The organism is Ornithinibacillus salinisoli (assembly GCF_042684965.1).
Taxonomy (GTDB): domain Bacteria; phylum Bacillota; class Bacilli; order Bacillales; family Amphibacillaceae; genus Ornithinibacillus; species Ornithinibacillus salinisoli.
On the sequence record NZ_JBHUMI010000014.1, the window covers coordinates 346,029 to 403,699 of the forward strand.

Consider the following 57,671-nt stretch of genomic DNA (forward strand, 5'->3'; position numbering starts at 1 on the left):
CCCTATTAATTTTATAAATTCAATATTAAATAGACTATCAAAGTGCATCATAGAAGGATTCGAATAAGTCTATCCTCTATTATTCTATTATAAGACTGCTGTCACTTTCATAGTCCACCCCCTTTTTTACTCTACTTAATATATTAGTAGAATATTTGTCGAAAGTAAATGGTATGATCCTACTATTGTCGCTTTATATCGAATAAAAAGAGCAAGAATACGGAGACATTTTCCGCTTCTTGCTCACAATAAAAGATTGTTATTTCCATTCGTTATTTGAAAGAGGAATGTGATTTATTTCCTCATTATACTCTTCAATTAGTTCATCTCGTATAGAAGAATTATAAGGATACCAGATACTATTGGAATTGAAAAAGGTAGTTAAATGTTGTTTACTGTTATTAAAATGATAATACCTTTCACCATCTTGTACCGGTAAACAATTAATAACAACAGACACTTCTTCCGGTTCAATATCAGGTACATAGTGTTGAGAGTCTTCTAAAACAACAGGATTTATAATGATTAGCTTCAAACATTTAATTTTTTCTCCGTACACTAGCATTTGTATCTTTTCACCATCGATCAAACTTCTATATTCCTCGTTAGTCTTGTTGTCTAAAGCCAAATTAAAATGATTAATTTGCGCAAGTCCGATACGCTCATGTAGCTTAGACCCTTGTTTTATTTCGTTTAATGTAGCCATATCAAACATTCTGAAATCAGTAGCAATAACAACATCAAAATGCCGTTTCCCTTTAGGCATTTCTTCCCTTTGGGGCCACATTGGCTCAGGAACAGGAAATACCCGTTTCATTTGGGGATAGGGATAATATAAATTATCAGCACGATTATGGTAATATTCAAGACTTTCCACATATTCTCTTCGTACTCCTTTAAAAAAGCCATTGTATCCAAATGCAGAGCTTCCTGTTAATGATGAAACGGATTGTCTTGGCAATGATAACGGACCTGTCTGTAAGTCTACATAACGTTGTACGCCAAACTCCATTAATAAACGACGCTTAAATTCACCATCCGCTGCAAATCGAACACTATCCCAAAAACCCAGCTTCTCCATGACCGGTTTGCGCCTAAACATAATAGAAGACATATTAGGAAAAATATATTTACCTGGAGTACCTCGACGATATAATTTAATTTCTTCCGTTAAACGGGCATGTTCAGATGTATTTGCAATGATATGCTCGTTCTCCAACAAGTGCTTCACTTGTATTTCAATTTTCTGAGGATGGGACCAATCGTCTGAATCATTAATCGTTACGAATTCTCCTGTTGCTTCTTTTAGTGCTATATTCCTCGCAACATATGGTCCACTATTAATTGGAGTATTTAATAGTTTAACCCTAGAGTCCTTTTCTGCATATTCTTGAACTACTTTTACTGTATTATCCGGACTACAATCATCTACAACTAACAGCTCAAAATTCTGCCATGTCTGAGCTAACAAGGAATTAATCGCTGTTCGGATACCTGTCTCCGCATTATAAGCCGGTAGAATAATAGAAACTTTTGGCTCCGCATTTTCTACTGGTTCTAACACTTCAGTAGATAAATCATCATAACTAACAGAAACAGTTTTACCTGAGAAGGATATAGGAGTTAGATTATAATAACTAAGGGCCTTGTTTATCCATTTGAGTTTATTTTCAATCGAATCCTCTAAATTAGCTCTTGCTAAAAATAAATCTGGATGCTCATCCAAAGAAAGCATCTGATCTATCGTTTGTTTGGATTCTTGGACTTTATTTATCAAATCAAGACATTCCGCTTTAATAATCGCTATTCTTCTACGTTCATCCATATTTTTCTGTTTTAAAGAAGCTGCTGGTATATAAGTTAACGCTTTTCTTCCGCCTTGCTCTGAATGCTCATTAGCATGCCATAAAACTAATTCCCATGCAGCTGTACGTTTTAAATATGGATCTTTCGCATTTTCATAGAATGCTTCTAATGCATCAAGTCCTTTTTTTTCCATACCTAGATTATATAGATGGTATTTTATTTTTTGCAGCTTATCTCTTTCGATTAGTTTTTTCCCACTAATTAGTCTTTTAATTTTTTCCTTTACTTTCTCGGATAACAAGCTACTTAAAAAATTTCGCTGATTCTCACTTAGAACAGTAAAAAGGAACCAGTCCATGGGGAAAGAAAGTATTTTTTTAAAAATGTTCTTCACCGCAGTCTGCCACCATCCTTGATTGATTAATTTATTTATCCTTTAATGATACCTTATATTTAATCATATTTTTCACACCCATAAAGGCATAATAAGTAAAGTACCAAAGACTTTTTAGAATCCCTAGATTTTCAACATGTCGATACACATACCATTGTCTTTTAGCAGCTTTAATTTTATTTCTAGATATGGAGTTCTCAACCGTCCTATACTTGGATAATACTTCCGGTAATCCATAGGCACTAAATCCTCGCTTCGTTATTTCTAACCAATAAGCATAATCCTGCCTTGTTCGTATGTTTATCATATCTAAACGACCAACTTTATCACGATCAATCATTACCGTTAAGCAACCAATTACACAGTGCCTTAACAATTCATGGTAGCTTACGGACTTTGGAGCTTTCGAAATAGCATTTCTCAGTGTACCATCTTCATCCATTCGTCTGTACTTCGTAAATGAAAAAGCAATATTCTTTTCTTGCATAAATTTTAATTGCTTTTCAAGTTTTTCAGGATACCAAAGATCATCACTATCTAAAAATGCAATATATTGTCCCTGTGCATTTTTCATTGCTGTATTTCGAGCAACTGCAGAACCACTATTTTCAGGTAAAATATACAGTTTAATTCGTTCGTCATTCTTTTGATATTCTTGTATAATTTGCACCGTATTATCAGTTGAACGATCATCCACGATAACCATTTCCCAATTTGTATACGTTTGATCGAGTACAGACTCAATTGTCTTCGCTATAAATTTTTCCGCATTATACGCAGGTGTTATAACTGATATTAAAGGGTTATGTTGTTGTGACATATTTCCCCTCTTTTCTATAATTATCTATTATCTTAATTCCGAAAAAGTTTAGTTCTTGTCAAGTAATTCCTTATACCAATTAACAAGTTTCCCTTCTTCTACATTCCAGTTTAGTTTTTCGACTACTGCTTCCTTGCCATTCTCACCCATCCGGATTACTTCTTGAGGGTTATTTCTTAAAAATTCAATAGCCTCGTTAATTTCATGTTCATTATACGGATCGACTGCAATTCCACACTCATAAGTTTCCACAAATTTTTTCCAAACCGGAAAGTCCGAACAAATAATAGGTAGACCTGCACTCATATATTCAAAAAACTTGGTTAACTCTTTCTTCATATAATGTTCAGTCGGTGGAAAGAGTGCGATTCCCGCTAGCCAGTTACGGCTAACATATTTCGCTTCGATATCTTCTTTCTCAACGAAACGATCAATCCCTACAATCTCGATCTGATGTTGTCTATCATTTGCAATAGTATAAATCTCATCAGCTATTGATTTGTTACATTTCCCTACAAAATGGACAGATACACTAGGATGAATCAATGGTATCTTTGCATGGATCAACGCACCCCTTACATGGGTAACATTCCCCGTGTACAATAAGCTATCTTCCACTGAACTATTCTTTCGTTGATGGTTAATTACATTTTTGTTTATGGTTGGATAATTTAATATACATTTTCCCCTTGGGTAAATATCTTTATAATATTTTTCTGCTAAGCAAAGCTCGAGCTTTTTCGCAAAAATATTCTCCATAAACTTATACGCAGATGCCACAATCTTTTTTATCGTTTCTTTCATATATTCTTTCTGCATAATACTTGTCACATAGTCTTCGTGAATATCATAAATAACAATATTATTTTTCTTCTTTAAAAGCCAACCAACTGGCAATAATTCCGGGTCATGAAAATGGTATACATCTGCATTTAATCGTTTTGCTTTCTTGTACAAATCGTATGTTCCAAATATCATTCGCTTCAATCTATTTGAATATGATTTTAGCTTAATATGTTTAATACTCCCATTTTTTCTTGATTCAGTTGGATCTTCTTGCGCAATTAAAGTCACATCATAGCCAGCTTGATGTAATGATTTACATTCTTTATGATAAATACGTGGATCGTATGGGTGGTGTACTGTCGTTAAATGTACGACACGGTTGGTTAATTCCATTCCCTTACCTCCTAATTCCTATCGCTCACCCTATGAGTTGCATGTCTCATAAACACTTCTTCATATTGTTTTACAATAACTTTTGCATCAAACTCTTCCACACGCTGTAATCCTCTACTAACTATCTGGTGTAGTTCATCTGTATCGCAGGTTAAAACATCGTATATTTCATTCGCCAATTCATCCGGATTACCTACTTTACATAATCTACCGTACTTTCCATCTTTTAATACTTCAATTGCACCGGGCTTACAGTTTGTAGATACAACTGGAGTACCAGTCGCTAGAGCTTCTGCTAATACATGCCCAAAACCTTCTCTTCTTGAGGATAATACAAATAAATCCGCATGATTAAAATAAATATATGGATTTTGCTGAAAGCCAACAAAGTGTACTTTGTTATGGATATTTAATTGTTTAGCCTTGTGTTTTAAGATGGTTTCTAATTCGCCCTCACCTAAGATAAATAGGTTTGAGTTGATTTTTTTATTCACTTTTGCAAACGCTTCTAGTAATGTTTTATGATCTTTATCGGGTACTAGACGACCAGCAGTTACAATCGTTTTTTCGTTACTTTTGATGATTGATTCGTACTGTTCATGTATCTTTCCATTTTGAATGCTAGATTGAATCCTATCTATATCCACTGGATTATAAATTACTTTAATCTTATGTGGATTTACCTTATAACGCTTTATTACATTATCTTTTACTCCTTGTGACAAAGCAATTACGCTAGGAGCCAATTTATATAAAAAACCATATGCTAGAAGCTTCAGATTACTAGTAAAAGTTCCACCTAAAAAGGCTGCTTCTCTTACTATGTTTCTTGCTTTACTAAATGAAACTAAACTAGCAAGAATGGCTACCGTATTATAATTGGGAATGGTACTAAATACAATATCAGCATTTTCCCTTCGAATTACTTTAGATAATGGTAGAATTGCTGAACGTAATCTTCTTGTTGATAATTTAACGAACTTTATATCTTCTTTTAAATATTCCTCATAGTTTCCATCATAATTCAATGTTACAAGGATAGGCTTGAATTTACTTCTATCTATATTGTTTAAAATATTTAACATTGTCCTAGCAGCTCCACCAGAACCTAACTGGTAAATAAAAAATACGATCTTAATCTTCTCCACAGAATCCAGCCTTCCAATCTATAAAATCTATCTAACGGTCTTAATTTACACTCAAAAGATTATACCATAGCGATGGCAAATTATAAATTATTGTACTAATCAAATAGAAGAAAGGAATTCAACCACGTTCTGTTAAATTCCTTTCAAGTCAATATATTATTTACCGAATGATTGTAACTTCCTTTCCATATAATCCCTAATGTCGTCATGCAAGTCCTCACGTAATAGTGCAAAATCAATAGTAGCTTGTACAAATCCCAACTTACTTCCTATATCATATCTTTTACCAGTAAAGTTGTAAGCTAAAACTTGTTGTTCTTTATTTAATTTTACTAAAGCATCTGTCAGTTGAATTTCTGCATTTTTACCAGGCTTTTGATTCTCAAGGATTTCAAAAATTTCTGGTGTAAGTACATAACGTCCCATAATTGCTAAATTAGAAGGTGCTTCTTCTTGTGTAGGTTTTTCTACTAACGAATCAATTGCACTAATTGAAAGTCCAAAATTTTTAGTGCTTAAAGGTTTAACAATACCATACTTCGATACATCTTCCATCGGAACATCATGTACCCCAATGATTGATTTGTGGTGTTCATTATACACCTCAATCAGTTGCTTTAAGCAAGGTTCCTCTGAATCGACAATGTCATCTCCAAGCAAGACTGCAAATGGTTCATTCCCAACAAAGCTATGTGCGCATGCAATTGCATGACCAAGCCCCTTTGGCTCTTTTTGCCTTATATAATGGATATTAGCTAAATTAGAGATAGAGCGGACCATCTCTAGTTTTTCTATATCGCCCTTTTGAGCTAATTTTTCCTCTAATTCATAGGATATGTCAAAATGATCTTCAATTGCTCGTTTCCCTCTACCTGAGATAATAATAATATCCTCTATACCCGAAGCCACAGCTTCTTCTACTATATATTGAATGGTTGGTTTATCTACAATCGGGAGCATTTCTTTTGGCTGTGCTTTTGTAGCGGGTAAAAACCTTGTTCCTAAGCCTGCAGCAGGAATAATCGCTTTTTTTACTTTCATCGACAATTTTCTCCTTCATTATTATTATTTAAATTTTATCATATAGGTTAATACACTCCAATTTTTTACTGTTATTAGAAAAATGCATTGATATATATTACAATATATAATAGAAATTACTATACAAGGTAATGATATAGCTGTATAGTAATAATGATATTTTCTATAAATTGAGGAAAGGGTCGAGATAATATGAGCTTATTTGACAAGATACAGTCAAAAGAGGAAAAAATTTCCGTTATAGGTCTAGGTTATGTTGGCTTACCACTAGCTATTGAATTTGCCAAAAAATATGATGTAGTTGGATATGATACAAACACTTCAAAACTAGATACATATCTAAGTGGTGTTGACATCACAGACGAAGTTGGAAACGAAGCTGTTCAAAACACCACTATGAAATTTACAAATAATGAAAGTGAGCTTAAGGAATGTAAGTTTCATGTAGTTGCAGTACCAACACCAATAAACACTGATAAGACCCCTAACCTTAAACCCGTTATAGGAGCAAGTGAAACTGTTGGTAGAAATTTAACTAAAGGATCTATTGTTGTATATGAATCGACTGTTTATCCAGGGACAACGGAAGAAATTTGTATCCCTATTCTGGAAGAAATCTCAGGACTTAAATATGGAGAAGACTTTAAGGTAGGTTACTCTCCAGAACGCATTAATCCTGGTGATAAAGTTAATACGTTAACTAAAATCATTAAAATTGTGTCAGGATCTGATGAAGAGGCATTAAAAGAGATTTCCGATGTGTATGACTCCATAATCGAAGCTGGGGTACATGAAGCAGAGTCCATTAAAGTTGCTGAAGCTGCAAAAGTAATTGAAAACTCTCAACGTGATATCAATATTGCCTTTATGAATGAGCTTTCCATTGTTTTTAATAAAATGGGAATTAATACGAAGGCAGTATTAGAGGCAGCCGGAACTAAATGGAATTTCTTAAAGTTTACTCCTGGTTTAGTTGGGGGACATTGTATCGGAGTGGATCCATATTACTTTACTTATAAAGCAGAACAGCTTGGTTACCACTCTCAAATTATTTTATCAGGTAGAAAAATTAATGATGATATGGGTAAATATGTTGCAAGTAATATAATTAAACAAATGATTAAAGCAAAGCAGGATATTGATGGCGCAAGAGTGGCTATCTTTGGATTAACATTTAAAGAAAATGTTGCTGATGTACGAAATACTAAGATCATTGATATCATAAATGAATTAAAAGAATATGATGTTGAAGTTTTAGTGCATGATCCAGTAGCGGATCCTGAAGAGGTTTATAATGAGTTCGGTATTGAATTAGTTGATATCGACAAAGTTAATAATGTAGATAGTGTAGTACTAGCTGTTTCACATGATGAGTTTAAAGAATCATACAATGTAGAAACTTTGGGTAAATTATACAAAAATGACAAAAAAGTTATCGTTGATATCAAGAGTATTCTGGATAGGAAAGAATTCGAATCAAAAGGATATCATTACTGGAGTTTATAAACTAAACAAACCACTGTTTGATGTTTTCAAACAGTGGTTTTTAGTTTTATTATTATCGAGTTAGATATAGATTGCTATATTTTTCTAATTCATCTGTAGTTACTAGTACCGATGGATAATTTCTTATGGATGTCATATCCTCTTCCCGATTAACCGTCCACACCACTAATTGCACATCCATATCTTCACATCGTTTAATATGTTTATCTTTTACAGAATCATATTTTACAGCGAAATAATTAGCATCTAACTTTTTAATTAAACTGAAGTGAGATTTTTTGACCCTACTAACTAAAGGTCCAATATGTAACTCACTTGAAAGAACACGTAATTTTGAAAGGGATTTATGATTAAAGGAGATAATGTAAACTTGATCAACCATGTCTAATTTCGAAATAACCTCATACACTTTTCTTTCAATACCTGGATATAACTCTGGCTTTTTCAACTCTATCGATACAATGATTCGATCCTTAGCTAAAAGTAGAGCTTCCTTTAAGCTTGGTATTTTTTCATCCGGTTCAATATTAAATTGCTTTAACTCTTTTAATGTGTAATTTTTTATTTCACCTTTGCCATCTGTCATCCGATCAATGGAATGGTCATGCATGACAACCGGAACGCCATCCTTACTTAAATGGACATCCAACTCCATATGTGTAAACCCTAAATCAATTGCTGCTTGAAATGAAGATAATGTGTTTTCTGGATAATTGATTGGATAACCACGATGGGCGACACCTCTAACTTTCATACCATTCTCCCCCTTAGAATAAGATTAAGATTTAATCTTATTCTAAGGTATTATTATTAAGTAAATATGTAGGTGTTATGAAACGTTTGTAAATTTTAAAATTTGATTCACTAGAAGAAAAATGAACAAATATTTGAAACCAAAAAATCTATCCCTAAATGTAAATTTAAAATTAACTGCATATTTTCACATCTAGAGAAACGAATCTCCCAATATTTTATTGGAAGTTAACTCCGTTATACCAGAATATTCAACATAATACAGACATTTCTACAGGGGCTATACATTTTTTATTTATTAAATCTTATGATATATCTCCTTTCCACCAATAAACGTAGCTAAGATCCTAACATCCTTGATCTCTATTGGATCAATTTCGTATAGATCTGCCTCTAGCACCACAAAATCGGCCAACTTTCCAACTTCAATACTACCCGTATTTTTCTCATCAAAGTTAAGCTTTGCTCCATCGATTGTCATCGTTCTAAGCGCTTTTTCTAAACTTATACGTTGATCTTTTCCTAAAACATGACCTTCTCTCGTCACACGATTCACCGCTGCCCATATGGAGAAGATTGGTGATATTGGTGTGATTGGACAATCGGAATGCAAGGTGTATAGAAGTTTCCTTTCTGATGCATCTGCGAGTGGATTAATCCTTTCGGAGCGTTCCGGACCTAAAAAGATATTTTTATGCCTATCTCCCCAGTAGTACACATGATTAATGAAAAAGGATGCTGCAACATCTAATCGTTTGAAACGGTCTAGATCATCGGGTGTTGCTGTTTGTACATGTTCAATTCGATGGCGATGATCGGTTCGTGGTGCGATTTTTAAGGCATTTTCATAAGCATCGAGAATCGAACCAATTGCACGGTCCCCATTGCCATGGATCGTAACGCGAAATCCACGTTCGTGAAGGTTTTGGACTTCATCATTGAAATCCTCCTGATCATTTAAGAGTTCCCCGTAAACATTCGAATCATTATGGTACGGCTTTCTCAGTGCACCTGTCATTCCCTGTATAGATCCATCCTGAAAATGTTTTGCACTGTCTAGGGTTGCTTTTCCATTTGTACGCTGCTTTATTTCTTCATCCAACTTTTGTGCTGAATACTTATGAAAAGGTCCTTGTTCACTTAATAAATGATGAAGTATCATGAGACGCATACGAAGTGGATTATCCCCATTTGCTGATGCTTTAATATGCGCCTCTAATTCAACTTTTCCTTGATCTAGTCCAACGCCAGCATCCGAGCTCGTCGTAATTCCTTGTGCTAGATAATCTTGAGATGCCTCACCGATTAAGGCAGCAAGATCGTCAACAGAGGGATCTGGGATGATCGCTTGTACCGGATCAAGTGCTGGTAACTCGTGTAATACGCCGTCTAACTTCCCATTTTCATTACGCCCAAAGTGTCCACCTTTTGGGTCTGGTGTTTCTTCATTAACTCCCGCCAGTTCCAATGCCTTTGAATTAGCAACAGCAAAGTGCACAGAAATGTGACGAAGGAATACTGGGTGATTTGGCGCTATATTATCTAGCTCCTCACGGGTTGGGTGACGTTTTTCCTCGAGCAAGGTATCATCATATCCCCAGCCCATTACCCATTCGCCTTCTGAAGTTTTATCAGCAAGTTCTTTCACCCTTTGTAGAATGTCAGAAATATTTTTATTCGGTGGTGTACTGCAATTCGCTTGTTTGCGGAATTGAGCGTACATCAGCAAGTGATTATGGGTGTCGATAAAACCAGGCATTAGTGTTTTGCCTTGTAAATCAAGTGTTTTAGTTGATGATGCAAGGTCCACCTCATGTAAAGGTGGTTCTGGCTGAGTCCAGATTTTTTTAATCCTTCCGTTCATTACAGCAAGGGAGCCAGCTCTTGTATTATTCTCATCAACCGTTATTATATTTGCATTTTTAATAATGAGATCTATATTACTCATGATGCCTCGCCTTCTTTCATCGTACTATGCTTCTTCCTTTTTACTGGCAGAATCAAGGTCCTCCCAATATACCGCACGAACTTGCTCTGTTTCATCATGTTGTGTCAATAAGCTAATAACAACTAAACTAACAATCGAAACCGTAAATCCGAAGATTGTATGATCAATTGCAATACCTAAGAATGGCCAGCTGAGTGTGGCAATTAAAGCCAAGGTCATACTACCAAGCATTCCTGCTTTTGTCGTACGTTTCCAGAACATAACCGCTAAGAATGGGAATACGAGCACAGTTGCAGAAAGACGTAATGCCCATTGGTATGCACTTGCAATGTCTGTTACGAAATAAGAAACAAGTAAACCAAGAGCAGAAATAATTACGACTGCAATTCGTGCTGTCATCATCAATTGTTTATTATTTGCATTTGGTTTGACTAAACGTTGAAACAAATCACGAGTTAGGTTGGAGCTTCCTTGTAAAATAAATGATGTTGCACCCGTCATTAAAGCAGCTAGTAAACCAATAAATACAATCCCTCCGATAGCTGGAGGTAGTAGTTCCGCTGTAACATAAGAGAATAACAAGTCAGGATCCATATCTAATGGTACATATTGACGTGCAATCACTCCAATTGAAAAGGGTAGAAATGAGATACATCCGGCAATAACAAACCCGGTAATCCCAGCTTTTTTCGCAACCTCTTCACTTTCTGATGCAAAAATTCGTTGCCATGTTGATTGCCATACCATATAGAATGGTCCAACAGATAATGCATAAAGTAAGATTTCTCCTAATCCATCAGGACCAAGTGGACTAATATATTCGAAGGATGTATTGGCAATCGCATCGCCAATTCCACCAGCATAAACAATACTCGTAATAAACAAGACGACAATTCCAATAATAACGACAATAGATTGGATTGCATCTGTAATAATAGTTGCAGGTAATCCACCTAAAATAGTAAAACCTAAAATTAGTACGAATGATAACGCAATCCCTTTACTTGGTTCAATTCCAAGCGTAATATTGAAAATCGTTGACATCCCAACCATTTGTAACGCAAGTGTTGGTACGGAATAAATAAATGCAGATAATATGGATGGAATAATTCCAGATCTTCCTCCGAAACGCTCTCCAAAAAGGTCAGCTAAAGTATACAAACGCTGTCTTCTTAAGGGACCTGCGAATGCAACGATTAATAATAAACAGAATAAAATTCCAGGTAAAGCAAATTTGAAAAATCCTGAAAGTCCTACTGTAAAGCCCATACCGACCCAGCCAATAAATACGGCAGCACCACACCAGGTACTAACTATCGTACCGGTAATTTTCCAAAATCCAGTATTCCAGCTTCCAATTAGATAATCATCATAGGTCTTTACCTTGCAGAAATAATAAAAACCCATCGCAAACATCAAAATAAAATAAATCAAAATATAACTTAAATACCACGTCATGTTGCGCACTCCCTTTTTTTGTTGAGGTCGTTGGTGGGTTGTGGGGGTCAGTCCCCTCGTCCCACTGGTGGCCGGATGGGTCGGGGGGTCTGACCCCTTGTCCCAGTCCGGGGGGACTGACCCTCCGTCCCACTTGCCCTTATTCTCTATTTTCCGCTTCGATTTTTTCGTTTCCTAGAATTAGATAGTTCAATTCTTTTTCTGGGATTTGATTAAATTCTTTACGTTTGATGAAGTAGAATATAATTCCTAGTCCAATCCAAATGGCTAATGCAATTCGCGATTGAATGCCTAAGAATGCTGGTGATCCTGGGATTAGCAAAAGACCTAGGAACACGAGACTTGCTGCCATACCTACTGCTGAGATGACTTTTTTCATTGGTGCTACAACGTGTTTTGCTGGATTAAAGCCAGATCCCATTTTTGTTCTAAATAAGCTAAATGCTGTATAACACGTATAGAAATATGCAACTGTTACCCCAACAGATGACATATCAACGACCCAGAGTAATGCTTCTCGGCCAAACCAAGGTGCGAACATCGATACAATTACCGTAAAGATTATCCCCACATATGGTGTTTTATGCTTCGGGTGCAATTTGGAAAATGCTTCTGGGATAATTTTTGCACGTGACATGGCAAATAACAGACGGCTAGATGAAATAATAAATCCATTTAATCCAGTAAATATCCCCATCGTTAATGCTGTTACAAGAATGATTATTCCCATGGTTCCGAGTAATTCTTGAACTGCAGCCCCAGTTCCCCATACTTCTCCTTGAGCAACTAGGCTTTCCCAAGGTGCAATCATTGCGGTTGCTAAAATCATTAAGCTATATAAAAGTGCTGCGAAAAGAATCGCTAATATGATTAATGTGAATGCTTTTTTCGATGAAAAATGAAATTCTTCTGCTGCCTGTGGTACATTATCAAATCCGACATATGCCCATGGCGCGATGGCAACGATTGAAATAATTGCCGCAAATGCTGTTGTATCTGCCGGGAACATTGGTGCTACATTGGAAAGTCCTGCTCCTGGTTGCGCACCGACTAGTAGTGTTAGCGCTACAACACTGATGACCATTACACTACAAAATATAAACTGCATACGTCCAGATAAGCCTGTACCTTTTACATTAAAGAAACCAAATACGCCAAGTGCAACTGACGCGACTACGATTTCCATACCGTAAACATCCCATCCAGCAATTTGGTAAAGCTTAAGATTTTCAATTAATGCTGGGAAAACAAATTTAAACATAAGTGCGAATGCGGATGCGTTGAGTGCTACAATACATATGTAACCTAGTGTTAAAAACCACCCACTAATAAATGCATGGGTCCTGCCAAGGCTAATATACGAATAGGCAAACTCTCCTCCAGATACCGGGAAGCTTTTAATGAGAAAGCCATAACTAACGGCGATAAGCATCATTAATACAGCACCTATTCCAAAACCGGCAATTACGCCCATTGGACCAGCTGATGACATCCATGTTGTAGGTTGTACAAAAGCACCCCAACCGATGGAGGACCCAAGAGCAATCGCCCAAACCCAGTGTGCTTTTAATGATTTCTTCAGTGTCTTTCGTTCTTCCATAAATGATCTCCTTTTTATTTCGTTTTACTAACTAATTATCTCAAAAACAAGGAATTAATACATTTTTGATATTTTTAGAATATGAAGTGATACGGAAAGAATACGGTGAATACGGAAGTATATAGGAATAAAACATAAAATTTCGCGGAATTTTGTGGTTGAATAATGGAAAATGACGATTGGAATCGAGTGGAGACATTCAATTATAAGGAAGTGGGAGTTTTGTGGTGTAGTGAAGATAATTAATTTTTCTTATGCTCGAAAGGGTATTTCTTAAAGGACATTTAATAAATAAAGAGAAGATTCCCTATATAATTAGGAAATCTTCTCTCTAATTACGTTAATAGATTAGCATAGAATAGAAATTTATGCCTACTTTATCTATTAATCTAACAATTGTTTTAGTTCTGCTACAACATCATCACTTACAGCTGATAAACCACCTGTTACGGTTACTAACTCTACTGCGTTTTCAGCAATAAAGTTTTCCACGTGGCTTGATACACTGTTTTTCACTAGAAGAATACCAGTTCCTTCTTTTGCTGCTAATGCTGCTGTAGATAAAGCATCCGCATAGTTTGCCCCAGTTGCAACAAAGTACTTATTACTATCTACATTAAAGTGTTTAGCAACTTCAACTGCTGTTTCATAGCGATTATCACCAAATACTCGGTCTGCATTTGGAACATTATTGAATACGTCATCAGAAATTACAGCTGTACCACCAACAACTAGTGTTTGTTCTACATTTAACGTGTCAAGTGCTGTTTCTGTAGCTTCTGGTATTGCATCCTCTTTTACAAGAAGAATTGGAAGGCCACTACTTGCAGCATAAGAAGCTACAGATAGTGCATCAGGGAAGTTGGAGCCATTTACAAGAACAGCTTCATTTATCTCACCTTCTACTACTTCATTCGCAATCGCTACAGCAGTTTCATAACGGTTAGAGCCCTCAATGCGTTCAACCGTAATATCCTTCGCCTCAAGTGCATCTGCAACGTCTGAACTTACTGCATCTTCACCACCAAGAATGTATACTGTTTCGGCACCTAAGCGTTCGATTTCAGCTTCTGTAACATCTGTTAACTCACCAGGTTTTGTCAATAATAGTGGTGCGTCATGTTTCTTAGCCAATGGAGCACCAGCTAGAGCATCTGCATAATCATCTCCACGTGCTAGTACAACTACGTCAGATGACTCCCAACCTTGTTCACTTACCTGAACAGATGTCTCATAACGATTTTCACCAGATAATCTAGCAACTGGATCTCGATAAATTGATACTTCTTTCGTCGTTACATTTCCTGCAAGGTCAGTCAGTTCGAATTCAAATACGTTGTTACCAGGTTCTAAATCAACTTCAGTTGTAACCTCTGTACTGAATGGAACCATATCATATCCTGACATTTCATTATAGAACACTTCATTACCATCAACAATTAATCGAAGTTCTTCTGCATTGTCAGATACACTAGCAACTAAATCAACAGAAGTAACATCTTGAGCAACTGTTTCTGTAGCTTCTACTTCTAATTCTGGAGCTGTCGTATCAACGAATATCAAACGACTGTTTGAAAGTGTTGTTTCATTTCCAGCTTCATCTTTTGCGTACAGGTGAATAGGGTTTGCCCCATCTTCAAATGTTACTGTTGTTTCAAAGCTATAAACACCATTACCCTCTGATACTAATTCTACTGCTTCACCTTCAACCTTGAAATCAATTATTCCAGTATCATCAGAAACGGTACCAGCTACAACAACTTCATTCGTATCAAAGACACTAAATGTTTCCGGAGTTGTAACACTGATTACAGGTACTGCTCCGTCATTTACACCAGAAAGTACAACTTCTGTACTATTCCCAGCATTATCTACTGCAACTAGAGATACGTCTGTACCAGCAGGTAATTCCTCACCAAAGCTTACAGAACCGATATCCGCAGGAAGAACACCTAGTGATTCCCCTTCAACAAATACTTCAACATAGGAAACTCCAGACAGTTCATCTGATACAGAAAATGCTAATTCATCTCCATCTACAGAAGCAGATTCTAAGACTGGAGCAACCGTATCAACTAGTACTGGTACTTGGAAAGATTGAGCTTCAGCACCAGGGAAGTCAATTGTAGTTGAAACTTCATAGAAATATTGGCCATCTTCTACAACTTGATTTTTGACTGTTCCATCCCACTCAAAGTCAGGATTTAGGTAGTATGGTGAACCTAATCCACCATCATAGTAGTTCTTTCTAACATTCGTATCCGTTTTAATCGTACGTAAAGGATTTTTATCTTCATCTAATACATTGTATTCTACTAATTTTGCATTTCGTAAGAATGACAAGAGTGGAATTGCTTCGTCTTGTACACCGTCACCATTTGGCGAAATTGCAATTTTATTAATGGATCTACCATAAGCACCTTCTGAGAAAGGATCATGACCTAAATAGTAGTATCCGTCTTCCCCTTCAAATAACATTGCACCTTGTTCATAGAATGATAGGAATTCACCATCAGCAGTTACCGATTCATCATATGCTAATTCGTCTATAACTGGCGCCTCATTCCAATCACCATTAAATCCTACATATGGCACAGATAATTCTGGTTGCGCTTCATTCGAAAGTGTTACATAACCTTCAACAAAGTATCCATTTTCAAAGATTGTATCAGGATCTACGTCTGTTCCAGCGTCTTCGCTATATACTGTTGCTTCTGATAAATCTATTTCCACATCAAGCGATACTGTCCCATTAACTGGAATGGTAACTGTGGAATCCCCACCATTAATCGTTACATTAGCACCAGCAAGTTCCTGAGCCTCTAATTCATCAGCAGCATACCCCATTACACCGAATAACGCTAAATCAGTTTGTACATTTGCAGCAACATCATATGTTACAGCTTCATCACTATAATTAGTAGCTTCCAAAGTAAAGCTAATTTGATCATTTACTTCTTTTAGTGCCACTTTCGCTTCTCCACTATTAGCTTCTGTTACTACTACAGGCGTACTAATAGCTTTGTGAAGTTGCATGATACCAGCACCTTGTCGTCTCGGTGAATATGGATTTTCTGTACCAAACATTTCATTGATAGTACCTTTATCCATTACTGGTTCAGCAGTATTCATCAGAATATTTTTAGCCATTTGAACACGATCTTTACCTTCAAGTTCAAATTGATCATCAACACGTTGTAATACAAGTGCAGATCCACCTGCTACGTGTGGAGCAGCCATGGATGTACCACTCATAGAACCGTATTGATCATCATTAAATGTTGATAGGATATTTCCACCTGGTGCTGTGATTTCCGGTTTGAAATCAAGATTCGGTGTTACACCCCAAGAAGTGAAATCAGACATTGTATCTGCAAGTGGATTAGCAGCTGTTACAACATCACCTTCAAATGAAATGGATACTGTTTCTCCTGCATCTAAAGCAGCTTTTAATTCTTCCCCATCAGTTTTTTGCATGAATAACTGAGGAATATTAATTGCTGGATCCGATGCCATGTTTACCCAACCATCAGAATGGTTATATACGATAACTCCAGCTGCATTTGCTGCCATTGCATTGAAAGCAGTATCAGTAAATGCGTTACCTCTTAATGCAAAAGCAAATTTACCTGTTAAATCTTTATCACCAAAACCTTCTGCATCTCCAATACCTACAAATTCAATTTCATACGTTCCACCTACATCGTTCGGATGAACATCACTTGCTGACATGTAAGTGAATAACCCCTCTTCTTCACCATAAGAAAATTTTAGTGCATCCATATCCATGTAAGTATTCTCTATAGATGCAACAGATATTGAATCGTGAGATAGGCTTGGGGCACCTACAACTCCCACATCAGGATTTGATGCGTATGGATTATAGAATCCATTTCCTAAATGTGCAGAGTTACCAGCTGAAATAGACATTAGTACGCCATTCTCAACTGCTCTAGCAACTGCTTGTTGTTCAGGATCTTCAGGACTAACAAATGCAGCCGTTGATCCTAAACTCATGTTTAGTACATCTACACCTAAAAGGATTGCATCATCAATTGCTTTAATATAAATGTCACCCCATGTAGATCCCATTTCTGGATCATTACCAAATACTTTTAGAGCCAGTATTTGCGCCTCAGGAGCAACCCCTTTAAGCCCACCATTTTCTTCATCACCATTTGCACCTACTGTGCCAGATACGTGCATACCGTGCATGGATGCTCCAGGACCAAGATCTCGAATTTCACTATTTCCATCCATATAGTTATATCCATATGGAACCTTCGCAGTATAGTATTGACCTGGTAATCCATTTTCAGATGCTAGAGATTCAACAGAACCTTCTGTTAGTGCTGCTTCTTCTTCATTTGTTAGTACGAAGTCCCTATGACTTGGATCAACACCTGTATCAATAACTCCAACGATCATTCCTTCACCATCATACCCGTACTCATCCCATGTTCTTTGAGCCTCAACTAGTTCCTTACTATATTTCATATCTGGTGTTACTTCTGGACGTTCATACTCATTACTTATTGTTACTCTTTTAACACCATCTAGTTTTTCAATTTTAGCTACTTTTCCATATTCAACTTCACCACTAAATCCATTGAATACTGTTGTAAAGTTTTCTTTAAGTACTAAATCTACTTTCTCACTTTTTAATAGATTTTGAACTTTTCCTTGTGATTCTAAGGCATCAGAATGTAATTCTTCTTTCTTCCCCTCAGATAACTCACTAAATTTTTTTCCCTGCTGTGTTGCATATGTAATTGCAGGCTCTCCTTCCACCTCAACAATTACTCTTACTTTGTCTTTTACATCATATAATTCGTCTAATTCTTCTTTTGTTATTTTATCCCTTGTTTGCACTTCTTTCGATCTGTTTAGTGGATCTACTTTTTGTGGTGCAGCAGAAACCATCGTAATGTTAGATAATACTAATAGTAACGCCATAACGATCGCAAAACTTTTTTTGACCATCTACTTTCCTCCCCATATAAATTATTTACTATTGAAATAAAACTTCCGACTACTTTAAAATCACCTTCTTCCTTTTTCTATTTTTCAAAAAATTGTACAAATATATTATATTTGTAATATATTATATAGTCAATTATTTCTGTTAAAAAAGTAACAGGTATATTTACTCATTTATTGTGAATCTTTTAATAATCCGCGAGTTACCAATCCCTTTAGCTGTTAAAAATATATCTAACTTATATTCACCCTGTTCCAATTTTGGCAATGTAATTTCAAATGCTAGTTCTTCATCTGGTGATAAAATTATTTCCTTCAAAACTTGCATAAATGCTCTGCCATCAGAAAATCTATAGATTATCCCTTTTCCTTCCCCACTTATTTCATATTCATATCGTTGACTAGTAGGAAAAAGTATTTTTTCTGGTTTTGTTCCCTTATTTGTTACGACATAACTAAATGTCTTTACCTCACTATAATTCTCTATTTCAGTTAGCGAGAAATCTAGACTATGATCCTTAGTAGATATTTCTGGATTAAACTTTTGACCAGTTTTTTTCCTTTTAAACAATTGCTTCCCCTCCTCATCTTGTTCTTCTATTTCTTCTCTTTCTGCATTATTGTCCTTTCCTTCTGTAAACACTTGGAGCAATAATAGAATGACTGCTATAGCAACCATAAGTAAAATGAAAACGAAGCCCAATATCTTTTTGGTCAACACTTCACTTCCCGTCTTTATATAATATTAAATCTTTATTATTAATTCGCTAAATACTTTGAAAATTCCTAGTTAATATGCAAAAAATAACTTCCAAAATTTGAGTTATTTTATTGCATTAACAGATTCATTGCTTAACTCTTAGAAAAAAGCTTATAAAAATAATCCCGTATCACTTTAAAAATGATACGGGATTCCATATAGAATACTTATAGAACAGCCTCTAAAATTACTTTTACGGCAATAACGCTTCTAACTCACTAGCTACATCCATACTAACTGCTTCTTCTCCACCGAAAATAGTTAATCGCTGTATGTCATTTCCTTCTATTAATTCGCTAACGCCATCTGGAACTTTATTCCCTACTAGAATAATCGCACTATCATTCTTAGCTGCAAGAACTGCGCCTGTTAAGGCATCGGCATAGTTTCTTCCAGTTGATACGTATAGATGTCTACTTCCCACTCCAAAATGTTCATGTACCGCTACATTCGTTTCATAACGGTTTTCTCCAGCTAGTCTTTCCGCTTGCGGAAGATCCGTTAGTAATTCTTCTGAAATAACATCTGGACCACCAACAACAAGTGTCTCTGCAACACCAAGATTTGCAAGAGCTTCCTCCGTTGCAGTCGGTAATTCATCCGTTTTTGTTAGTAGAATTGGCATTCCAACTTCAGCAGCGTGAGATCCGATGGATAATGCATCTGGGAAGTTCCGTCCATTCGTTATCACTACTTGCTCTGCTCCGTCTGGTGCCACTTCCTCAGCGATTAGTGCTGCTGTTTCATATCGTTTTTCTCCAGCAATTCGACGGACATCAAGTCCCGCTTCTTCCAGTTCCGTTACAACGGATTCATGAATAGCTGTAGTTCCACCTAATACAATAACTTCCCTTGCTTCCAATCGCTCTATTTCCCTAAACGTTTCCTCGTTTAGGTCTGCACTTTTCGTTAATAGAATTGGTGCATCTAGCTGATGTGCTAATGGTACACCTGCTAGGGCATCCGCAAAATCATTACCTTGTGCTAAGACAACAACATCGGAAGACTCCCAACCTTCTTTACTAATCTCGATAGCTGTATCATATCTCTTCTCTCCAAAGATACGATCGAGCTGATCGGAAGAAATATATAACTTACCTGGAGCTTCCTGTCTCGTTGTATTTCCAGCTTGATCTGTCAACTCGACTTCGATTACTGCCCCTTGAAGGTCCATATCTGTTGGGACATTCCAAGTACCTTGATAAAATCCTGGTTCCACTTCTTCCATTTCATTATTAGTTGTTGATTGTGTCGAAGAAAGCCCTGGTACTTTAATAGAAAAGCTAGCTTCTCCACCTTCAGCCTCACTCATAAAGCTAATAGTAACTTGATCACCTGGTTTCACAGACTGATCAGCTGCTGGTTGCAGTTCATCAATAACAGGCGCATCAAGACTTACAGTTACTTGTCGTTCCACTACTGTTTCGTTTTCAGCAAGGTCAATAGCAGTAATTTCTACTATGTTTGTACCTGCTTCAAGAATAATTCTTGTAGAGAAATTACCATCTTGAACTTCAACTTCTTCTTCGTTAACCATTACTTTATTCAAGTGTTCATCTGTAACAGAACCCACTACGTCGACAACTTCATTACCAGTAACGAATTGGTCGGTCGGCTCTAGTACTTCTAGTACTGGAGCTTCTCTATCAACAACTACTTGGATCACTTCTTGACTAGAAGTAGTTCCAGCATAGTTATTTGCTTCAAGCGTGAAGTCATATATACCAGCCTCTAGATCAGTAACCTGAACCGTAAAATTATTATTACGATCTGGTGTAGCAGTTGCCAACACCTCACCATCATGGATTATGTTAACGGTACTTCGATATTCCGCTGTACCAGTTAATTCAACGTCTCCATTTGTGATCAAGTCACCTTCCACTGTCCATTCAGGAATGTTTGGAAGATCCTGTGAACCATCTCTTGCCCATTCTACAGCCTGTAAGAACAATTGCTGTCCTTCTTCCGTCCAACCTTGGTTTGGTCCAATCATGTTATTGACAGCAAAAGAAGATAGTAATAGATGCATATGATTTTGCCCTCGGAAATCGTATGCAATTGTCGCTCCTTTATCCTCATCATCAACCACTAGATTAGCTAGCGTAATTCCTTCATAGTTTTCAAAAGTTGCGTATGGACTTTGCTCACTATGAATGTTGATCGTATTCTCATCAAAACCAGAGAATAGTTCATGCTGACCTTGAGGTTCAACGAATACAGCTCCTTCGTCATAGCCTTGGTTCGCGAGTGTAGGACTTCCAAAAACTTCTTCCAATAATTTGATCGACCCATCTACACCCCAAGTGTCGACAAAGATTAAGCTTGTCTCATATTCATCCGCTTTTTCAATCAACTCGTTTAACTGCTCTACTGTACCATCATTCGAGTTAACAATAATCACCCGGTAATTGTATACATCGTTAACAATATTCCAATCACGATTCTGAGCAGGAAAATCATTTTCTTCAAAGAAGCTTTCTAGGCTTCCTTTCACATCACCAACAACAGCGATATTAAATTCACTTAGTGTATAGTTGCGTTCTACATCTTCCCCTTCTGAAATCGTTAATGTCTCTGTTATAGACTGGTATCCATTTGCTTCTACTAATAGCTCATATTCGCCAGCTAATAGCACATCAAATTGATAGTAGCCATCAACATTAGTTGTCTGCACTCTTTCTTCATTTCCATCCATCTCAGTCAGGGTAATCTGTACTTCTTCAAGCCCGTTTCCATCAATATCTGAAATTTGACCGGAAAGACTCATTCGGTCAGTTTTTTCTAATTCGAAGTTCAATTCTACTACATGTCCAAGATCTTCAATCTCTATTACCTCGGATGCTGGGGTGTAGCCTTTTGCTTGAACTTCTACTTCGTGTTCACCAATTCCAACACCTAACGTGTATTCACCATTACTATTTGTTTTCGTTGATAGGCCTTGTTCATCAATAGATACTGTTGCACCTGCAATTGGTTCCCCATCCACATCCTTGACTGTGCCATTTACTTCACCTAGGCTAGCTGAAATGGCCCAGTCAATCGCGTTAATATAGATTTGTTTGGCATCTTCAGTCCATCGATCGTCAGGATAACCATAGCTTCCAATATGCAAGCTACCTAATAGAACATGCACACTACTAGAAGTTCTGAAGTCATAGGCAACCCCACTTCCGAGTCGACCTTCGTCATAGTGAGTTACATCAGCTATCGTTGTTCCGCTATAATTTTCAAAGGAATAATATTGTTGCGTGGATCCATCTCGTTCCGCAACTTTTATTTGTTCTCCAATTTCAAACCCTTCAAATATTGGATGTTCCTCAAGAACAGTAAAATCAATATAGTTATCCACAAAGTCACTAGTATCTGTTTCTGGGTCACCATAGAAATCAGACAAATAACGAATTGTTCCATTATTCCACTGACCAGGGAAAATCATGCTTATGCCATATTCATCTGCCATGTCAATAAATTCTTTGAATTTTTCTTCCGGCGTACTTGATGTATGTCGATCATTATAAATGATCAACGCATATTCATCCATTTGATCCATTAATTGATCAATTTCTGAATTCAACCAGAAGTCAGCCTCATACCCTTGTTCTTCTAAGAATGGAATTGCTCTATCTTCATTTAAAGAAGTTGACACAAAAGCTATTTTTTCAGATATAGATAGATCAAAATTTAATGTCAGTTGTTCATTATGAACAACATCAGCTGTTACTACTTGTGGTGTGTATCCATTTGCTGTAACACGCACCTGGTATTCACCAGCTGGAGCATTGATTTCATAGTTTCCATCTTCATCTGTTGTAGCTTGTAGTGGTGTTCCTACTAATTGTACTTTAGCATCTTCCAGGACATCACCAGTATCTTCCGCTTTAACTTGACCTACAATAGAACCTGAGTTGTCTGCAGTTAGTGTAAAGGTTTGTTCTAGTACTTCACCTTGTATTACAGTAATGTCAAAGCTTTCTGTCTCATGTCCAAAAGCATCAAAAGTTAACGTATACGATCCATCCTCTAAACCAAGGAAGAATGATCCATCTTGTTCTGTATCAATTGTATACCCTGTTTCTTCAACTGTTACCGTTGCAAATACTTCATTTTCTAGATTATTGGTAACAGTTCCATGCACTTCTCCGACGAGAGGTTCTTTATTGTCCAAAGCAAAGGTAATTGCATTGTTAATAATTCTCTCACGATCCTTGTCAAAGTAATCATTTGTAAAACCGTAACCAAAGGTCATTGTAGATAGAAGTACTTCGACACTGTTCAATGTACGCCCACCTACAGCAACAAAGGAACCTAAATCTCCTTGGTTTTCATTAGCTACTGTTGCGAGTGTTGTACCGGTGTATCCATCAAATCCGTAATAATAACCATTTTCAAAGGTGAATTCACCATTATCATCGAATTCTACTCCTTCCAAAATTGGATGATCTTCTGCTAAAGTAGCTGTCATTGTCCGATTAGATGATGGATTACTACCAGCATATTCTATTTCCGGATCACCGAAGTAATCAACAAGGAATCGAATCCCACCTCTTGGACCACTACTACCTGTCCAAATCACTGGCGTTTCTGTTCGATCTAATTCTTGCGTAAATGCTACAAATACATCTTCTTCTGGAATTAGATTGTTATCATAATCAGAATTGACAAAGATTAAATCCATATCGCTTACTCTTTCAAGGTCAGTAAAGAATAAGTCTTCAACAATATATCCTCGTTCAGTTAAATAATCTGTCACAGATAGGTATCGAGATCCATCCGTATCTACAATAACACCAACGGTCGGGGATGGCTTCATCGTCCGTTCGATTGTTGTCTCCTCACCGGCTTTAACATCTACATCAAACTCCTGTAATACATACCCATCTTTTTCAACCACTATCGTATACGTACCAGGCATTAATCGTTCAACAACAAAATCTCCACTTACATTCGTTATTGCCTCACGTGGCTGATCAACAACATTGATATGCGCATCTTCAATGCCTTCTAGTGTGTCTTCATCAATAAAGGTTCCCGCTATTGAACCGACATTTTGATCCACTACCATTTCAATTGTAAGTGCTTCTAGATTTTCATCAACAGTTACAATCTCTGTATGGGTTTGATAACCAAAAGAATTGACTTCTAGTTCATAATCACCATCTAGACTTCCAATGTTAAAGTACCCAGTTTCAGGATCTGTTGTAGCCTCTTGCTCAATTTCACCAATTACTTTCACTTCAGCATCTAACGGATTCCCTTCTTCATCTGTCACATATCCTTCAACAACATTGTATTCAATAAATGCCGCCCAAAGGATTGCATTAAGAAGTATTTCATTTCCTTTGGCAGTATAATCATCTGTACCATGTGTAAAGGAAGTACCATGTCCACTCATTAATAATTCCATACTTCCCGCAGTACGTGGTTTGTATGCTACCCCTGTGCCATGCGTATCTTCATTTCCACCATGTGTGATATCTGCCAATGTATATCCGGTATACCCTTCAAAAGAACCAACGCTACTAGCTGACGGAGTAAGTATTTCTACAAATTCATCAGCTTCAGCATCTCCAAAAATAGGATTAGTTTCTTCAACAAGATATCCTGCTGAACTACTTGTATCACGATGTGTTGTACGTGTTTCAGGATCGTTGAAGTTTTCTACGAGATGATTTATTCCCGAACCTGACCAATACGTATCACCGTAAATCACACTAACTTCATGCTCATCAGCAAGTGCTATAAACTCCTCTAGCTGTTCTTTTGTAACACTTAAGGTTGATTGCTCATTAAAGAACACGACATCCAAGTTAGGCAACTCTTCCATGGCACCAGCAAGGTCATATTCCTCTGCTTCAATGCCTACTTCACTTAAAACATCTCTAACCGAACCAAAACTATAGTCACCAACTGTTGCTACTCTCGGTTCAGGATATAGTTCTATATTTAATGAAATTGGTTCGGCACCAACTTGCAATGTTTCGGAATAGGTAACATAATCACGAAGTACAATCTCCATAGTATATGTTGCCTCATCCAATCCAGTGATTTCATACGCCCCAGAAGTTGTACTTACTTCTTCAGCGACAAGGTTACCTTCTTGATCATATAAGTCTATTTCAACGTACGGAACTTGTTGACCAGTTACTCTATTTGTAATTTGTCCCGAAATGGTTCCACTATTAGAAACAGACATTTCTACATTTTGCTCGACAGGCTGTCCCTTTGTAAATTCAACCGTATCCTCATAACTCGCAAATCCTGATTTCGTAAATGATACAGCATATGAACCTTCATCATGTAATAGCTCATACGTTCCATCTTCACTGGTTGTCGCTGTGACACCTGTATCTACTGCTTGGACCGTTACACCTTCTAAAGGATTCCCTTCATCATCTGTGACGACACCTGAAACTGTTCCAAATTGGGCATCCTCTAATAAGTAATCGATACCGTTTAGAAAGATCTGCTGCTGTACAGATGTCCAGCCATCAAATGGTGAAACCCAAGGCGATGCTGCATGAGTAGATAGTAATAGATGTGCACTCTCTTCTGTAACACCTTTATAAGCTACACCTGTTCCTTGTATCCCTTCATCAGACGGACCAACTGAAGCAAGATTACGTCCTGAATATTGGTTAAACCATGCTGCATATCCATTCGTTAGAGTTGTATAAGTAACTCCAGAATCAATCCCATCAAGAATAGGATGCTCTTCATCAACCTGAAGAATGACATTATTAATAGACGACGTGTCAGACCCCTCTTGAGCTGGATCACCTGTATAATCGGATAAATACTTTATAGAACCATAGCTTGGACCCCAAGTATCTGCGAATACAAGGCTTACATCATGCTCTTTAGCAGCAGCGATAATATCGAGAATTTGTTCTTCTGTCGGTTTCGGACCATCAGATGTATAGGCACCATTTAAATACACTACTTCAAAATTTCCGATATTGTCGATGATTTCCCAGTCATGTTCTTCAGCAGATATTTGGTTATTATTTAAGAAACGGACAATTTGTCCATCCATATCATGCAGTACTGCTACTTCAACTTTAGAAAGACTTTGTGTTAATTCAGTCTCCTCCCCAGCTTCAATCGTAACAGTAATAGTATCTGCAACATATCCTGGCAATGCTAATGTTACTTCATATGTTCCTTCAAATACTTCATCAAAATAGAATGAACCATTCGCACCTGTTGGTGTATCAAGTGGTGTATTCTCTACTGTTACTGTAACACCTTCAAGCGGATCACCAGTTCCCTCATCAACTATTTGACCTGTAAGTGAACCGGCATCTGCAATTTCAAGCTCATAATCTTTTGCTATTTCATATCCAGATATTACATTAACTTCCTCCACTATTTGCTTATAACCATAAGCCATAACTTTTAGTGTATAATTTCCAGGACGTGTCTGTAATGAGTAATTTCCATCAGTATCCGCTTCTACAAATTCACCAGTTTCCATGATTTCCACTCTTGCTTGAACTGGATTTCCATTTGTATCCACAATATTACCCACCACTGTTCCCGGTGAATTAAAGCTAGTTACTTCGCTATAATCCGCAGTTACAACCTGACCATCCGTCAATGCTACCCCTGCGGTACTTACATCACGTAAGTTGTATGTGTATAGCTTTTCTCCTGCATATACGTCATACACATTTAACTTGGAAGCCAGATCCGTTACAAACAACTGTCCATTACCAGAAACAGCTCCCGTGTTTACAATCGTGCTTCCATTCTCTACTTCCCAAACAAGGTCCCCATCTTCTTTATTAAACGCTTTAATAATCGGATGTACAGCTGAAGTTACGATGACAAGATCATCAAAGACGATTGGTGAACCAGCCTCGGAGTTACCAATCCCACTAGCACTCCATAATTCTTCACCTGTTTCTGAATCAAATGCTCTTAAAGTACCTGATTCATTATCAAAATTTGAAGTTGATGCATAAATTACACCATCTTTAAATACTGGGTTAGCAGGAAACCCTTCACTTTCTAGTGTAACTTGCCAATTTATGGAACCATCTTCAAGCGCCAAAGAACTTAGGGTCTTCGAATCATAGGTACCGACATACAAACTATCGCTTCCTAATACCGCTCCGAAAAAGGCACCATCCCCTATTTCTTGCTCCCAAATTTGGTTTCCAGTTTCTGCGTCTAATGCAATTGTTTTTGCATTTTCATCCATATACGAGGAAATGTAAAGTACACCATCATGATAAATTGGTGCTTCATAAACAGCTGGATAATCTACTTCAGCTGTCCATTTCTTCATTCCTGTTTCTAATTCAATGGCATGGATCGAGTAATCCCCACCGCCCGCAACATAAACGACTCCATCTACAACAGTCGGCGTCGATCGGTTCGTATTACCAGTACCTATTGTCCAAATTTCTTCACCTGTATGCTGATCTAATACAACAATATTTCCACGGTCTGTTGTAAATACGACTTTACCTTCTGCGATGACCGGTGAGCTAAAGATAACCTGTCCTGGTGTTTGATAAGACCAATTCTCTATTAAATTTTCTGCGTCTACTTCTGCATCCGTTACCGCATTCCGAGCATTATTATTTTTCGAAGTTGTCCAATCTTCTTCCGCTTCAATCGTAATTCCCTCTACTTTTACATTTAGCTGGACATTTCGATTGACGACAACTGTTTCCGTGACTTGTTTTAATCCTTTACCACTGATAACAATGGTATATTCATCCTCTGGGATACTAGGAATTGTAAATTCTCCGTCTGCATTTGTTCTAAATGTGTTAAGTGGTGTATCTTTCACACGAACATATGCAAAAGCAGCTGGATTGTCATTTTCAAATGATACGGTACCTGTTACATCGTAACGTTCCGCTATTTCCAACGACCAATTATTTTCTTTAGTTTCACCTTTCACGATTTCAACAGTCACTGTTTTTGTATGATAACCAAATGAAGTGACCTCAACTTCATGAAGCCCTTCGCGAAGTTTGAAGTCAAAGACTCCATCCTCACCAATGGCAACATGAATATCTTCTTTAGGTACCGATACCATACCTTCGATAGGGTTTCCTTCTTCATCGGTTAAAGTACCTGTTACATCCCCTGCATAAGCAGCTTCTGTGACCGCTTGATACACATTAACAATACCATGTCCAAAATTATCATTAGGAAGTTCACCCATATGTGCTTCCGTACGAGCTGTTCCTTCCAATAAATTCATTACATCATCAATTGATAAATCAGGATTACTATCTAAAATAAGTGCGATTGCACCTGCTACATGCGGTGTTGCCATCGAAGTACCACTTAAGGTCCCATACCCACCATCAGGTAACGAGGAATAAATCTCATGCCCTGGAGCAGACACTTCAGGTTTTACATGATATTCTTCTTCCCCATCTTCATTTGTCCAGTATACTGGACCACGGCTTGAGAACGATGCTATTTGGTCATAGCGATCTGTTGCACCGATTGCAAATGATTCTGGAAAGCTTGCTGGAGAACCTATTGTTCCTGCACCAGGCCCATCATTACCAGCAGCAAAAAGTGGAAAAATCCCAGCAGCTACCCAGGCTTGTACACCTTCTAAAAACTCGGTACGATACGTATCCGCACTTCCCCATGAATTATTTACAACATCTGGCGCCATTGATGGATCTCCACCAGGAGCTAAAAACCACTCAAATGCTTCATGTATAGCAGATGCTGTTGTACCTCCCCCGTCATTAAAGATTTTTGCAGCAATCCACTCTGCACCAGGAGCAACGCCTACCGGCTCACCTTCTCCTCCACCTACAGCTGTTCCGGCTACATGTGTCCCATGACCATTTCCATCTGTTGGCTCCGAATAATCATGACCAGATAAATCTATCCAAGAATATTGATGATTTCCGTCACGACCACGATAGTTTTGACGAAGCGCTTCATGATCTCCTTGAACACCTGTATCCATGATTCCAACTACAACACCTTCACCCTGGAGGTCATATTCTCCCCAAACCTTTGTAGCAAAGATTTTTTCCAGTCCCCATTCAGGCAGGCGAGGTTTTGTATTTTCTACCTTAAATTCAGGAGCTTGAATTTCCACATCTAAGGTGATTTTTTCTACATCATCTCTTTGGGCAATCTCATCCAGTGCCCCTTTTGAAATAGTGGCAGTAACACCATTGAACACCCAAAATTGTTTGATATTACTTACTTTATTATCTTTTTCTAAGCTTTCTAACTGGGTTACTAGATTTCCTTGTGATTCATCAGCAACTCGCTGTAAGCTGTTTACAACCGATTCTGTTCGGTCGTCTTTTCTGTTTACATCAGATAAACTGCTAAATAAATTATCCATGTCAACTTTGTCTTTTAATCTAATAATTACATTCGCAGTTTCTGATTCATCAAGTAGATTAACAATCTTAGTATCTACTTTTCCATCCATTACAAACTCTTCTTGTTCTTCGGCAGCTTGTACTTCCTCAAATTCTAGGCCATCTACCAAACTCGAAATAGTGGCTGTGGATGAATCGTTACTACTTTTTCCCGTTTCTAATTGTTTCTCTACTTCATTTTCTTTTTTCTTTTCTAGTTTAATTTCATCCTCTACGCTAAGTTCTGGTGTAGAAGTTTGTGCACTACTATACTGAGGTAATATCATTGAAGTCATGAGCAGAATTATTAAAAATAATGAAATCCTTTTCCTAAACCTTTTCTTTCGACTACGACTCAAGCTAATAACCTCCATGTTTTATTTTTGCTTACTAAAAATAGTTGATTTGGATAATTATTATTTCTTGATATAAAATTCCCCCTTTCTCGCTATGAAGAACAAATGGATAACACCTCCTTAAAACTTTATACTTTTATAAGAGTGGATAGGGAATCGGCAAATAGTCGATTCCTAATCCATTGAATAAACTAGTTTAGTAGATTTTCCAATTCCTCATACACTTCATCAGAAACTGCTTCAGGTCCACCAAGAATTCGTAAGTGCTTGACATCTTGTTCTTGCAAGAACTCTTTGGTACCCTCTGGAACTTTATCATTAGTTAATAAAATTCCTGCTCTATGTTTTGCCGATAAGGTCGCACCTGTTAATGCATCAGCAAATTTCTTTCCAGTAGCAACATAAACAGTTGAAGTCTGAGGTAGAAAGTAATTAAACAATGCTATATTAGTTTGATAGCGGTCAGACCCACTAATGCGGATTGGATTCGGTAATAGGTCCAATACCTTACTATCTACAGCGGATGGTCCTCCTACAACAATCGTTTCAATTACGTTATTAGCTCCGATAAAATCCACTGTTGCTGTAGGCAGATCATCCTTGCTTGAAAGTAGAATAGGAATTTCCTCTGTTGCTGCAAAAGTTGCTACGGATAACGCATCTGGAAAATTCCATCCATTCACAACAATTGCTTGATTGGTATCAAAATTCAATTTTTCGGCTATTAATTTTGCTGTTTCTGCCCTTTTCTCACCAGCAATTCTATCTACTTCTAGACCAGAATCTATTAATTCGTTCTCTACTTGCTTATCAATCGCCATTTTTCCGCCTAATATTATTACTTTCTTTGCTTGAAGACGCTCTAATTCATTCTTGGTTATTTCGTTTAATTTAGTTGACTGGGTTAATAATACTGGTGCATCTAGTTGATGCGCTAACGGTATTCCTGCTAAAGCGTCGGCATATACATCCCCTCTAGCCAAAATAACAGTATCTGATGTGGACCAACCAAGTCTGCTTATTTCTACTGCTGTTTCATATCTATTTTCACCATAAATTCTAGCTATTTGATCTCCGACATATATTACACCGTCAGTCTTTGCATTCGATTTATTCCCAGCTCGATCTTCTAGTTCTAAATGGAGAGTAGCTTGAGATATATTATCGGATGGTGTCCATTCTGCCTCATAAATAGTTGGTTCTACTTCTACCATCGATAGCTCATCAACTGTATTTTCGTCTTCATCTTTGACAACAATTGTTGCAGTTCCTTCACTCGTATCAGTAGTCACGGAAACAGTCAGTGCTTCACCTGGTATTAGATACTCATCCTCATTTGGAGTGATACGTATTATTTCTGGTGCAATTGTATCTAGCTCAACCCCCAGTGTTGTTTCGGTACTATTTCCAGCTAGGTCAATACCTACTACATTCACACTATTATGTCCTTCTGAAAGCTGTATTTCATATTCAAAGCTACTGTCTTCTTTAACCTCAATACGATCACCATTGACCATAACACCATCTAAATTCGGATCACTAACGTCACCATAAAGTACTATCGTCTCTTCATTGGTACTGGTAGGGAGGGACTGTACATTAAGTTCCGGATCTGTAACATCTTGCACTACAATTAACACTTCTGAAGCATCTGATTCTATCCCATTATTTGTAACCGTAGCTGTAATTGTATTTTCCCCTTCTTGTAACGGTACTCTGAAGCTGAACGCATTATTGCTTGATTCACCGGTGTTAACTTCTACACCTTTATTGTAAATTGTTACTAATCCATCCTCTGTAACGCTACCAGTTACTTCATAGCTATCTTCATTCGTATAATTAATATTTGACGTATCATCTAACACCGGTGCACTTGTTACATATTCCACATGGGAGCGAATCATAAAGTTGCCATATTGCTCCCCCAATTTATCAAACGTTCCTGTATTATCGACAATGTAGGTTCGATCGGAAAATGGTCCACTCTCATCAACGCCTATTCCCGGAGATTGAGTAGATTCATTCGTTTGAAGCATGACGACATAATAGTCTTGATCGGTCTTAAAATTATACTCATTTAAATCAACGTAGTTCCATTCTCCTCGGATTCCTTCAACTGATTTTGGTTCAAATACACGTTGCCCTGGATTACCATCTTCATCACTGTCATAAATTGTGACGGAAAATTCATTACCGCCAGGATATGGCCAATCCTCTCCCCATAAATAAAAGCTTGCCCCTGTGACAAACGCGAATTGATCTGGAGTCATTTTCGTGACAAATCCATAGCCAGCTTCATTGAATACCCGTGCATTATCAGGAATTCCATCATCATATTTAATGGCGTTTCCTGGAAAACGATTTAACTCGACATCTAGTTGTGTTGTTTCTCCTCCAACAACATCTATTGCAACTTGTTCAAATTGATAGTTATCCAATGCAACCCGTAATGTATAGCTTCCCTCAAGTACATTGCTAAGTGTACTTACGCCGTTACTATCTGTAACTGTAGATGAAATTCTACTATCCTCTAATACTTCTATACTCACACCTTCCAACGGCATTTGATTTTGGTCTACTACAGTTACCTCAATCTCACCTTTTGGAATCTCCTGGAGAAGGAAGTTTTCTTCTATTGTCTCTTCCTCACCTAGTTCAAATTCAACTTCCTGGGAATAATAACCATACGCCTCCACTTGCAATGTATAGCTTTCTCCATTAGTGGGACTATGAAGAATATTGTAGGAACCATCGCGAAGACTTGTTTTTGTTGTTTTACCAGTTTCTACAACCGTCACTGTAGCTTCTGCCGGCAATCCCTCTGGAACATTATAGATAGTTGAACTACTATCTATTGAACTATCATCTGTAATTAGGTCATTAATTTTTACTGCTTCTTCCGAAATTGTACTTCCTCCAATTGCTGAATCGGAAATGGATAGTTCATCCAGATACCAACCTGAATGATTAACTTGATTATCCGTTTCTAGTAAGAAAGCTATGAAAACCTGGTTTTCAGAATTGGCATAATTTGATAAATCAACAGTGAAGTCCTTCCATTCTCTTTCTCTTCCTGAAAAAGACTCCACCTCATACCATTCTTCTGAATGAATATCGTCAGTTACATAAATTGTTCCATAATCATACGTATATTCAATATCAAACCAATGCTTCATTGATAATGAAGCCGCTTCTACATTCCTTAAATCTAATGGAGGAAGCTGTAGGAAACTTTCGGATTGACTGGAGTAATTACCTTCTAGATTCGTTCCGACAACATTTTCTCCATCTGTTGGAACTGGCCCCACTATCGGGACTCCTCTCTGCCAATCTTCTGTAAGCAACATTCCTTCTAGCTCTGATTCAAAACTATGGTCAAATGATTCGCTAGGGTCTATTCCAAATGCCACCTCTACATTGTAAATATCCGTTTCCGTGACATTCCCACTAAAATCTGTCGCCTTTATCATGTACTGAAATCCAGGAACCTCCACAAAATCTGATGGAACAGTAATTTCGTAATGACCATCTAAATAGTTTCCACCTACATTTTCAAATTCCACAATTTCCCAATCAACTGTTTCTTCCTGCCTTACGTATAGTTCCGTTTTTACAACAGAAATATTATCTCTAACTTGAGCTTCTAATTGAAAATCCAAACTTTGATAAGTAAATAAATTAGCTTCATGAGTCATTTCTGGCGGCTCTTCATCATTACCTTCTTTTAAGACGGTACCGGTTATGCCACCAACTCCTGAAGCAACAGTAGATACTGCTCCATAAGCATTTACGAGGCCATTACCATATCCAAAGTTTGGTGTGTCTGGATATTGATTATCCGTCAATGGTGTTGCAGTACTATTCATAATCTCTTCAAGCTCATCCACTGTTAATGACCCATCTACTGAACGCAACAATGCTGCAACTCCCGAAATATGCGGAGTTGCCATAGATGTCCCATTCCATCCACCTTGGTAGCCACCTGGTACAGATGATCTTATATTGACACCTGGTGCCGCAATATCTGGTTTTAAATCACCATTATACGGACCTGGTCCTACATTGGAAAAGTTCCCTCGCAGATTGTTCATATCAGTAGCACCAACTGCATAGCTTTCAGGATAGTTAGCAGGAGCCGCTACCTTTGCTGGGTAATCATTTCCAGCGGCAAAAACAGGAAGGATTTCAGCATCTCTCCATGCCTGTACCATTGGTCGATACCATTCATCAATACCTGGCCCTCCACCCCAGGAGTTATTGATAATATCCGGTGCAAGACTAGGGTCATCATTTGGTGCTAACATAAATTGTCCCGCTGCAAGTAACCAGGATTGTTGCCCACCATCTACCGTAAATGCTCTTGCTGCAATCCATTTCGCCCCAGGTGCTACACCAATTTTATTTTCGCCATTTGGTTCTTGACCTAAAATAGTTCCTAAAACATGTGTCCCATGAGGTTGGGATATATCATACGGCATACCCTGACCTTCAACAGCATCAAACCAATTCCCTGTTGGATTCGGATTGTTAGGGTCTAATGAGTTGTACCCACGCCAGCTTCCCTTTAATGCTTCATGTGTCCAATGCGCTCCCGTGTCAATGGTACCTACAACTACTCCACTACCATCTACACCGTATTCATTCCAAACTTGAGGGGCGTCAATGTGATCGATATTCCACTCAACACTGGGATCATCACCATTTGCTTGGTAATTGTTATCCGCTTTTGAAAGCATTTCCTCTTGTTTATTTTTAGAGATTGTCGGCCAGTCGACTTCAATCTTCTTATCCAGAGTAATCCTTTTTACTTCAGGATTTTTCTTTATTCGATCGACCACCTCTTTTGTTCCCTTTACATAGACCACGTTCATAATATAAAAACTTTTTATATCTTCTACTTGTGGACTTGTAGCAAGTTGATCGAGTAAATTCTTTTGCGTTTTTTCTGCTGTTTGTTTTAGGGAATCGACTACGGCATCCCTAGTTACTTGTTTCGCTTTGGATGAAAGTAGATTTTGTTTTTGTTTATATTTTGATTGCCTCGCAACCTCTGACGTATCTACTTGCTCCTTCATCTCTACTAAAATCTCAACATACTCCCTTTCTTTAAATGCGTCATAAACCTCATCACTTACTGATGCTTTTTTTTCAGACATTTTATTCGACTTACCTTGTTCTTCCGCTTCAACTAGAGGGATAAGGGTACTGAAGATTAATAGAAAGGATAAAAATAAAGCTAATAAAGACCGCATTTCTCGTTTCTGTCTCATGTATTCACTCCTTTTATGTTTTTACGTTTTTTGATTTTTATGAAATCCACCTTCCAGTACTAATGTTTCTACATTATTCTGATTTTTCCTCCATAAAACTATATAAAAATTTAGAAATTTTAAAATATACTGCTTTTGACCTATGTTTTCTAGTTTTTTCTACAATTTTCTTAGGGAGATTTTATGGTTTTTTTACAAAATATCCCTTTAACGGGATACAGAATTTGTAAATCATTATCGATAGCATACAAAAAAGACTCGTCTCAGTAGACGAGTTCTTTAAATATTTTTTATTGAAGTAACTCGAATAATGAATTTTCCGTATCGCTACTTATTACATCTTCTCCTCCAAAAAGGGTAAGCTTATATAAGTCTTTTTCTGTAAAATAGTCAGAAACCACATTTCTTTACGTTTAAAGTTTTGAAAAGTTTGTACAAACTACAAGCATAACTAGTCTTTTCGATAATGGAAGTCTCTAGCAGGAAGATAAGATGCCTGTCGAATGAGTGAAACACAGGAGAGTCATTTTCTCCTGTGTTTCACTGTTAAGTTATTTTAGCTTTCTTTGCTGCAGCAATCTGCTTTTACTTCTTCGATTTTGACTTCACAGCAGCTTTCTTCTTTGTCTTTACCAAAGATTTTCACTAGAACATCTACCATTCTCCTCACCTCCTTTCATACTGAATTAACTTATACAAGATAAAAAATGAAACCGGATAAGGTTGCCATAGTAATGACGGAAAGTACGAATGCAATTACGAGTTGCTTTTTAAAAATAGATTTTAATAGTATTACTTCAGGTAAACTAGCACCTGCAGAACTGATCATCATTGCCATAACTGGCCCTAATGCCATCCCTTTTAAAATAAACACTTGAGATATGGGAATCATACTGGAAAGTCGAATATACAAAGGAATTCCGACTACTGCTGCGATTGGAACGATCCACCAAGATTCCTGACCAAGCCATTCGGATACCCATGCGGTTGGCACCATACCATGAATTACTGCACCAATTGCCGCACCTATAATGAGATAAGGATATACACCTTTCATAAGAGTCAGTGTTTCATCCCATGCTCCTTTCCAATGGAACGATTTCGTTTCTTCCTCATACCCTGTCATCATCACGCTTTTCACGTAACGAGAAAATCCTAGTTTAGTTAGTGAAAAACCAATTATAACGGAGAAAGTCGCTGTCACTATGGTATAGATAATTGTAACTTTCCAACCTAAAATGACTCCCATAAGCGTCAAGATAGTTGGGTCCAGGACAGGTGATGCAAACAGAAAAATCATGACGATAGCAAATGGCATGTTTTTACGTAGCATATTGACCACAACCGGTATCGTTGAACACGAACAAAATGGAGTGATAAATGCAAATAGCAATGCGGCTATTACACCTACCCATGTGTTTTTCTCGCTTAGGTAGTGTTCGATTTTCTTATAAGGGATGTAAGCTTGCAACGCACTTATGAGGAAAGTGATTACAAAGAATAAAATTGTTAGTTCCACGGCGATAAATAAAAAGCTTTTAACCGTTTCCATTTAGATCTCTCCTTTAATCAAATATTTTTGATGTATAGTGTAAAGAATAATATAAATCAACTTTTTTTGATTTATAGCGCACCTTTTTTTAAAATCAACTATTTTTGATATATTACTAAAACAAAAATAGCGGATGCATTTCATTAACATGAAGGGACAAATAAACAGCATAATTCGCTAGATAATAAATGATTTACCTCTTTCTCGTTTAGTTTATAAAATCCCCAAGTTCCTTTTGTTTCCTTCTCGATTAGATTTGCGTCCAGCAATATTTTTAAATGGTAGGATAGCTTTGATTGTGGCATACCGATCAGTTCAACTAAATCACATACACATGTGGATCCATTTTTAGTCAGCAAATGCATGATATGAAGTCTTTTCTGATCAGAAAGTGCTTTAAACTTAGCTGCATACGTATCAAAGGTTTTATCTAGTGAGTTATCCATTACCGGAAGTTCCTTCATTAGTCATTCTCCCCAATCATTAAATCAAATATTTTTGATCTATTTAATACCATCATATACCATTATTCCAAAAAATCAACTAAAAGCATTCGACAAAAACCGGGAGGTGACAGGCACCTTTTAATAATCCTACCTTCTAAAGTTACAGAAGGTAGGATTTTAAATGATTGTTAGTTTCCTAATAACAAGTTTCAAAAAATCTTATGATTGCTTAATTTTCCTCACATAGAAAAATATTGATCCCGCTACTACTATTACAATTAAGCTAATCCAAATTAGTGCGGAAGAAGATGAAGTATCGTCTTTTTCTCCATTAACTTCACTATCTTCGGCTAGGCTATCACTCTCTTCTAATTCTTCATCTGAAGTATCTTCCTCTGATGATGATGCAGTTTCTTCCATTTCAAAAACAGTAAATATACTAAAGTGATCTGTTTCAGCAGTTACAACACCATCTTCATATATACCACCAATAAGTTCCCAAGCCTCATCTTCCTCATTGTAGTAATATATTTTTACATTATCAGGATTCTCTACCTTACTAGGATCCACCCTAAATGATAATAATACCGGTTCGGAAAATTGACTAAGTATATTTGTTCCTTGGGTTATTGTAAAATCATAAACATCACTGATTGCCCCAGATACAGGGTCTTGCTTTCTAAGAGATACAGATGTTTCATCTGCATTTCCATCAAAAATGAATGACGGTATTGTTATACTTGTTGTCGGTTTTTCAATGGATATACTACTATTTGTAGTTTGTAAGATACTAATATGATGTTTCGTAAATAAAACTTCACTATCTTCATCATCATCATCTTTTAAATCAACAACAACTTCAGATTCATTCTCCAAGTTAATAAATTCATCTTCTGAAAAAACAATCGTGTTACCTTGCTTGGAATGTCGAACAAATACTTGTCCTTTATCTTCTTTCTCTTCTTGATTTGTGCTTGTCGGATCACCTGTTTGGCTCTCGTTCTCTGATTTACGATCTTGTTCATTATTTGCAGTTCCAGTAGTTGAATTTCCATTTGAACTAGATTCTGAGCGTTGTGGCGATTGTTGATTGTCTTTGCCATCTTCTTTTTGTTCTTGTTGTTGATCTGATCCTTTTTCTTGCTGCTGTTCCGACACTTCTTCTTCATCTAAATCCGTATTTGTATTTTCCTCAAATGTGTAACTTATTGTTTCCGATAAATCTGATTCCTTACCGTTTGCAACTGCAGTTACCTCAAAGTAAACTGTTTTGCCAGCGAAGGATTCTAAGGAATGTTCTGTAAAGAAAACGTTCGGATCATCTGCAAGAATCTCACTAACTTTCTTCTTTTCCTTATCCGCTTCTGTGTAATAGTACAAATTATATCCATCTACTAGATCAATTTGGTCCCAGGATACTGTAAAGAAGCGATTCCCATATTCACCCTTCCAATCTTCTTTTCCTTCCTCAAATTGTGATTGAAGATTTTCCGGGATCGGAATCTCAAAAGTATAGTCTATTGTATTCATTGAAGAAGATTCACTATTTCCAAACAATGATTTAACACCGAATGTCACTGTATTTCCATACCAGCTTAGTAATTGTGAATCTGTCACAATATAGCTTTGATCAAGCAATGGGGCCGTATTAAGTAAACTCATTGACTCCGTATCAGAACTTTTAGTATAAATATTATAGCCGTCTCCAGTCATCATATCCCAGTCAAACTGGTATTTACCTTCCGCATTCAAACCCATCTCTAGGTTCTTTACAATAGGTTGCTGTAAATCTTCTAATGACTGAAATTTATAAATAGCATTATCCCCTATGACAGATAATAATATCTCCCCATTACTATTAATGTTTGCGAGGTTTATTTCTAGATCACTAGGTAATGTATATACAGGAAGCAATGTCTCCTTATCATAGATGTTAGTTGTAGAGATTACGTAATCGCCTTGTAAGGAAACGAAGGCTTCTCCTCTATCGAAGTAGCTTCCCTGTTCAAGGGTAACATCATTCTTTTGCAATCTAAATCCTGCATAATAAACATAATCCTCATCCAGGAATACTTTACGAGCAGGATAAGAAAAACCATAGCCATCTTTGTAATCTGATTCTGAAACATGACTTCCATCAACAGGATCCATGACGTATAGATCAGAACCAGATGATCCTGACTCTGCGATATACAGGAGATCATTTCGACTATCTAATTTAATACTTGGCTCATAATAGGTATCACTATTTGTATTTGGTTTTTCAATCGTTCTTTCAGTATTCGTAATTAAATCAATATGGTATATCTTTACCCATTGGTCTTCGGTTGTATAATATAAATCTGTTCCATCTGTTTCGATTTCAAATGGATTTTGCTTCGTAGTTATATAAGTTACCTCTGAACCTAGTACTGGTTCTGTAACTGCTATCTTCGTACCGCCAAAAAGAGCAATATATAACTTACCATCTACAAGTTCTATGTCCGTTGGTATTGCACCGATAATCTTTCTTTCAACAACATTCATTGTTTCGGTATCAATAAAAATTAGTTCGTTGCTACTTTCAGAAATAGCATAGATGCGACTGTTCGTTTCATCTACTACCCAGTCGTCGATTTGTTGATTCAGATTAAGTTTATTGTTCTTTACATGTACTTCTACAGTAGGATCTGAATAGGTATCCATATTTATAGAAATTGCATGATCGCTAGCATTGTATACATATTTACGTTCTCCATCAGGTAAGATATGAGATACTTCCGCGGCAAAAGATCCTACCTTTTTAAACGTATCTCTATCATATATACTTTTGGTGGAAAACACATAATTTTCATCCACAGCAACAATATTTGCAGCTGTAAATTTATTATGTTCAGAACGGTAGTCCTCAGCATATACGCCATATATATCTTCTAAATTAGTAAGATTAATTTTATGGCCCGCATAAAAAATGTCCTGCCCATCAACAGCTAAATTCTTTTTCGGGTAAGAGAAACCATATTCTTCATTAAAAGTAGTTTTCGTTATAAGCGAGTAATCAATAGTAGAAATAGCTTTCATGTTTGAGCCAGAGCTACCTGATTCTGCAATAAGCAATGTATTCGTTTCATCTTCTAAATGTAAAACTGGGTTTGAAAATGACGAATACGTTTCCCCCTGTATAGTTACCTCTTCCTCAGAGTTTGTAGCGAAATTGTAATGATATAACCTTCCACCATTTGTATAAAAAACTTTATCACTACCAACTGAGATTTGATCCGGGTTATTTAGTGTCGTATGCTCTTTAATTTCCTTTGATTCACGATCAACTACTCTAATCTGTGAGAAATCAGGTAAGGAAATATATAGTTGATCATCTTGGAGGTCGATATCCATCGGATTTTTCCCAATATGTACAGTATCCATAATTTCAAAAGAATCTAATGATATATAATGCAAATTCCCATTAGCTGTTACAGCATTAATTGTATTGTTCTCTTTGTCGATTAACCAATCAACTAAAGAATCTTCTCCCAAGGAAATAACATTCTCTTCATTTGCATATGTTCTGTTTGAAAGTGGTTCGGTAATTACCATTGATAGTAAAAGTGTTGTAATAATAAAAATGAAAATGCCTTTTCTCATCAAATCCCCCTAAATGTTGTTATTTCTAAATGGAAGTTATTTTATATCGCTTTTTGTTTGATCCGGACCCTCCTTTTTTTCTGCAATATAAAGTCAATATTTTAGTTGTCCAAAGAATTTAAAATATTGCACTATTGATATATCGACCAAAAACAATCTTTTTTTAGGTAAAATGACTCATTTGGTGAATTATAACTAGATATATAGACCTATTAAAAAGGTATATATACCTACAAAAAGAAGGCTCTCCCTTGGGAAAACCTTCCTTGTTTACTTCTATTCTTCTATCTCTTTTTTCCTTCTACGAATCAAGCTTCCCAGCATACTAAGAACTGGCCGCTTCCCTCCTAACACAAGTCCAGCAATTTCTGCAAGGATGTGAAGTAACATTAGAAGGATGAACATAAAGATTAGGTTCGTTGTAATTGAGGCATTTGATAGTAGAATGGCTAGCACGCCAAACAACGCGCTTATTCCATACAAGATCAAAACCGTTTTGCGATGGCTATAACCTGCCGCGAGTATCTGGTAATGAATATGCTTTTGATCCCCCATCATGATGTTTTCCTTTTTCAATGCACGGCGTATTATCGAGAAAAGTGTATCAAAAATTGGGACCGCCAGCACGATTATCGGAAGTACAAAACTGAATAAGGCAATATTTTTAAATAAACCTAAAATGGATACTACTGCGATCATATAACCCAAAAAATTAGATCCCGTATCACCCATATAAATTTTTGCTGGATAAAAGTTATGATACAAAAATCCGAGATTCGCTCCGATTAAGACAATACAAAAATATGCTACGAGTAGTTGTGTATCAATAATAGCCATGATAAACAGACTTGTTAATGCAATCGTTGTTACCCCTGTTGCAAGACCATCCAATCCGTCAATAAGATTGATCGCATTGGTAATCCCGACGATCCATAGAACCGTAATTAATACACTAAAAAATCCTAAATCAACAATGCCAAAAAGTGGGATCGTGATCCGCTCAATAATTAGTCCACCTGATATAAGAAACGAAGCGGCTATTAGCTGGCCAGTTAGTTTTGCTACAGGACGTAATGTGAATCGGTCATCTAATGCCCCTGTAATGATGATGATAACAGCACCAACAACGATTTCAGGTAAATGTTCATGATGTGGTTGTAGGTAGATGGCTCCTAAAAAGGCTCCAAGGAAAATAGCCAAACCACCTAATCTAGGTGTCACCTTTGTATGTATTTTTCGTTGGTTAGGGAAGTCAACTGTCCCAACCTTCATCGATAATTTTTTAACTGGATACGTAAGTAACCATGATGAAATAAGTGCGATAAAAAAAGCGATTATGAAATCGACGTATGGCAGCATAATATTCTCCTATAATTAAGATAGATTGCGTATGATAGTATTCTTGCCTAAATTATAGCTACTGATAATCATACTTGCAAATTTGATCAAATTAACGTCAATGTATTTTTACAATTGAGATAATTGGAATGATGTGGTAATATTAGCGCGAACTTATTAATTTCTTATAGGAGTGTTGTTATGAGTCCTTATGTATTTGTATTAGCAGCGATTTTGGCCGTAGTGCCGATGCTCATTGTCTTTAAAATTAATATGGAAAAATTAAAGGAAAATCCGGACCAATCTGGAAAGTTACAACAAAATTTTTTCATCGGAGCAGCACTAAGCGAAACAGTTCCTCTCATTCTCATTATTTTTGGAATCGCCAATATGGAAGAAGTTGCATCGATTGAAGAATTATTTATCCCTGGGATCATTGTCATTTTAACAATGGTTATTGGAACCTTTTTTGTATTTTTACAACGATCTGTTGGAGTTCCAGAGGAGTCTAAACAACTTGTTACGACATTTGCTATGGTTGGGGTAGCACTTGTTAATGCGATTCCTATTATCGCTCTCGTCTCACTATTTATGATGACACCCGCATAAATTAAGTCGTTAAAAATTTTCTGTGCGCCTACACGTGTGTAGGGCACTTTTTTTGTATTGCTTTCATAAAGTACTATTTCCTACTATAATATGATAAGAAATTGGCGTTTTGAAAGTTGGTAGAGATTTGGATAATCACAGTAAAATTACAAAGGTTTGTATGTTGGCAGGAAAAATAATGTTGGAGTGTAGCGCCGAAACTTATCGTGTGGAAGATACGATGGATCGGATAGCAAGGGCTTTTGATATCGCAAATCCACAAAGCTATGCAACACCAACCGGGATTAATTTTTCCGTTGATCGGGCTGAGGCTGCTAACTTCATGCGGATTGCCAAGCGTACGACAGATTTATATAAAATAGCCGAAGTTAATCGGATTTCTCGCATGATCACAGCTAATGAACTCACGTTGGATGAGGCACTGGAATCCTTGAAGCGATTAGAATCCAAGAGCCTTTTCTACTCTCACAAGATACAAATTCTTGCTGCTGCACTAGTGAGTGGCTGCTTTACCATCATGTTTGGCGGCACATGGACAGACTTCCTTCCCGCTTTTATTGCAGGAGGATTAGGATTTGCTGGGATGTTAGGGGTTGAAAGGTTCGTGGAAATCCGCTTCATAGCAGAGTTCTTTGCATCCTTAATCATTGGGTTGACGGCATGGGTATTTATTACAACCGGATTAGGAATGGAACTGGATAAAATAATTATTGGGGCCGTCATGCCATTAGTTCCAGGTTTACATATCACGAATGCGGTCCGCGACTTAATGGCAGGCCACCTCGTTGCAGGCGTCTCCAAAGGAGTCGAAGCAATACTCACCGCATTCGCCATCGGAGCAGGCATCGCCGCCATCCTCGCCTTCGCCTAGTAATGTCGAAAAATGTCGGTGCCTGTCACCTGTCGAATTTTGTCGGTGACAGGCACTTTATAAGTTAGGAGTTTTGGGTTATGGTTATTGTTGCGCAGTTGGTTACTAGTTTTATTGCTGCGGCTGGTTTTGGTGTTCTTTTTAATGCTCCTCGAAGGGCTCTTATTCAATGTGGATTTGTTGGTATGGCTGGTTGGATTTTGTATTTTGTTCTCGTACAAAATGGTATGGATGCTGTTCCAGCAACTGTTTTCGGTGCCATGTTAGTAGCCGTTTTCAGTCATATATTAGCACGGATTTATAAAACACCTATTATCGTATTTAATGTTTCTGGGATCATTCCTCTTGTTCCAGGCGGAATTGCATACGAAGCAATGCGTAATTTCGTGGAAAATGATTATTACAATGCGATTCAATATTCTGCCAAAGTTATGCTGCTAGCTGGAGGTATAGCGATTGGTTTAATGTTCTCGGAGGTTGCTAATCAAATCATTCGAAAACTAGTTACTAAAAAATCGCGTGCTTGACTTTTATAAATTATTTCACCAGTTCATTCTTTTTTATCCGCTATAATTTAGTGCGAATTACCTACCATAAATAGGTAATTTTGTCTAAAAGTGACGAAATATATTGAAAATATCGTTCAAAAGTTATATTATTTAGATAACATTAATATATGTAAAAGGCAAACTTATTGAAAAATAAGGACGCAAAGTTACGAGTCTAAGGTCATCAGACTAAGATCGTCGGACCGCCACAGGGATTGGGTAAAAAAGTATTGCAAATCTTGAAGACATCTTTATCCACCATATTTAGAGGTGGATTTTTTTATACCTGATTTGGGAATGCCCCTTTTACATAAGATTTTTTTCTATATGAAAGGTGGATGTTCTATTGACAGTATTGTTTGGTACAATCGAGTACTTCGAAAGAGAACTATTAGTAGCTGCTAAGAATCGACCGAAAAAATTATCAGAAATAGATCAAATTAAATCATTTTACTCATTATTAGAGAATGAAATTTCATATGATTATATATGTGATGATTCATTCCGAAAAGACTGTTTACAAAACCTTACAACTGCATATGAGAAAATCATCAGTCAAAAAACAGCTCGACAAGTAAAGATATCGTTATCTTAAAAGGAGGCTAATGATGAATAAAGAAAATAGTTTATCATCAGAAATGGAAAAAGCAGGTATAGGAGATGTAATTCTTTTTGATCGAAGAGATAATCTGTGCGAAGGAACAGTTTTTCTTGTAAGGGATAATAGTGTATTAGTTGAAATATCTAGGGAAGCTGCCAAGATATTAGGGTATGAAATGCCAAACACAGTTGTTAGACATGGGAACTATACAATTAAAGCAAGTTGTTAACGTAAAAAAGGAGTTCTGTCCTCATTGGACAGAACTCCTTTTATGATTATACTTACTTCACTAATTCTTTTAGTTGTTTTCCTGGCTTGAATGCAGGAACTTTGCTAGCAGCAATTTGGATTTCTTCCCCAGTTTGAGGATTTCTTCCAGTACGAGCTGCGCGGTCACGTACTTCAAAGTTTCCGAAACCGATTAATTGTACTTTGTCTCCACTTTTTAATGAGTCAGAGATAGATTCAAATACTGCGTCTACAGCTTTTGTTGCATCCTTCTTTGAAAGTTCACTTTTCTCTGCTACTGCATTTACTAATTCTGTTTTATTCATTTCTATCAACCTTTCCTATTTCTTATTTATATCTCTATTTTACTATATCGGTAATATTTAGCAAACATTAATAGCCAAATCCAACTATATTACATGTTTTTCGTCCATTTTATAGTAAATGAATAGAGATTTGGACGGAAATAGCTTTTTTTAGTAGTATTAGTATATTATTCCGATTATTTTTTCTAACCTAAGGGAGGTGCGGACATGGGATACGTTATTTCATAAAATAACATCCATTTGAAAGTGTTTGTGGACATGAAGTACGTTAATTGCACCAATTAGGACGAGAATACCTGTATTTTCAGTTAATAAAGGAACAGATGTCCTCCTAGACTCTCAAAAGCATAATCTGTCACAAATAAGAGAACAATTGTCCGCTTGATTACTATACCAAAAAATCCCACTACACTAACCATAAGCTAACCAATAAATGAAGATAAAACACAATCAGAGCACATTACCACACACATAAGAAAAAGCCCCCAAAGGAGCTTTTCCCACAAAAATTATGCTTCTTTTTTCTTTCGTCGGACAATTTTACCTGTTAGATCATCGAACAAGGTATATACGACCGGAATCAATACCAGTGTAAATATACTTGAAACACTTAAACCAAAGATAATCGTAACAGCTAATGGTTGCTGCATTTCCGCACCTTCTCCTAACGCAAGACCTAGCGGTATCATCGCTAGGATCGTTGTTAATGTCGTCATAAGGATAGGACGTAATCTGCTCTTTCCGGCTTCAATAATTGCCTCAAATCGGTCCATACCTCTCCTCCGTAAAATATTGATGTAATCAACAAGTACGATCGAGTTGTTCACAACTATTCCGGCGAGCATAATGATTCCGATAAAACCTGGGATACTTAACGGTAATCCAGTAACAAACAATCCACCCATAACACCAACAACAGTTGCTGGAAGAGAGAACATAATAATAAACGGGAATAGGAAGTTCTCAAATTGAATTGCCATTACCGCATACACTAAAAAAATGGAGAAGACAAGGGCTAGCGCTAAATCAGTAAATGATTCCGTCATGTCTTCCGCTTGCCCACCTAACGAGTAAGAGTAATTTTCAGGAATAGACATACTCGCTAATCTATCTTCTATATCTGATACGACACTTGCTAAGTCACGATCCACAACATCACTCGTTATATTCATTTGTGGTTGTTGATTTTGTCGTAATAACGAAACAGGTCCTTGCATTTCCTGAAAATCAGAAACCTCTTCTAAAGGTATCACTGCTCCAGTTGGTGTTGTCACTTTCAAATCCTGTAAATCGCTGATAGTACTACGCTGATCTTCGGGATATAGAAGTGTGACATCCATTTCATGTCCTTCCTCACGATATTGAGTTGCTAGTTGCCCCGTAAATTGGAGGCTAATTTGTCCCAATATCTGATCTTGAGTTAATCCGTACATAGCCGCTTTTTCATTATTTATTTCAATGTTCATTTGCGGCACACCTTCTGATGCCGCTGTAGTAGGATTATACACACCATTCACCGCTTGTATTTCAGAAACAACTTCCTCAGCTAAGTCACTTAATACCTCGTGCTCCGGACCATTCAATTGGATTTGAATAGGATCTCCCATGCCCATGCCTGCATCGGATGCACTTACAGTTATTTCTGCTCCAGGTATACCTTGTAACCTCTGATCGATCTCCTGCACAATATCTGTTGTTGTTTTATCCCGGTCACTAGCTGGGATGAGTTGTATCATATAGGAAGCTTGGTTTCCACCGCCACCCCCCATAGGACCCATTGCCCCGCTACTACCTACACTTACATAATTGGTTTCAATATAATCTTCATAATCTGTTAATCGATCATTCACTTTTTCCACAATATCTTCCGTATGGCTTAATGAAGTTCCCGTAGCAGTTTCAACCGATATTTCCATTTGCCCCTGATCTGCTTCTGGCATAAATTCTGCTCCGATCAGCGGAGTTAATGCCAAGCTTCCTACGATAGTAATAATGGTTGCAGCAACGGTTGTTTTTCGATGCTTTAAAGTCCACTTTAGAATTCTTGCATAGCCGCTTCCTATACGCTCTAATAAATTATTGAACCAATAACGCCGTCCATGGTTTTCCATTGCTTTTGATAGCAATTTGGAAGACAACATGGGTACCAATGTTAAGGCAACAACAAGGGATGCGATTAAGGAAAATGCAACTGCTAATGCTAATGGCGTAAATAAGTCTGATGCAATTCCTTGCACAAATACAATCGGTAAAAATACGACTAATGTTGTTGTCGTCGATGCAATAACTGCTGGCGTTAACTCAGAGGCACCTTTAATCGCAGATTCCTTCAAGCTATAGCCACGCTGCCTATAGGAATAAATATTTTCTAAAATAACAATCGAACTATCCACCATCATTCCAAGTCCTAATGCCAATCCACCTAGTGTGAGAATATTTAGCGTCTCACCAGTAAAGTACATTAAGGTAAATGTTGATATGATCGCAATAGGGATTGATGCTCCAATGACAATTGTTGCCCGGATGCTTTTTAGGAATAACAGCAAGATAATTAAGGACATAATGCCCCCAAGTAGGATATTCTTCACAACCGAGTCAATCGACATTTCAATAAATTCGGACGTATCAATGACAACACCTAGATCAACATCCTCTGATAATTGACCATTTAACTCCGACATAGCATCCTTAATATTTGACGCAACATCAACCGTATTTCCATCCGTTTTTTTCATGATGGATAATACAATTGATTCACTGCCATTGACTAGGGTCAATCCATTCGATTCTTTATAGGTGTCATGTACTTCTACTACATCTTCCACATGAATGGTTGCCCCATTCTGTGTTTGAATTATTGTTTTACCAATATCATCGATGGAGTCAAATGTACCCGTAACGCGAAGTTGTAAGTCCTTGTCTCCTCGTTCGACTGTACCGACAGATGATGACTGATTTTGGCTATTTAATGCTTGTGTAATCGCTTGTGGATTTAAGCCATACTGTTGCATTTTTGCTTCATCAAGAATTAATTGAATTTCTCTTGTTTTAGCACCTTCAACAGTTACGGACGCAACACCGCCTTGACGCTCAAAATATGGAACAACTTGATCTTCCGCAATTTGTGTTAATGCTGATGCATCTTTCCCAGTTATACTGACCCACATAACAGGCATTTGTTCTGGGTTAAAGCGCATAATGTTGGGTTCGGCAGCATTTTGTGGTAAAAATCCTTTCACCTGATCGACACGTTCCCTAACATCGAGCAATGCTTGATCCAAATCTACGCCATTATTAAACATCATAACAACCAGTGATGAACCTGACTGTGATTGTGATTGTATCGTATCAACACCTTCTACGGAACTAATCGCATTCTCGATCGGTCGGCTGATTAAATTCTCAACTTCCTGTGGGGCTGCATCATCATAAGATGTTGCTATTACTGCAATTGGCAGGTCTATTTTCGGAAAAAGATCTACAGCCAAACTGCGGAGCGAGATAACACCGAGTGCAATAATAGCTAGTACGATCATGATGACACCAACAGGTCGTTTGACAGATGTATTTACTAGCTTCATTGCTTATTCCCCACTTTCTTCAACGATCTCTACCTTCGTTCCATCACTTAATAATAGTTGACCATTCACGACAATTTGATCTCCTTCAGATATCTCTGCCTCGACAGCAGCTACATCTGATTGTGTTTCCTGAATTGTTATGTTTGTTTTTACTGCTTCTTGATCGTTTATGATATATACAAACGTTTCATCACTTTCTTCCACAATAGCTGCTGTTGGAATTAAAATCGTATTTTTCACACGTGAGACAGGGATATTCATTGTTGCAATAACACCTGTTACAATTTCTCCATCCTCATTGTCAACTGTTGCTTCTACATCATAAAGACCATTATCATTTGGCATTTGGCCGACAGTCATAATTTCTGCTTCATACTCTTTCCCATTAACAATGGCCGTAAAAACATCTTCTTTCTTGATCTTTGCCATCATATCGGCTGTTACGCTAAATTGTAATTCCATCACTTCCATGTCTGCTATCATTGCAAATGGTTCTGAGTTATCTACCATTGAACCTTCTTCAACACCTAGATTGACAATTTTTCCAGCGGCAGATGCATAGATATTTTGATTACCTGCTACCGTTGCAATTGTCGCAATCACATCATCTTCTTCCACCATATCGCCTTCTTCAACTTCCAACACATCAACTTCACCAGGGTTTTGTAACATGATTGGAGTCATTTTATTTGGTGAAGTTCGACCAAATATTGCTCTTTCCACGACCAGATCTCCTTCTGTAACTTCGGCAACTTCTACTGATGCTATTCTATCTTCCGCATCTTCATTCGATTCGTCCTCTTCCGTACAAGCAGCAAGAATAAATATAAGTAATAATGCTGCCATTATCATTATCTTTTTCATGTTCCAAACTCCTTTATTTTAATCTAATAGTTCCATACGAAAATAGGATGCAATAAGTTCACATTTTTCGTGCAAAATTGGATATCGTTGGAGATGTGCTAAGAGGCCTTGCATGATGATTTTTTTCGGTGCATCTTTTTCTACCTCAGACTCGATCTCCTTCAACACTTCATGTAATTCCATAAGCTTCGTTTGTTCTAATGGTAATACACTTATTTTCTCCCGTAATTCATTAATAATTTCGGTGAGTTCTACTTGTTGACTATTTATCTCCATTTGAAAATTTTCCATCATTGCGAGTGACTCTTCTTTATTCGCGATCATCGATCCCACAAGAGCATCCATTCTTCTAACGATATAATCTCCAACAGCTGAACGATCAATGGTAATATCATCCATTAATATCCATTTAAAATATCCATGAATTAGTCCATCCAACTGAATAATACAATCAAGTAATATTGGGTTTATTTTGTCACCATAAACAGCATAAATTTTTTCCTTCAACCATATGAAATGTTCTGTTTTTATCTTTTTTATTATTTCATTTGTTTTTCCATTAATTGATACGTCTTCTCTTATATGCATTGTAATAAAGCTTTTATGCGAATATATAAACTCTGTTAAGGTAGTAATTTGTTCGGCTAAACTAACTCTTGCTACTAGGTTTTTTTGTTTTATCTTTTCCAATTGTTCCGAGATTTGTTGATGAAAATATTGGAAGGATGTTGTGACAAAGTCGTCCTTTGATTGAAAATATAAGTAAAAGGCACCTTTTGAAATTCCTGCTTTGTTTGCTATTTCTTGAATGGATGTTGCGTGATACCCTTTTTCAGCAAACAAGGAGATCCCTATTTCAATCAATTTCACCTTTTTCGCATTCACATGGTCACCTCTTTCCAGCATGACTGACTAGTCAGTCATTATTGATTATACAAATTTAATAAAAAATTCACAGTACTTATTATACATACAATTATTAAAAATTACCAAGTGAAATAATGTGAACATTTTGTAACATGACTGCTAGGTCAAATTTGATTTATATATGAATTTGTAAGGTTGGGAAATACGGAAAACACGTGTAGTTGTAGTTTGGAGTGTGATACACTATTTATAAGCATGGTATTATTGGAGGGAATTACATGGATATTGCAGCAATGTCTGTTGCTATGAATCAGGCACAAGTTCGTTCGGATGCAAGTTTAGCCGTTATGGATAATGTCATGAATGTAATGGAGCAACAAGGTACACAATTGACCGAAATGCTTCAACAAACTGTCAGTGGTGCTCCACACCCATCACTTGGAAATCAAGTCGATCTCCAAGTGTAATCACAAAATACATCCCCTGTTTAAAAACAGGGGATTGTATTAGGCAACACGACTACTCTTCATCGTTATTATTTTTATCTTCCGTGTTCATGCCTTCGTCTGTGTTATTCTCATCAAGACCATTATCTTCGCCTAAATCGTCGCCGGCGCCACCGTTTTCACCATTACCATTGCCGCCGTTTTCGTTCATCTCACCATTATTTTGATCCTGATCATCCATACCAGCACCATCATCATCTTGATTCAATGGTGCATCATCTTCTTCAACGGGATCTTCGATTACATCATCTTCTACCGGATCCTCGTCTTCATCAGTTCCACAGGCAGTGACCAACGATAGAGCTAGAATCGGTGTACCAAACTTTATTAGCCATTTCTTTTTCATGAAAATTTCCTCCTTTAGTTGTTCACTTTCGCCATTAGCTTACCCATTTTCACAGTAAGTGATACAATTTATAAAGAAAATCCTTCATTAAGGGGTTATTTTGTCGAATCTAGGTAAATGGTTTGACGAAAAATAGTGACTATCCAAAAATATTTTTAGAAAGTCACTATATATTGTGTCAGAATGAATTATTTCATTCATCTTTATCTTATTTTTATTTGATCGCAAACATAATTTCTGCTTCACATGCAACTTCACCATTAACGGTTGCGATTCCTTTTCCTTTACCAATTGGCCCTTTTAAACGAGTGATTTCCACTTCCAGTCTCAACTGATCTCCAGGTCTTACCTGACGTTTGAATCGGCATTTATCAATACCTGCAAGAAATCCTAACTTGCCTTTGTTTTCTTCTTTTCCTAGTATGGAGATAGCACCTACTTGCGCTAGAGCCTCTACTATTAGCACACCTGGCATAACAGCATATTCTGGAAAATGTCCTTGGAAAAATGGTTCATTGATTGTAACATTTTTCAATCCCACAACCCGTTTACCTTCTTCCATTTCTTCTACTTTATCCACCAATAAAAAGGGATATCGATGAGGAATAACCTCTTGTATTTGTTCTATATTCATTTCAAACGCTCCTCTTTTATGTAGGCTCTTTTCAGATAGTTTGTTGCTGATATTGTATAGAATGTGCAGGAACTTTTGCGTAGATTACTTTGACAGTCTAATTCAATAGTGAGCTACAAAACCGCTCCGTCAGAATACTTCGCTTATGGTTATCTTCTGACTATGGTGTTAGCCCATGCTATTAACGCATTGTGGAACTCTTTTTAATGGAACAGAATACATGCCATGAAATTGCAACACACTATTCTAGCGGAAGGCGGAAGAAATACACGTAGACTCCTTGAAAAAGAAAACCACTTTTCCAGCGTGCGATGTGTCGCTGACGTAGCATTCCTTGGGACTGCGATTACTCGCCCCACCGAAAACCTTTGTCCTGCGGGAAGAAAGGCATCAGTGAGACCCCACAGTGCGTAGCACGAGGAGGTCACCATCTACCCGCGGAAAGCGAAGTGTATTTCTAGAGCGAGGTAAAGTCAACAACCAACATTTTAAGTTAATGCGCATTTTCATCAATTACTCAATAACATTCCTTACTTGACTAAGCAACAATCCTCCAAAGAATAGCCTATTTTAGCTTTTCCCTTATTATAGCAGAGTTAACAACATAAAAAAAAGCTTGTACATTTTCTACATACAAGCTCTCCTATTATTCTTTTTTAACAAGATCTAAAATATGTTGCCATGTTTCAGATTTCAATGCGTCGCTTGGATCACCATCACCGATTATTCCATACCCAAACATTAACCCACCTATCAAAGCAGCTCCAGCAAGTAAAAGAACAACAATGATACGTAGCCAAATTGGAAAAACACGGCGTCGGGATTTGTTTTTTCTTTTTTCTGCTTTTTGTTTCTTTTTCTGTTCTTTTCTTGTTTTTTTATCTGTTTCGGTTAGCTCTTCTTCATAGCTGCGTGATCGCTTTTGTTTACGCTCAGCCGAATTATAGTCTTCCTTATGCTGCCTTCGTGTTTGCTTTTGATTGGTGTTTTGTTTAGATTGGTTTGTTGTTAACATTTTGGTTCTCCTTACCCTTATTACATCTAAATTTTACTTACGGTAGTGCAACCTTTTCTTCTCGTTAAGATCAACTATCGTAATTGGTTGATTAACCCCATCATTTGGTCTGAAGTTGAAATTGTTCTAGCATTGAACTGATAAGATCGTTGCGTTAAGATCATATCTGTCATTTGCTTGGAAATATCAACATTTGAATTTTCAAGTGCTCCGCTTTTCATGGACGGGTTTACATTTTGAATAATTTCATCAAATGCATAGCCTAACTCATCAAGGTTCGGTAATCGGAAATTATTGTCTCCAGCAGCTTCTAATAACCGAGGTCTTACTGCTTCTACAGTTGATAATTCCCCAACTAACTCTGACTGACCTCCACGGCTTACATTGATGAGACCATTATCCCCAATAGTTATGTCATCAAATCCATCAGCAAAAACAATCGGTCCATTTGCACCTAATACAGGGTGACCATCTTTGGTAGTTAGCATCACTTGATTATTTTCCATTGGACTTAAATAGAATGAACCGTCTCGTGAATATTGCGTTTCCGTAACCCCATTTTCCGTTACTTGGATTTGAAATAAGTGATTCGACTCTTGTAGCGCAACATCTAATGCTCGTCCGGTTTCCTTAATCGCACCAAGAGAAAGGTCAATGTTAACTGATCCAAGTTTTGCACCCGAACCTACCCGAACCCCATCTGGAGTTAAACGCCCCTCCGCATTCGCTGGGTTATTCATATTGTTTATTTGCTGAAACAAAAGCGAAGAAAAATCTGCATTTCGATTTTTATACCCTGTTGTTTCACTATTGGCTAGATTATGTCCTATTAAATCCAACTTATTTTGCAACTGATTCATTGTTACAGCTGCTTGTATCATCATTCTAGACATAATTGTTCCTCCTGATTGAATATCTCAACTAATTAGAGTTATTTAACTTAGCCAATACGGCCAATTTCGTTCACAGCTTTATCCATACTTTCATCATACGCTTTTAGGACACGTTGATTGGTTTCAAACATTCGATAAGCTTCCATCATTTCTGTCATCGATTGCATCGCATCCACATTAGATCCTTCTAGGAATCCTTGTTGTACCGTAAATGTTACACCGGCTGGGACTGCACCTGCTTCCCCATTAAACAAGCCATTTCCTTCTTTGGTAAAATCATTAGCATTATCAGTATATGCAATGCCAAGTGGAATATTTTGTCCACCAACTTGGAGGTTACCATCTTGGGATACAGCAAATTCCATTCCATCAGTTTGAATTGGATTTCCCGCTTGATCTAACACATAATAACCTTGATTAGTTACAAGATTCCCTTGCCCATCAACGGTAAAATTTCCATTTCTCGTATAGCGAACTTCTCCAGCTTCATTTTGTACCGTGAAAAAGATACTTCCGGTCTCATCAGGCATCGTACCATTAACAAGTGCCAAATCGGTAGTGACGCCTGTATCACGAATATCACCTTGCATGTAATTTGGAACAATTTCCTGTACATATACACCTGTATTTAATGATCCTATAGGGTTTCGCGTTGGAAATTTAATATTATTTTGCGTCGGGATACTTTTACCTCCCATTTGCTGCATTAACATTTCTGGAAATGCTCTTAAGGTTGCTTGATCCGCTTTATAACCTGGTGTGTTTGCATTCGCAATATTGTTGGATAACGCTTCTTGATGACGCTGTTGTGCAATCATTCCACTAGCTGCCGTATAAAATCCTCTTAACAAGATGGGTCCCCTCCTTTTTTTGTGTAAATATATTTTCTATCTTAATTTCGGCATTTTTTTGTGAGGAATGTAGTTGATTTAGACGATATTTCTTCGTTCTACTTTATCAATATTTTCCAGCATAATGCCAGTTCCTTTAGCAACGCAATGCATTGGTTCTTCCGCCAAGAATACAGGAACTTTGAGTTCTTCTGCCAATAGCTCATCAATTCCATGAATCAATGCACCACCACCAGTTAAAATAACACCACGATCAATAATATCCGCAGAAAGCTCTGGTGGTGTGCGTTCCAGCACTTGTTTTGCTCCTTGAACAATAAGTGAAACTGGTTCACGTAAAGCTTCCTCGATTTCATTTGAACGAACCGTTATCGTACGTGGTAAGCCTGTTACCATATCACGTCCACGAATATCCAATGCTTCATCACGAGAGTTTTTAAAAACAGTTGCTACATTAATTTTAATGTTCTCTGCTGTGCGTTCTCCGATCAATAGCTTGTACTTTTTCTTTATGTACTGAAGAATTTCGACATCAAATTTATCCCCAGCCATTTTTATTGACTCCGAGGTTACGATGTCGCCCATTGATAGTACCGCTACATCCGTTGTACCGCCACCGATATCAACAACCATATTACCGCTTGGTTGATAAATTTCCATACCTGCTCCAACAGCCGCTACTTTTGGCTCTTCTTCCAGGTAAACTTTCTTACCACCAGATTTTTCAGCCGCTTCTTTAATTGCTTTTTGCTCCACCTTCGTAATGTTTGTAGGACAACAAATAAGCATTCTTGGTTTAGAAAGAAAGCCCTTCACATTAATTTTATTAATAAAATATTTCAACATTGCTTCTGTAACATCAAAGTCAGCAATTACTCCGTCCTTTAAAGGTCGAATGGCTTCAATATTCCCTGGCGTACGTCCAACCATCCGACGTGCTGCCTCACCGACTTCCAACACTTTCCCTGTATTGCGGTCCATCGCAACAACCGATGGTTCATCTAGCACAATTCCTTTACCTTTTACATGAATTAATACATTAGCTGTTCCAAGATCAATTCCTATATCCCTAGAAAACATGAACGATAATTCCTCCCAACGTTAATTACTTCTTGCACCTGTCCGAAAACACAATGCTACTTATATAATATTTTACCACAAAAATCTACAATAAACTGCAAATATAGGAAAAAGGTTGGAATTTTTTTGTTTTGAGGATGATTGGGATGTTGTGTTGGATGTTCTTGTGAATGTGTGTCTGAGGTTTTCACGTGATTGTGTCCGATGCCTACTCCATCCAAAAACGCAGCTATATTAGCTGCGCTTTGGAGTTTCTATGTTCATTTTCTTCTTCGCTTGTTCTTCCTACCACCTCCTTTAAGTTGGTAGTGAGAAGTTTTGACATACTTTCGTTGGATGTAGTTCTAAATCACCCTACTGGTTCGGCATTTTTGTCGGATCTTGGGTCAGTTTGGTATTTCTTTCTTGTTGCTTCTCCTCCACGGAGGTGGCGGATTGATTTGTGGTACTCGAGGATTTCTTTTACTTTTTGAGATAATTCTGGGTTTATTTCTGGTAATCGTTCAGTTAAATCTTTATGAACTGTGCTTTTTGAAACACCAAATTCTTTTGCTATCACTCGGACGGTTTTTTTCGTCTCCACTACATACTCACCTATCCTGATAGTTCTTTCTTTGATGTAATCGTGCACACCCGTTCGCCTCCCTATGTTGAATATTTCCGAGGTGTGTTCTGAGACTAGGTGATTCGAAAAAATTGATGAATGCCTGTTCGCTTGGCAATTTCCGTCGTTTTTCCGACTTCACAAATCTGACCATTCATGGCAAATTAATTTTGTGGCAAGCTGAATTCTATGGCACATGTAAAAGAGCGATCTTGAATAGTAGAAAGTTCACATAATTTAGTTGATTTTTGTTTGATCAGAAATAAGATATAACGTATGAATTTTTCTTCGGTTGGGTATATGTATTATTGAAGTTTGGATGACTAGTTGAAGAGCCACACATAAGCTCTCACCTCAGACTTACTGATTGCTTGGTTTGTAACATTTTATTACGAAAGTTCGAGGAATATGATTAAAATTAATGCAATGGCACTGAGGACAAGTAGTTTTTTTGCAATTGTTAAAATATACTTGAAATTTTCACCTTTCATTTGAAATAGAAAAAAATTCCACACTTGTACCAGCATGGAATTTTAAATTACTGTATTTAATAAATCTTTGCGACATACACTTTTACACTCGCACCAATACATCTTCATTACAAAAACCTACGTTGACGCGCTTTCTTTATCAATTTCTCCGTAATCTGGATCACTAAGTTCTACAAATCCCAGTTGCGAAGAAATGGCAAACATAAAAACTATAAACACGACGAATAAGACCGTTTTTATGTTTAGCATATTATTCCTCCTTTCACAAAAATTACCATATGCGACAATGAAAGTATGAGCCTCCTAATAAGAAGGATCCTTGTAAATCCACAATTGTTTTAGCGAAAGGTGTATTAAATTATAGTTGTCCCATTTTCTTTAATGCATTTATTGGGAGCTTGCTGAAAAAATAATCA

General features: G+C 37.2%; 38 protein-coding genes and 1 riboswitch (1 of these 39 only partly in view). Of the genes, 7 read left to right on the forward strand and 31 right to left on the reverse strand.

From position 1 onward, the window contains the following. Window positions 1-259: 259 nt before the first annotated feature. The 5 genes from ACFSTA_RS09005 to galU all read right to left on the reverse strand — a co-directional run bounded on the left by ACFSTA_RS09005 (window position 260) and on the right by galU (window position 6,388). On the reverse strand, window positions 260-2,200 hold the full coding sequence (locus ACFSTA_RS09005) for a glycosyltransferase family 2 protein (RefSeq protein ID WP_377556284.1): 1,941 nt from the start codon (window positions 2,198-2,200) through the stop codon (window positions 260-262). Window positions 2,201-2,231: 31 nt separating this feature from the next. Then, window positions 2,232-3,020 (reverse strand): glycosyltransferase family 2 protein, encoded by a 789-nt coding sequence (locus tag ACFSTA_RS09010; protein ID WP_377556286.1) that lies wholly within the window; start codon window positions 3,018-3,020, stop codon window positions 2,232-2,234. Window positions 3,021-3,068: 48 nt separating this feature from the next. Then, the gene (locus ACFSTA_RS09015) at window positions 3,069-4,199 is read right to left on the reverse strand and encodes a glycosyltransferase (RefSeq protein ID WP_377556287.1); all 1,131 of its coding nucleotides are present in this window, start codon (window positions 4,197-4,199) and stop codon (window positions 3,069-3,071) included. Between the two features lie 11 nt (window positions 4,200-4,210). Further along, window positions 4,211-5,347: a glycosyltransferase gene (locus ACFSTA_RS09020; protein WP_377556288.1), complete on the reverse strand. Its 1,137-nt coding sequence runs from the start codon at window positions 5,345-5,347 to the stop codon at window positions 4,211-4,213. A 156-nt stretch (window positions 5,348-5,503) separates the two neighbouring features. Continuing rightward, the gene (gene galU, locus ACFSTA_RS09025; protein WP_377556289.1) at window positions 5,504-6,388 is read right to left on the reverse strand and encodes a UTP--glucose-1-phosphate uridylyltransferase GalU; all 885 of its coding nucleotides are present in this window, start codon (window positions 6,386-6,388) and stop codon (window positions 5,504-5,506) included. Between the two features lie 192 nt (window positions 6,389-6,580). Here galU and ACFSTA_RS09030 point away from each other — a divergent pair, with 192 nt between their 5' ends. After that, a complete protein-coding gene (locus tag ACFSTA_RS09030; protein ID WP_377556290.1) occupies window positions 6,581-7,894 on the forward strand; it encodes a nucleotide sugar dehydrogenase in 1,314 nt (437 codons plus the stop codon). 52 nt (window positions 7,895-7,946) lie between these two features. On the opposite strand, the gene ACFSTA_RS09035 is transcribed toward ACFSTA_RS09030, so the two are convergent. From ACFSTA_RS09035 to ACFSTA_RS09090, 12 genes are all read right to left on the reverse strand, one after another. After that, window positions 7,947-8,648: a glycerophosphodiester phosphodiesterase gene (locus tag ACFSTA_RS09035; RefSeq protein WP_377556291.1), complete on the reverse strand. Its 702-nt coding sequence runs from the start codon at window positions 8,646-8,648 to the stop codon at window positions 7,947-7,949. A gap of 297 nt (window positions 8,649-8,945) precedes the next feature. Further along, window positions 8,946-10,595 (reverse strand): amidohydrolase, encoded by a 1,650-nt coding sequence (locus ACFSTA_RS09040; RefSeq protein WP_377556292.1) that lies wholly within the window; start codon window positions 10,593-10,595, stop codon window positions 8,946-8,948. Window positions 10,596-10,619: 24 nt separating this feature from the next. Then, window positions 10,620-12,053, reverse strand: coding sequence for a sodium:solute symporter family protein (locus tag ACFSTA_RS09045; RefSeq protein WP_377556294.1), 1,434 nt, complete (start codon window positions 12,051-12,053; stop codon window positions 10,620-10,622). A 139-nt stretch (window positions 12,054-12,192) separates the two neighbouring features. Beyond that, entirely contained in the window at window positions 12,193-13,653 is a 1,461-nt protein-coding gene (locus ACFSTA_RS09050) for an APC family permease (RefSeq protein WP_377556295.1), read from the reverse strand. Between the two features lie 384 nt (window positions 13,654-14,037). After that, window positions 14,038-18,636 carry a cell wall-binding repeat-containing protein gene (locus tag ACFSTA_RS09055; protein ID WP_377556296.1) on the reverse strand — a complete coding sequence of 1,533 codons (4,599 nt, stop codon included), beginning with the start codon at window positions 18,634-18,636 and terminating at the stop codon, window positions 14,038-14,040. Window positions 18,637-18,799: 163 nt separating this feature from the next. Further along, window positions 18,800-19,351, reverse strand: coding sequence for a BsuPI-related putative proteinase inhibitor (locus tag ACFSTA_RS09060; RefSeq protein WP_377556297.1), 552 nt, complete (start codon window positions 19,349-19,351; stop codon window positions 18,800-18,802). A gap of 235 nt (window positions 19,352-19,586) precedes the next feature. Continuing rightward, window positions 19,587-30,113, reverse strand: coding sequence for a carboxypeptidase regulatory-like domain-containing protein (locus ACFSTA_RS09065; protein WP_377556298.1), 10,527 nt, complete (start codon window positions 30,111-30,113; stop codon window positions 19,587-19,589). 188 nt (window positions 30,114-30,301) lie between these two features. Next, complete coding sequence (locus ACFSTA_RS09070; RefSeq protein WP_377556299.1) at window positions 30,302-35,380, reverse strand: cell wall-binding repeat-containing protein; 5,079 nt, start codon at window positions 35,378-35,380, stop codon at window positions 30,302-30,304. 691 nt (window positions 35,381-36,071) lie between these two features. Beyond that, window positions 36,072-36,932, reverse strand: coding sequence for a permease (locus ACFSTA_RS09075; protein WP_377556300.1), 861 nt, complete (start codon window positions 36,930-36,932; stop codon window positions 36,072-36,074). Between the two features lie 143 nt (window positions 36,933-37,075). Further along, window positions 37,076-37,396 carry an ArsR/SmtB family transcription factor gene (locus ACFSTA_RS09080; RefSeq protein WP_377556301.1) on the reverse strand — a complete coding sequence of 107 codons (321 nt, stop codon included), beginning with the start codon at window positions 37,394-37,396 and terminating at the stop codon, window positions 37,076-37,078. Between the two features lie 201 nt (window positions 37,397-37,597). Next, window positions 37,598-41,002, reverse strand: a complete 3,405-nt coding sequence (locus ACFSTA_RS09085) for a hypothetical protein (RefSeq protein ID WP_377556302.1) — start codon at window positions 41,000-41,002, stop codon at window positions 37,598-37,600. Window positions 41,003-41,278: 276 nt separating this feature from the next. Beyond that, window positions 41,279-42,361, reverse strand: a complete 1,083-nt coding sequence (locus ACFSTA_RS09090; RefSeq protein ID WP_377556303.1) for a glycosyltransferase family 4 protein — start codon at window positions 42,359-42,361, stop codon at window positions 41,279-41,281. 180 nt (window positions 42,362-42,541) lie between these two features. Here ACFSTA_RS09090 and ACFSTA_RS09095 point away from each other — a divergent pair, with 180 nt between their 5' ends. The 5 genes from ACFSTA_RS09095 to ACFSTA_RS09115 all read left to right on the forward strand — a co-directional run bounded on the left by ACFSTA_RS09095 (window position 42,542) and on the right by ACFSTA_RS09115 (window position 45,198). Next, window positions 42,542-42,949, forward strand: coding sequence for a hypothetical protein (locus ACFSTA_RS09095; protein WP_377556304.1), 408 nt, complete (start codon window positions 42,542-42,544; stop codon window positions 42,947-42,949). 160 nt (window positions 42,950-43,109) lie between these two features. Further along, on the forward strand, window positions 43,110-43,820 hold the full coding sequence (locus ACFSTA_RS09100; RefSeq protein WP_377556468.1) for a threonine/serine exporter family protein: 711 nt from the start codon (window positions 43,110-43,112) through the stop codon (window positions 43,818-43,820). An 80-nt stretch (window positions 43,821-43,900) separates the two neighbouring features. Next, window positions 43,901-44,347: a threonine/serine exporter family protein gene (locus ACFSTA_RS09105; RefSeq protein WP_377556305.1), complete on the forward strand. Its 447-nt coding sequence runs from the start codon at window positions 43,901-43,903 to the stop codon at window positions 44,345-44,347. A 147-nt stretch (window positions 44,348-44,494) separates the two neighbouring features. Further along, a riboswitch (cyclic di-GMP riboswitch) is annotated at window positions 44,495-44,579 on the forward strand. 135 nt (window positions 44,580-44,714) lie between these two features. Next, window positions 44,715-44,963, forward strand: a complete 249-nt coding sequence (locus ACFSTA_RS09110) for a hypothetical protein (protein ID WP_377556306.1) — start codon at window positions 44,715-44,717, stop codon at window positions 44,961-44,963. A 13-nt stretch (window positions 44,964-44,976) separates the two neighbouring features. Continuing rightward, window positions 44,977-45,198 carry a DUF2187 family protein gene (locus ACFSTA_RS09115; protein ID WP_377556308.1) on the forward strand — a complete coding sequence of 74 codons (222 nt, stop codon included), beginning with the start codon at window positions 44,977-44,979 and terminating at the stop codon, window positions 45,196-45,198. Window positions 45,199-45,250: 52 nt separating this feature from the next. Here the strand turns inward: ACFSTA_RS09115 and ACFSTA_RS09120 are convergent, their stop codons facing one another. The 4 genes from ACFSTA_RS09120 to ACFSTA_RS09135 form a co-directional block, all read right to left on the reverse strand. Then, window positions 45,251-45,523 (reverse strand): HU family DNA-binding protein, encoded by a 273-nt coding sequence (locus tag ACFSTA_RS09120; RefSeq protein ID WP_377556309.1) that lies wholly within the window; start codon window positions 45,521-45,523, stop codon window positions 45,251-45,253. A 509-nt stretch (window positions 45,524-46,032) separates the two neighbouring features. Further along, the gene (locus ACFSTA_RS09125; protein WP_377556310.1) at window positions 46,033-49,104 is read right to left on the reverse strand and encodes an efflux RND transporter permease subunit; all 3,072 of its coding nucleotides are present in this window, start codon (window positions 49,102-49,104) and stop codon (window positions 46,033-46,035) included. Between the two features lie 3 nt (window positions 49,105-49,107). Next, complete coding sequence (locus tag ACFSTA_RS09130; RefSeq protein WP_377556311.1) at window positions 49,108-49,968, reverse strand: efflux RND transporter periplasmic adaptor subunit; 861 nt, start codon at window positions 49,966-49,968, stop codon at window positions 49,108-49,110. Between the two features lie 18 nt (window positions 49,969-49,986). After that, complete coding sequence (locus tag ACFSTA_RS09135; protein WP_377556312.1) at window positions 49,987-50,874, reverse strand: TetR/AcrR family transcriptional regulator; 888 nt, start codon at window positions 50,872-50,874, stop codon at window positions 49,987-49,989. A 239-nt stretch (window positions 50,875-51,113) separates the two neighbouring features. Here ACFSTA_RS09135 and ACFSTA_RS09140 point away from each other — a divergent pair, with 239 nt between their 5' ends. Further along, entirely contained in the window at window positions 51,114-51,302 is a 189-nt protein-coding gene (locus ACFSTA_RS09140) for a YjfB family protein (protein ID WP_377556313.1), read from the forward strand. Window positions 51,303-51,354: 52 nt separating this feature from the next. Here ACFSTA_RS09140 and ACFSTA_RS09145 read toward each other — a convergent pair whose 3' ends face one another. The 10 genes from ACFSTA_RS09145 to ACFSTA_RS09190 all read right to left on the reverse strand — a co-directional run. Continuing rightward, window positions 51,355-51,687: a hypothetical protein gene (locus tag ACFSTA_RS09145; protein ID WP_377556314.1), complete on the reverse strand. Its 333-nt coding sequence runs from the start codon at window positions 51,685-51,687 to the stop codon at window positions 51,355-51,357. A 214-nt stretch (window positions 51,688-51,901) separates the two neighbouring features. Continuing rightward, window positions 51,902-52,321 (reverse strand): 3-hydroxyacyl-ACP dehydratase FabZ, encoded by a 420-nt coding sequence (gene fabZ, locus ACFSTA_RS09150; protein WP_377556316.1) that lies wholly within the window; start codon window positions 52,319-52,321, stop codon window positions 51,902-51,904. Window positions 52,322-52,967: 646 nt separating this feature from the next. Next, window positions 52,968-53,336, reverse strand: a complete 369-nt coding sequence (locus tag ACFSTA_RS09155; protein WP_377556317.1) for a DNA-directed RNA polymerase subunit beta — start codon at window positions 53,334-53,336, stop codon at window positions 52,968-52,970. A gap of 74 nt (window positions 53,337-53,410) precedes the next feature. After that, window positions 53,411-54,229 carry a flagellar hook-basal body protein gene (locus ACFSTA_RS09160; RefSeq protein WP_377556318.1) on the reverse strand — a complete coding sequence of 273 codons (819 nt, stop codon included), beginning with the start codon at window positions 54,227-54,229 and terminating at the stop codon, window positions 53,411-53,413. Window positions 54,230-54,276: 47 nt separating this feature from the next. Further along, window positions 54,277-55,080, reverse strand: coding sequence for a flagellar hook-basal body protein (locus tag ACFSTA_RS09165; protein WP_377556320.1), 804 nt, complete (start codon window positions 55,078-55,080; stop codon window positions 54,277-54,279). Window positions 55,081-55,158: 78 nt separating this feature from the next. After that, window positions 55,159-56,160 (reverse strand): rod shape-determining protein, encoded by a 1,002-nt coding sequence (gene mreB, locus ACFSTA_RS09170; RefSeq protein WP_377556321.1) that lies wholly within the window; start codon window positions 56,158-56,160, stop codon window positions 55,159-55,161. 349 nt (window positions 56,161-56,509) lie between these two features. Further along, complete coding sequence (gene spoIIID, locus ACFSTA_RS09175) at window positions 56,510-56,791, reverse strand: sporulation transcriptional regulator SpoIIID (protein ID WP_377556322.1); 282 nt, start codon at window positions 56,789-56,791, stop codon at window positions 56,510-56,512. A 453-nt stretch (window positions 56,792-57,244) separates the two neighbouring features. Next, entirely contained in the window at window positions 57,245-57,331 is an 87-nt protein-coding gene (locus ACFSTA_RS09180) for a hypothetical protein (RefSeq protein WP_377556469.1), read from the reverse strand. Between the two features lie 41 nt (window positions 57,332-57,372). Next, window positions 57,373-57,504, reverse strand: coding sequence for a hypothetical protein (locus ACFSTA_RS09185; protein ID WP_377556323.1), 132 nt, complete (start codon window positions 57,502-57,504; stop codon window positions 57,373-57,375). Between the two features lie 109 nt (window positions 57,505-57,613). Then, on the reverse strand, window positions 57,614-57,671 hold the end of the coding sequence (locus ACFSTA_RS09190) for an AimR family lysis-lysogeny pheromone receptor (RefSeq protein WP_377556324.1). The gene runs 977 nt beyond the window's last position; only the last 58 of its 1,035 coding nucleotides appear in the window; the start codon falls outside the window, past its right edge; the stop codon is at window positions 57,614-57,616.

What these genes read in the sequence shown, in the direction of transcription:
- ACFSTA_RS09085 (WP_377556302.1), bottom strand. Translation starts at nt 41,002, where the DNA reads ATGAGAAAAGGCATTTTCATTTTTATTATTACAACACTTTTACTATCA.
- ACFSTA_RS09120 (WP_377556309.1), bottom strand. Translation starts at nt 45,523, where the DNA reads ATGAATAAAACAGAATTAGTAAATGCAGTAGCAGAGAAAAGTGAACTT.
- ACFSTA_RS09135 (WP_377556312.1), bottom strand. Translation starts at nt 50,874, where the DNA reads ATGCTGGAAAGAGGTGACCATGTGAATGCGAAAAAGGTGAAATTGATT.
- ACFSTA_RS09140 (WP_377556313.1), top strand. Translation starts at nt 51,114, where the DNA reads ATGGATATTGCAGCAATGTCTGTTGCTATGAATCAGGCACAAGTTCGT.
- ACFSTA_RS09055 (WP_377556296.1), bottom strand. Translation starts at nt 18,636, where the DNA reads ATGGTCAAAAAAAGTTTTGCGATCGTTATGGCGTTACTATTAGTATTA.
- ACFSTA_RS09095 (WP_377556304.1), top strand. Translation starts at nt 42,542, where the DNA reads ATGAGTCCTTATGTATTTGTATTAGCAGCGATTTTGGCCGTAGTGCCG.
- ACFSTA_RS09115 (WP_377556308.1), top strand. Translation starts at nt 44,977, where the DNA reads ATGAATAAAGAAAATAGTTTATCATCAGAAATGGAAAAAGCAGGTATA.
- ACFSTA_RS09040 (WP_377556292.1), bottom strand. Translation starts at nt 10,595, where the DNA reads ATGAGTAATATAGATCTCATTATTAAAAATGCAAATATAATAACGGTT.
- ACFSTA_RS09050 (WP_377556295.1), bottom strand. Translation starts at nt 13,653, where the DNA reads ATGGAAGAACGAAAGACACTGAAGAAATCATTAAAAGCACACTGGGTT.
- ACFSTA_RS09180 (WP_377556469.1), bottom strand. Translation starts at nt 57,331, where the DNA reads ATGTCGCAAAGATTTATTAAATACAGTAATTTAAAATTCCATGCTGGT.
- ACFSTA_RS09045 (WP_377556294.1), bottom strand. Translation starts at nt 12,053, where the DNA reads ATGACGTGGTATTTAAGTTATATTTTGATTTATTTTATTTTGATGTTT.
- ACFSTA_RS09035 (WP_377556291.1), bottom strand. Translation starts at nt 8,648, where the DNA reads ATGAAAGTTAGAGGTGTCGCCCATCGTGGTTATCCAATCAATTATCCA.
- ACFSTA_RS09070 (WP_377556299.1), bottom strand. Translation starts at nt 35,380, where the DNA reads ATGAGACAGAAACGAGAAATGCGGTCTTTATTAGCTTTATTTTTATCC.
- ACFSTA_RS09100 (WP_377556468.1), top strand. Translation starts at nt 43,110, where the DNA reads ATGTTGGCAGGAAAAATAATGTTGGAGTGTAGCGCCGAAACTTATCGT.
- ACFSTA_RS09080 (WP_377556301.1), bottom strand. Translation starts at nt 37,396, where the DNA reads ATGAAGGAACTTCCGGTAATGGATAACTCACTAGATAAAACCTTTGAT.
- ACFSTA_RS09090 (WP_377556303.1), bottom strand. Translation starts at nt 42,361, where the DNA reads ATGCTGCCATACGTCGATTTCATAATCGCTTTTTTTATCGCACTTATT.
- ACFSTA_RS09010 (WP_377556286.1), bottom strand. Translation starts at nt 3,020, where the DNA reads ATGTCACAACAACATAACCCTTTAATATCAGTTATAACACCTGCGTAT.
- galU (WP_377556289.1), bottom strand. Translation starts at nt 6,388, where the DNA reads ATGAAAGTAAAAAAAGCGATTATTCCTGCTGCAGGCTTAGGAACAAGG.
- ACFSTA_RS09145 (WP_377556314.1), bottom strand. Translation starts at nt 51,687, where the DNA reads ATGAAAAAGAAATGGCTAATAAAGTTTGGTACACCGATTCTAGCTCTA.
- ACFSTA_RS09160 (WP_377556318.1), bottom strand. Translation starts at nt 54,229, where the DNA reads ATGTCTAGAATGATGATACAAGCAGCTGTAACAATGAATCAGTTGCAA.
- ACFSTA_RS09185 (WP_377556323.1), bottom strand. Translation starts at nt 57,504, where the DNA reads ATGCTAAACATAAAAACGGTCTTATTCGTCGTGTTTATAGTTTTTATG.
- ACFSTA_RS09105 (WP_377556305.1), top strand. Translation starts at nt 43,901, where the DNA reads ATGGTTATTGTTGCGCAGTTGGTTACTAGTTTTATTGCTGCGGCTGGT.
- ACFSTA_RS09015 (WP_377556287.1), bottom strand. Translation starts at nt 4,199, where the DNA reads ATGGAATTAACCAACCGTGTCGTACATTTAACGACAGTACACCACCCA.
- ACFSTA_RS09030 (WP_377556290.1), top strand. Translation starts at nt 6,581, where the DNA reads ATGAGCTTATTTGACAAGATACAGTCAAAAGAGGAAAAAATTTCCGTT.
- mreB (WP_377556321.1), bottom strand. Translation starts at nt 56,160, where the DNA reads ATGTTTTCTAGGGATATAGGAATTGATCTTGGAACAGCTAATGTATTA.
- ACFSTA_RS09155 (WP_377556317.1), bottom strand. Translation starts at nt 53,336, where the DNA reads ATGTTAACAACAAACCAATCTAAACAAAACACCAATCAAAAGCAAACA.
- ACFSTA_RS09075 (WP_377556300.1), bottom strand. Translation starts at nt 36,932, where the DNA reads ATGGAAACGGTTAAAAGCTTTTTATTTATCGCCGTGGAACTAACAATT.
- ACFSTA_RS09130 (WP_377556311.1), bottom strand. Translation starts at nt 49,968, where the DNA reads ATGAAAAAGATAATGATAATGGCAGCATTATTACTTATATTTATTCTT.
- ACFSTA_RS09125 (WP_377556310.1), bottom strand. Translation starts at nt 49,104, where the DNA reads ATGAAGCTAGTAAATACATCTGTCAAACGACCTGTTGGTGTCATCATG.
- fabZ (WP_377556316.1), bottom strand. Translation starts at nt 52,321, where the DNA reads ATGAATATAGAACAAATACAAGAGGTTATTCCTCATCGATATCCCTTT.